Below are 57671 nucleotides of genomic sequence, written 5' to 3' on the forward strand. Positions count from 1 at the left end.
ACGTGTAGTGGGCGACTTGGACCGTACGATTAAAAAGGCAGCCGTTCTGGGGGGATCTGGAAGCCGCTATGTGAACAAGTCGATTTTTAGAGGGGCTGACGTATTAGTAACGGGTGATATTGACTATCACACGGCTCAGGATGCCCTTATGGCTGGGATTGCCATCATTGACCCTGGCCATAACGCAGAGAAGATTATGAAGCCTAAAACCGCAGAATGGATACGCAAACGTCTGGAAGAAGGCCGCTACTCTACGGAAGTACATGTATCCCAGGTGAATACTGAGCCTTTTCAATTTTTGTAAAAGCTTAACTTCTATGAGAAGATGAAAGTGTTTTATTACTTTTAGTTCATAGGGTCGAGTTGTATGCGAACTTTAACTGCTGATCCGATATTCCATGCCTGTCCCTGTTTTGTTGGATGCTTACCTTGCTTATGAGTGTTAAGTGGTGGATATTCATACCTATGGAGATCATGATTGGATTGTCGGTGAGATACAGCAAACTTACCGGGATGATGAACTCTTTCTGGATGAGGGCATACCTGATTTTAGTAAACTTGATATTCCGTTATACGTGGGGCTCTCTACTTATTTTGTGGCAGATGATGCGCTACAAAAGAAGGTACACCCGTTTTATTTGAACAAATAAAGGAAGCTTGCTAATTTACAATATTTTTAGGGTTGTGTCGAGCGTGTGTTCCCTGTATACTTATAACGTTGTTCGGAAAGTTTAACAGACAATCGCTGGCGGTGTGAACCGCGAGAGGAAAGTCCGGGCTCCATAGGGCAGGATGCTGGATAACGTCCAGTCAGCGCGAGTTGAAGGATAGTGCCACAGAAATGGACCGCCGATGGCCGCTTGCGGCACAGGCAAGGATGGAACCGAGGTGTAAGAGACCCCGAGGAACGCTGGTGACTTCGTTCCTGGTAAACCCCATCTGGAGCAAGACCTAATGGGACACAGCTTCTTCGCGAAGCGGCCTTAGCCCGAGGCGTGTCTAGGTTGGTCGCTGGAGCCGGATAGCAATATTCGGCCTAGATAGATGATTGTCGCTTGTAGTGGGAGGGTAGTTCCCGTCTGAACCACGAATAGCACAGAACCCGGCTTACGGAAAACTTTCCACACTGCAACACCTTAAAATGTATGAAGTTAATCTTTTAAATGACTGTTTGCATGAAAAATCTGCAATCCAAATGTATGTATTGAATGATTAAAAATGGTGAGTTATGTTCCTATAGGAATCATGACTCACCATTTTTAATACATAAGGATTATGTAGCATAAGTGTATTTTCATAGCAATTGGATAGACCTATTTTTTTAGTTCTTTGCCAAAACAGAATGAAGCCCCCAGCATAATTACTGGGAGCTTCATTCTGTTTTTTACTTGCCCATTCTCTCTAACTTAAAAACGTGCGGAAGCAGCCACGCAACAGCAATCGTTAAGATCAAATGCTTCGCAAACCGTTATCGCGTAGGTTTCCTGCCAATCTTCGCTAGCGCACGCTTTTTTCCAATCTTTCCTCTGTATACATCTTCAATGCCCGATCCAAACGGTTAACCGCTTCAGGAAGCAATGAAGGATCAGTATGCGTAAAGTTGATCCGCATATGGTTGTTACCGCTCAGATCAGCATAAAATACTTGTCCTGGCACGAATGCGACACCTTCCTGAATGGCCAGTTCCAGCAAGCGATCGGAACGGAAGTCTTCGGGTAAAGTAACCCACATAAACATGCCCCCAAGTGCATCATTCCACGTAATGCCTTCCCATTGACGTTCTTTCATCAGTGTAGTGAGGCGTAGCATACGAGAGTGATATTCGCTGGATACGGTACGAATATGTCCATCCAAATCAAAAAAGTCCAATAGCTCGTTTAAAGCACGTTGATCAATACTGCTGGAGTGCAGATCAGCAGATTGTTTGGCCTTCGAGACTTTATTGACAATTGCTTGATCAGCAACCAGCCATCCAGAACGAACACCAGGAGCAACGGTTTTGGAGAACGTAGAGGTGTACATGACATGACTGTCTCCACCTTGTTGCTGGTCAATGGATAAAAGGGAAGGAAAGTTAAGGTTTTCGTCAAATTTGAGGCGTCCGTAAGGATCATCCTCAAAAATCAAAGTTTCGTATTTACGGCATAGCTCAACAGCGCCTACTCTGCGTTCCATACTCCATACACTCCCCGCAGGGTTGGAGAAAGTTGGAATAACATACACGAATTTGGGCTGATATTGCTTGAGCTTGGCTTCAAGATCATCTAATTGCATACCGTTGGAGTCTGTATCTACACTTACAATGTTGGCACCATAGGACTTAAACACCTGGAGAGCTGCCAAATAAGTAGGGGACTCCACCAATACAGTATTCTGCGGATCAAGCAGCACACGCGAAACCAGATCAATAGTCTGCTGTGAGCCCGTCGTCATGATGATGTTATCTCTCGTGACAGAGATGCCTTGGGATGCCATTATGGTTGTAAGGCGTTCCCGTAGAGGAATATATCCATCGGTTAGACCGTATTGAAGCGCAGTAGTACCGCCCAGACGGAATACCCGTTCATAGGCTTGAGCAACGGCTTCGATGGGAAAAAAGGCATCGGCCGGAAGACCACCTGCCAGGGATAACACTTCTGTTCTCTGTGTCAGCTTCAAAATGTCTCTAACGATGGACGAGCTCTGAGTACGAGCCATACCGGAAAATTTGTATTCCAATCCAATCATCTCCTGTATTCTATACTGTACTATGAAATTTATTGTATTATAACAAGAATGAAGTATAACAGTAAACGTTTGAATATAATATAACAGTTGATCATACAAATCACTATCACGTAAATCTTGCAATTATACAGCCCAAGCTTGAAATGCTTCGTTTCTCGTTCGAAGGTTACGCTATACATAAAACCATCCCAAGTGCAACTTCTAGCAGCTATGAAAAAACATAATAAACAAGCTGATCTGCCAAACATCGGGCAGCTTTTGAGCATATCAAAAACGTGTCTGGATCGCTCTTCACAGCGATCATCCAGACACGTTTCTCTTTTACCCTGATATGCTATTAGTAGCTACTATCCTGTTTTTCAATTAGAGAGTGGTTATTTTTAGGATGCATGTTCAAACTGACTGTTGTATAGATCGGCATAGAAGCCACCTTTAGCCAGCAATTCCTCATGGTTACCTGTTTCGATAATGTCACCGTCCTTCATGACCAGAATCATATCCGCGTTCTTGATCGTCGAAAGGCGGTGGGCAATCACAAAGGAGGTTTTCCCTACAGTAAGCCGATCCATCGCTTGTTGAATCAGCAATTCCGTACGCGTATCGACCGAACTTGTGGCCTCATCTAGAATAAGCATGGGTGCATCTTCAATCATGGCTCTTGCAATGGTAATCAATTGCTTTTGACCAGCAGAGAGATTGGCTTTGTCGTCCAGCACCGTATCATAGCCCTGCGGCAGTGTTTTAAGAAAGCTGTGCAGCCCCACCGCTTTACATACGGCTTCCACCTGTTCATCGGTAACTTGCTCTTTGGAAAAGGCGATATTCTCACGGATCGTTCCTTCAAACAGCCAGGTATCCTGCAACACCATACAGAATAATTCATGAATATTCTCACGTGTTAATTGGCTGATTGGAGTTCCGTCAATATATATTTCCCCATCGTTCAGCTCATAGAACCGCATGAGCAAATTCACGAGCGTCGTTTTACCGGCGCCAGTCGGACCAACAATGGCAATTTTCTGACCGGCTTCAGCTTTCATGGAGAAGTCTTTGATAATCATACGGTCTTCGTTATAACCGAAACGGACATGCTTGAATTCGACATCCCCTTTGGCGTTGTCCAACTTCTTAGTCTTGTCGCTCTCATCCGCCAATTCTTCTTCACCCAGAAATTCGAATACACGTTCACTGGCGGCAGCCGCCGATTGCATATTGGTTGCGGCCTGTGCCAACTGTGACAAGGGCTGTGTAAACAGACGAATATACACCATGAAGGCCACAATAGTTCCGATCGTTATAGCATGTTGGTTCACTAGCAAAGCGCCCACAACACAGACAGCGACATAACCGAAATTCCCGATGAACATCATAACCGGCATCATCAGGCCAGACATGAACTGGGACTTCCATGCATTTGTATATAAGCGGCCGTTAATGCCATGGAATACTTCCTTGGCTGATTTTTCTCCGTTATATACCTTGACTACGTTATGACCCGCATAGGTTTCTTCGATATGACCGTTGATCTGGCCAAGCTCCGCTTGCTGTGCTACAAAATATTTCTGTGAATGCTTCATAATCACAGTCATCAGGGAAAAACCGATCAGCGTAGCTACAATCCCGGTAACGGTCATGATCCAGTTCGTATACAGCATCATAATCAAGGCACCCACGAAGGTTGCCAGCGCGCTGACAAGCGTGCCGATACTGTTGTTTAATGTTTGTCCGATGGTATCGACATCGTTGGTCACACGGCTGAGCACATTACCGTAGCTTGTAGCATCAAAATACTTCAAAGGCATATGATTGATTTTTCGGGACAGCTCTCTCCGCATCTTTTTTGTAAGGTGCTGTGACACGGTTACCGTAATAAAACCTTGGAAATAGTTAAAGATAAGACCAAGACCATACAAAAGCGCCAATACAAGAACAATCTTCTGGACAGCACTCACATCAATCCCTGTTACGATTCCTTCCTGGATCAGGTTGGCAATATCACTGAGTTTACCCGGACCAATCACGTTAAAGGCGGAACCGACCAGGGCCAGCACCATAGAGAGTATAATCATGGGTACATAGGCCTTGCTGTAGGATAAAAGCTGGCTGATGGTCTTTTTAAAATCATTCGCTTTTTCACCAGCACCCATGCCCCCCGCAGGACCCCCACCCATGGGACCTAGCTGTTTCATTTTCATATGCTGGCTGCCGACGTTGCGTTCATTCTTATCCATGTACGAGTTCCTCCTTCGAAAGCTGTGAATAAGCAATCTCCTGATAGGTGCTGCAGTTCGCCATCAGCTCTTCATGCGTACCGTTCCCTACCACCTCACCTTGGTCCAGTACGATAATCCGGTCAGCGTCCTTAATGGTGCCTATGCGCTGAGCAACAATGAGTGTCGTAGCATGGTCGGTTTCTTTTTTGAGAGCGGAGCGCAGAATCCGGTCTGTTCTGTAATCCAGTGCTGAGAAGGAATCATCGAAGATATAAATCTCCGGCTGACGGTAGATGGCACGCGCAATGGACAGACGCTGTTTTTGACCACCAGACACGTTCGCTCCACCTTGTGAAATCCGTCCCTGATACTGACTGTCCATTTTTTCGACAAACTCCGTGCTTTGGGCAATCGCTACGGCTGCTTTGACGAGCTTCTCTGAAGCTCCTGCTCTTCCGTTATCGCCATACGAAACGTTGGATGCCACCGTACCGCTGAAAAGCACGGCTTTTTGAGGGACATACCCGATTTTGTTATGGAGTGCCTGCTGCATATAGTTTCTGACATTCACACCATCCACGAGCACCTCTCCCTCGGTCACATCGTAGAAACGGGGAATCAGATTGATCACGCTCGTTTTGCCGCTGCCTGTTGCGCCAATAAAGGCAACCGTCTCACCTCGTTTCGCTGTAAAGCTGATATTGCGAAGTACAGGCTCCTCCGCGTCCGGATATTTGAAGCTGACATTACGAAATTCCACCTGACCCATCACGTCCTCTTCTCCAGCCGTCTCGTGCCCGTTAACAATGCTGGATTTGGTATTCAATACCTCCAGGATCCGTTTGGCAGAGATCGAAGCGCGAGGCATCAGGATGAATATCATACTTACCATCATAAAGGCCATGACCACCTGCATCGCATAAGAGGAGAATACGACCATATTGGAGAACAGCGCAATGCGGTCGGGCATGGCCGCCCCGTTAATCAGGTAAGCGCCGATCCCATAGATAGAGACACTCAAACCCGACATAATAAAGGTCATACCCGGACCAATCATGGTCATTAACCGGTTCGCAAACAGGTTTGTATTCGTCAATTCGGCGTTGGCCTGCTCAAACTTCTGCTCCTGATACTGATCCGCATTATAAGCGCGCACCACCCGAAGTCCGGTCAGATGCTCGCGTGTTACCCTGTTCAGATTATCGGTGAGACGCTGAATTTTCTGGAAACTTGGGAGAGCGAAAATAACAATAACACTCAGCATCAGAATCAGGACAGCCACGGCCACTCCAGTAGAGGCGGTCCACTGCCAGTTTTTATCCGCAATTTTCACAATGGCCCACACGGCCAGAATCGGCGCCTTGATGATCACCTGCAACCCTAGCGCAACCACCGTTTGAATCTGGGTAACATCGTTCGTGGAGCGGGTGATGAGGCTTGCTGTCGAAAAGCTGTTCATCTCTTCCATCGAAAAGGATAAGGTCTTATCAAATACCATCGCACGCAGACGCATGGCTAGCCCTGCCGCCACCTTTGCCGCAAAATAGCCGACAATAATAGATGCAATCATACTGCCGACGGCACACAACAGCATGTAACTACCGGGAATCAGCAGTTCCGACATCGGCGTTCCTGCTGCTTGCAGCTTGGTTGTAATTTCGGCCATATAATCAGGCAATTTCAAATCAAGCCATACCTGCACAACGATGAAGGCTAGGCTGCAAAACACGAGCATCCATTCATTTTTCTTGAGATATTTGAATATCTTCAGCATTCTGTTGTTCTCCTTTTATCTGAAAATCTTAGGTGTTTGGTGCAATTAATGCCCTCTGCATGCGGCCTCTACATAGGAATTTAGTCTTTAGAGACAATAAGCTTGATGAGTCGGATAAACTCTTTGGCATCTTGTTCGTCCAGCTTTCGAAGAATTTTCTCGGTCCATGCGACTCCTTTGTTATACCTGTCAATCATAAATTGCTTGCCTGAATCCGTAATGAATACAATCACCTTGCGTTTGTCGTTGACATCCGTACGTCGTACAACCAGTCCTTTCTTCTCCAAACTTTTCAGCGCCGTTGCTACTCGTCCCGTACTGACGGACAAGTAGTCGCTTAAGTGGCCTGAGGTAACCCCGTCCTGATGACTCAGAGCGATAAGAATCCCCATTTCACCACGGGAAAAGTGCATTCGTTCCTCTAATACCGGTTTGCGCGATTTGGCGATACACTCGAATAGTTCTGCTGCTGATGCTTTATAATCCATTGGCCACAACACCTTCTGGTATTTATCTTATACTGTAAGATAATAATGATATCCGGGTATAAAGTCAATTGAGAAAAATATGGAAAACAAGAAGCTCGTTCGACCGTTTGCGTCATCTACCAAGTGATTGAATGTTACAATGGAAGCCGATGGTCAGATTCTGTAGGGACGATTCCGATGCATATTAAACTCAGCGGCAATAGCAGCGTCAAACTAAATTTACAGATTGCCAAAACATTGGCGGACCGTATCCAGTCCGGACTGCTGCCTCAGGGTACAAAGCTTCCCTCTGTCCGCCATTTGTCCAGTCTACTCTCGGTTAGTCCCGTAACTGTAAGCAAGGCGTATGCGGAGCTGGAATCCATACATCTTGTGGTGTGTACACAGGGAAAGGGATGCTATGTAGCCGGGCCTTCTGCGTCATTGCATCGTGAGGAAGCGCTGGATTTCTCTTCATTTCATATTGCAGCAGTACAGCCAGAGCTTTGCCCCTGCAGAAGTCGCCTGGCAAGTACCTGAGGGTGGTCTTAATATGTGGATAAAACTTCCGCCTACTGTTGATATCGCAGAGCTGGGACGATTAGCTGATCGGGAAGGCATATCCTTTTTACCCGGCGGGGTATGCTATGCAGGTGGTATGGAAGGTAGTCATATTCGTATTTCCTTTTTATACACGGCCAAGGATACACTCGAATCAGGATTGCGCAAGTTATGCCGGTTGCTGGGAGAACTGCTTGAAGCTCGTTCATCATGGATCGAAGGCCTATTTTGTAAGGATATTTGCAATAGGGGGTAATCATCCAATCACAGGGAGCCCCTTCGTAATATGCTGTACTAATTCACCGAAAGGAGTTGCACATCATGAGTCATTGCCCTATCGAACCGATCGTGTGCCCGCCGATCCAATTTGTAAATCATCAATTTTTTCCGCAAGTTGTTCCCGTTGTTCATCCGATTGAGATTATCAATCAAGCGCACATTATACCTGTACCACACCATATATTTCCAGTGGTTGTAAAGGACCCAGGTGACCCTTGCTGTCATACCCGCAGTCATACTCGGAGTAATGGCAAGCGTCAGGTACGTAGCAGCTCTAAGCGCTAAGTGATTATAAAAAAGCAGCCATAGAGCGTACATGGCTGCTTTTTTATAATCTACTCAAAAATTCCTTATGTATCAATGGTTTTGCTTATACTTTCTTCTAAACTTCAACTTTCTGGTCACGGGGTTTTTCTTCAATTTCTACTGGATCAGTTTCTTCTTTTTTACTCAACAAACTGCGCAATCCTTGTGTTGGACTACTGTCAATAGAATGGACACCCCAAGTCGAGAATTTCAAGCGGGTTTTCGGTACAACCGTTCATACTCATTTGGTGATACATAACCCAGAGAAGAATGGATTCGTTTTCCATTATAAAAGCATGTAATATATTCGAAAATCTGCTTCTTTGCCTCACGACGGGTTTTGTAGTGATCTAAGTAAATCAGTTCTTCTTTAGAACGCTGTGAAAGGATTCAATACAGGCGTTGTCATAACAGTTCCCCTTGCGGCTCATGCTGCCTTTCATATGGTACTTAACCAGCTTAGCTTGATATTCGTGAGATGCGTATGGGCTCCCTCGATCCTAATGATGCAGAACTCCTTTGCCCGGTCGTTGGACACGATAGGCTTGCTCAAGGGCCTGAATGGCTAACTCTTTAGTCATCCGAGAATCCATGTGGAATCCTACGATTTTGGGGCTGTACAAGTCCATCACGCTCGCCAAATAAAGCCAGCCTTCATCGGTAGGAATATACGTAATATCCGTCATCCACACCTCGTTTGGAGCCTCAGCAACAAACGGCTGGTTTAAAAGGATCTCCTGAACAGGCAGTTGGTGTTTGGAGTTCGTAGTTGCTTTGTATTTTTTCACGGTTCTTGGACGTTAAACCAAGCTCCTTCATGATTCGCACGACCGTTTTTTCTGACACAACAACTCCTTGCTGAACCCAAGCTTTATGAATCTTCCGACTGCCCTACAAACGGCGTGAATCCAAGAAGATCCGGCGGATACGTTGTAAGAGCTTTTCCCGTTGTTTTTGGCGTTCTTTATGAATCGTTCGAGTTTGTACCCATCTGTAATAGCCGCTTCGTGAAACACCAAACACCGCACACGTCTTTGCAACACGACACTGGAAGCGGTGATCATATATAAAGAAAAGATCAGCGTCGGTCTTTGGCAAAGTAGTGCATCGCCTTTTTTAGAATATCGTTCTCCTCTTCCAGATCACGAATGCGTTTGTGGAGCTCTCTTGTGGCTTGATCCTCAGGCTTCAGGTTCCCACTGCCAGGGAAAGCCTGTTTCCCATCTTGGTTATGTTCAGCTACCCAACGATACAGCGTGCTCGCGGAGATGCCCCATTCTCTCGCCACTGGAGAGACAGGTTTACCTTCTTCTTGAATCATTTGAACGGTTTGAACTGTAAAAGCCTTGTCGTAGTTTTTACTCATAGGGACGCACCTCGAATGTATTTGATTTTATTCTCGAATTCTCGATTCTCGGTGTCCACTTTTTAGTCTAGCATCAGGAATTGCGTTTTCAATTTTTTGAGACGGTGAGCCTTTCTTCTTAATTGTTTCTTTGACACAATCCTAAAAAATGATTAAATGAAAGGGCGTGGGCAACCACGTCTTTTTTGTTTTCTATATTATAGTATAATGAATCTTATAAGATAGATTAAAGGAGTAACGTTATCTATGAATCTAAACCAACATCACACAATGACCTACACGCTAAATAGCGGTATCAAAGGAAGAGTCAATCTATCCAGCAAGCAAATACAAGACTGGATAGAGTCTTATCGAGTAGGAAGTAAATATGTGACGACAGTAGGAAAAGAATATTTTGGATTAAATCCTGAGCTTGTAGCAGATTTTAAGGTACATAATGAATTTTCTGAGCAGAGGGAACATGTAGTAGCTATTCAGCCTACAGCAACAAGCAAGGCCACTGAACAGTTAGCAGAAGCATACAGTCAGCATAAGACATTGATTCAGGTGGAGTGTAAATGTGGATCTTCTTATATAGAGGAATCGGCATATAAGCGTAGTAAGTGGGGATGTAAAGAATGTGGGGAGATTGTGTTTCTGGACAGCAAGAAGGGTATGGTGGATACAGTTAAGGGTAAGGCGTGGTATATGACGAATAGGTATTTTGTGGAGAGATGAGCAACTGACATGTGTCGGTTGCTTTTTTATGCTAACCCAAATAAAGAACTTAAATAAAGAAAAATTGACTAAAACACACTGTATATATGTCTGTTTTTTCTTGAAAATTAACATTTAATGTTTTAGATAGATTTTTATGTTGACAACTAGGGAAAAAGTGGTAGGATTATCTCGTGTAACATTTTCAAAAATTTTCTATTTGGAGGAACCGAAATGAAAAAGAAAATGGTATTACCAATTCTAGCCGCTGCTTCTTTATTTTTTTCTCCGTTTGCTGGGCATATTGCAAGCGCAGAAAGTGCAGACAAAAATTTGGAGGGGACTAACGGTAGGGAAATTGTAATACATAAACCGGATGATGTATCTAGTTCAAAAATTAATGAACTTGTAAACCGTTTTAAGAAGGGAATCGAAGAGGACAGAGCTAGCAACCAAAAGATAAGTATGAATAAAAATGTGTCGGAAAGTGTTTATGATAATGCCATTTATGATTACACTATTATAGGTGAAGATTATGTGTACAAGTATGAAGAGACTCCCGATAAAGCTCCAGTGCTTACAATTGAGAAGCCGGATTTTAAATATTTACCTGAAGGTCAAAACGACCGAATTACCACCTCTGCTTATAATATTGGGGATGGTATTGGAGGTAGACAGAATATAACCAAAAATGGAAGATACCTATCTACTTTGTTAAGACTTCCACTTGACTCACAAGTTGTTGAAGAGACAGCCGCCTATAATTATTCTGGATTTACTTCGGGGGCTTATGAAGCAGATATGGGACTAGTCTATGATTCTAGTGTTGGTGTGGGTGAGAAAGAAAAGGGATGGAAACCAACTATGATTGTCAAAAGAAACGGTGTGAGTAAAGCAGCCAAGCTCATTGCAGGTTATACGAATGTACAAGGTTCAAATGCATATTTACCAAATTCTAATGTAAATTTGTATGTGTGGTATAATGATGGTGGTAAGGTAAGGATGAAGATTAATGGTATAGCAACATGTGCAGATATGGCCTGTAATAGAAGTACAGATACTCCCTTAATTTCTATTATGGAAACTAATGATAGTCTCGACATTAATAGCGTCGATCAATGGAAGCTTCTATCAACTGTTGTTTCAACTGGAGACAGAGGACGAAATAAAGCTATCTATTCAAGTATTAAAGTAGATGGTGCATCAGTTCCAAGTAGTGCCTTTAGTGCTCCGCTTACTGACTATGCTAACATAGCGCGCGATGGTAATAACACTGTCACTATAACTGTGAGAGGAAAATAATAATTAAGGGTGATTTGTAATGAAAAGAAATCTTATTATATTGTTTTTGATGTTGTTAATAACATCAAGTTTTTCTGGAGCAATTCATGCTGATATTGCCCAACCTACAGTTTATATTGACAACGAAAAAATCGACTTTGAAGCTTTTATTTCCTATGGTGGGACAGCAATGGTTCCGTTTCGTGAAATTTTCGCCAGATATGGGATGGAAGTTAAATGGGATAACGCTCAAAAAACAGTAACCGCATCAAGTAAGGACGGTTCCACTGTAATAAAATTGACTCAGGATAGTAATGATGGTTATGTAAATAACAAAAAATATAACCTAACGCAATCTCCGGCTTTATCTGGGGGAGTTTTCTTCGTGAATCTCAGGTTCATTAGTGAAGCGATAGGTGCGAAAGTGAATTATGATAAACCATCACTTACTATACACATAACACTTCCAAAAGTTTCAAAAGAATAGAGACTTTGCCCCGGTAAATATTCCGGGGTTATTTTTTGTTTAGAACTACTATAAAGAGATCAATAGCTATAAGCAAATTGCTGGTCAATCGGTGTTTGAGATTGGAAAACGACTGAAGCCTGTAAAAGAAAATGATTTGGTGCATGGTGAGTGGGAAAAGTGGTTAAACTCTGTTGATATTATTCCTCAAACTGCAAGAAAAATGATTCAAGCCTATGAGCAGTTTTCAAGTAAAATGTTTGAAATGCGCTCATTACCTAAAACCATTGATCGAGAAGAGTTTATCACACAGGGACACATTGTCCCATCGACTGGTCAACAGAAAACAGTAAAAGAAATGACCGTGCGTGAGTTGCGTTTATGATTCAACCTTGAGACAATTTGTCTTAGGGTGACAATTATAATACTCTCACTCCGCTATTCCTGTTACGATTGCGATACGTGTTTGCCGTGTTTAAAAGCATAGATAAATAAAGAATTTTTCGAAATTTAGTTTTACCAAATTTAATTTATAAAATATCCTTTGATGTATCAAGCTTTTTTACACATTATTTCTCGATATCTACTATCGAGTTCGATATTTTCTAAGTTGGTCATTGGGTTGATGCTGTGTCCAACTATCCATATCAGTGCTAACCAACTTGGTTAATACCGTCTTGATTCTCAAGATGGTTATTTCTGCTGACCATTTTGTCTGGCAGAACATTGTATAGTCAATAATTTTCATCAATTCTAGTAATGCCACATAATTTATATTATGTGGCAAAGTGAATGAGATAACAGTATAATTGAGTTATATAATGCAACATAATTGTATGGGAGTGGTGAAGATGATCCAAGCTTTTGAGGAATACTTACGTCAGAAAGATAAAAGCTCGAACACAATTAAAAGTTACATACTTAATGTAAGTGGATTTATGAAATGGTTTGATGAGAGCAAAGGAATAGAGTTCAAGAAGCTGCATAGAGAGAATGTGAAGGATTACATAAGCTATCTCAAAACATTGAAGAAGCTTGCCCCTGTTTCCATCAATGCTAAGATCAGCGCACTTATCAAGTTTAACGATTACCTGATTGAATCAGGAGTGCAGACAGAGGTTGCGATTAATAAAAAGGATATGTTAAAGATTCAACGTCAATATGCTTCACTGGCTACTGTTGGACTTGCCGATGTTGAGAAGTTCAGACAATTGGTGCTGGAACATGAGTCAAAACGCAACTATGCTATCGTGTCATTACTGGCCTACTGTGGATTGCGGATCAGTGAAGCTCTAAATATTCGTATAACTGATTTCAATTTGACATTAAGAGAGTTAATTGTATCCGAAGGCAAAGGAAAGAAGACTAGAACTGTGTTTATGGGAGATAAGGCGAGGACAGCCATACAGAGTTGGATTAAAGATCGCACAGACAAAGGAATTACAAGTGACTATCTGTTTCCAAGTAATAGAGGAGGTAAATTAGACAGAACCGTGATCAATAAGCTCTTCAATAAATATTCAGCGATTGTAGGAAAGGAAATAACTCCTCACGATCTGAGACATTTCTTCTGCTCTTACGCATTAGAAAATGATATGTCAGTCCATGAAGTAGCGAATCAAGCGGGGCATAGCAACATTCATACTACACTCTTATATGCTAATCCTACAAAACAAAAGATGATTGAGAAGATGAACAGACTATAATTTCATATGTGTATACTACGTACACTGTTACAGCCTAGTGTCAAAAGAAAATAAAGTTGTAGACTGAGAAAATAAAGTATTAGACTGACAATGCTTCATTAAGCTGACGGGCAGGATAACGCAACAAATTTGCTGTTCCTACGTATAGGATATAATTGAAAAGTCAACTCGATGAGAATTGTAGCCAAGGGACACCAATTTGCAAGGGAGCGAAATGAAGTGACAATAAAAAGACCGTTTGGTACTGGGTCATTTGCAATAGTTGTTCTAACTTTAGGGTTTTTATTTAATTTTAAATTTCAAAACGACTTTATGTTGAGCCATTATCTTTTTAAGTTATTCAATTGGGATATATATACGAATGATACTGAGGGGTATCACATTCCATTTATGGCTGCTATTGTATTTTGGTTACCAGCATTGATAATTTCGAAAAAATATCCAAATAATTTTGGTACTTCTTTGTGTTATAGGGTGGGAGGAGTTATGTTGATTCTTAGTATTATTGTGTTTGCAGTTTACTTGTTTGGGACTCTTGTATAGAAACAAGCGATGATTAAGGTCGTCGTCTGGTTAAGCTAACGGGAAACGTTAGTTGAACGACAACAGCAGCAGTCTAAGACTTTATTTATCAAGTCTTGCGCCGCCGCTGCTTCTTCAAACTGATCAGTCTAATACTATATTTTCACCGAACCTAGATGATTAAATTTAGGTTTCTTTGTAATTAACATCCATATATCAGTATATAATTTAAGTGAGGGGGGTGTATTTACACCTAAAACACCTATTTAATTTCCAGAATTACCCTTAGTACATCCAGCTACACAATGAAGCTATTTTGTTTACGGTGATTAAGCTTATGAACAAATTTCTCCGATACCGGGGGTATTTAAAATCGAATTACCATTCAATTTCCATAAATAATGGCATAGCACTCCAACTCCGCGATTCAGCTTATTTTTTGACTCGATACCATACGCAAATTGTGGACGGTTGTTCGATTGTTACATACATCAATTTAGAGCTAAATCTACTGATAATACACAAAGGATTATGAGTATCAATGTTCAATCAGGTAACTTTGTATGGCTTGAGTAGTACCGCTATTTTCTACTATAGATTATCAGGTATAGAACAAATCGCTTGGTTACATGATAATACCCTTAATCAACAAATATTTGTAAACAATCCTAAAAGGTATCGTGAGTACAAATATGAAAGGTCTATGATTTTGTTCCAAAAGATGGTACAATACATTGTGATAATTCCATTTTATCATTTGATTATGATGTTCCTATTTTAAATGAGTTGATATCCTAATAAGTTTTCTTTAAAGGGGTGGTTAATTTTGTCCAATACAACCACGATACTCGCAGAACTGATTAAGTACATGAACGAACATGATTTAAACATCAGCAACCTAGCTAGGAAATCAGAGATGAATCCCGGTACGGTCAGTAGTCTCATTAATGGTAATCGGAAGTTTTCAGTCTTTCATTTGGATCAAATGACGGAATTGATGGGACACCCTGTCGGTTACTACTACGAACAGTATATCCCTGAATATCTAGCCGACTCTACTCCGAATTGGCGTAGAATGAGTCCCTATCTGGAAAGTTGTGCAAAGTTGAATAAATTGGATTGTATTCAGCAAGTCGTGAATATGCTATTGGATAAGTTAGGCTATGCTACTCCATTATTTGAACTGGCTGAACAATTTTTTGAAGAAGGATTGTATGAAGCGGCGGCTATACTTTATGAGAATGTGGCGCTCACTGAGAATAAGCAGTACTCCGAACGTTTGGCTGTGTGTCAGTACCGCCTGTTTCAGAGCAGGCAAGGGGATGACCAAGAAAAAAACTATGAAGCAGCCGTGCAGTTTGGAACCTACGTTGTTCGTTTGGACGAACTAGACCAACTAGATGGTTTAAAGGATTTAGCGAATACATATCGTTCGTTACGTAAATGGGACAAAGTGGAATTATTCGCTAAAGATTTGGGAGAAAAGGCTGAGATTCAATACAAATTGAGCAAACAGCAACATCGTGTGAAAAAAGAAAATTCAAGGCAGCCCAGCTTCCCTTTGTTTGCTTATTGGGCATTATCACATTTGCTTCGTGCGCAAGCCTGTGACGAGAGGAAAGACTATGAACAGGGATTCCAGCATATCAAAAAATATGCTGACTTAAGCTGGGTAACGGATACGGATGAAGAAACCTTGAAATGGAAAAATAAATATGAGAATTGGGCGGTTGTAAATACGTATGTAAATAAACTTCTTTCAGGCGAAGAGAGTGTGCTGACCAATTATGTAACATACATTGCTTCAAGAAAAGATGAGGTTCTTCCTGCACTTGATAATATCCTTGAGGCGGCTAATCGATATCATTTTGATGTAGATCATATATTAAACCAATTCGAAGTGGACATTTCATCTTATCTGGAGCAACAAAAAGTCGAAAGCTATTATACTCAACGTTTTATAACAGAACGCTTTATACATTTTTCAAAGGAATTAGCGGTTTACTACTTTAACAAAAGTAATTTTGCAGATGGATTTACTTTTTTGTTAAGTTGTTTAGAAAAATCTACATTAATCAATAATAAATCGTATATAATTAAATGTGTAAAGCTGTATGATTCCTATCAGGAGTATGCATCATCTGAGACGAAGGCGGCATACAGAAATTTGATTAATGAGGTGGATGAAGATGAAACGTAAAGTAATTCTAACCTTATTAGTATCCAGTTTTATGCTAGTAGCAGTAGTGATCGCGCCTTTACAATTTCAAGATAAAGGGTCCAGCTATCAACCGACTCACCACGGCGAAATGTAAGCTATTAAAGATTGTCTTAAGAATCAAGATCACAGTAGAATCTAGAAAACCAACTTTTCTCAAGAGGTTAGATGGGGATGTCCGTCTAGCCTTTTTTATGTGTGGAGCTAGGGAGGAGTTATGATTTTTCTCAAAAGTCTACACAAATAAAAGCCCTCCCTTTAAGGAAGGCTCTTGTCTTTTGGAAAGCTGTGGTACAGCATTCATAACAATTCAATTGTATACATTGCAATACATAGCCAAGAAAATGATAACTAAAACAATGACTAAAGCTGAGAAGCCAACAATTTTCCAAATTTTTTTTATTCAATTCAGAACCCCAACGGTTAGTTCATGTCTCCTGTGTACTGACCAGTAGTACCCCAAGCTTCGCCTTTAACTTCGTTACCGTTGGCTCTGAATTGAATTACGTATTTCCCTGAAGGCATCCCATTTCGGAATGAATTAACGCTAGTCCACGTTAATGTGTCTCCTTTGCCAACAGTTTTATAGACATATTCTCTCCCGTTACCCTGCAAGCTCCAAGTGAGATTTGATTTTCCTTCATTCCGAACTTTAATCTTCGTATGTCCATAACCTTTTTTAACAGTTGAGGTCATTGTCGGACTTGTCCCACCAAGAACCTCGTGCACCTCCTGACCAGTTTTTTAGATAACTATAACTCCAAGATCCTTCGATACTTCGATCCCCTTAACTGTTGCAGCAGAAGCTGCCAATGGAGCTACCGCAGTTAGAGCCAATACACTTGTAAGGATAATTGCTGTGTTTTTCAATTGTTTCATGGTACACAAACACTTCCTATACTCCTGAATAAAGGAGGATAAAATTTGCATACACCTTGCTTCAATCGAAGGTAAGTCAAATTGTTGTGCTTGGGTAGGTGATCAGAGCGCCCGACAAAATGGCGAAATGTCCATCTGAAAGACATTGTAGAAACAATTGGAGAAAACGGACGTAATGAATCAATTAGACTGAAACAATGTGAAAAAGGAGGGTAGATTTTTGTTCTGAACAGAAAGGAGAAATTTTGATACAATCAACAAAGAGAAGAATTACTGTTTCAGATGTACTAACTGCGACAAACGTTGAACCTGCTTTATACCTACAAGAACATGGCACATCATCCTATGGGGAAAAGTACAGGAAGCAGTCTAATCGAATTGTATATGATCGTCCAGTAAATAATGAAGTTGGATATGATAAAGCTATCAATGATTTGATGTTCTTTAAAGAAATCTATGATAAGCAGTTTTTTGAATAAGTGGTCAGTGAAGAAGACGGTTATATGAATTACATAAAAACGAAGCTCTAACAAGATACGTATACAATATTAGATAATACATATGACAAGGCTGATATTACCGATTACTTAGATACAATTATAGGCAAACGTTTATACAAAGAAGAACAAACAGAACTAATTACAAAAGTAAACTTGCGTGATGGAAGAGGTAGACAACAAAAAGATGTTGAGCAATTCAACTTATATTTTCAAAAGAATAGTCTACCATACAATATCAACAATGTTTCTAAAATGAACAAGGACAGAAGAAGACGATTAGATAATGGTGATGCCAATCCAAACTATAACAAAAGGTACTGGATATTGACTAAACATATGGTTTTTGACTAATATGTTGCGTCCAAACGGTGGAAAAATGCCTATATAGACACCCTCAAACTACAAAATTGATAAATAATTCTTTGTTTATATAGCTTTTTGTGCGTCCAGGGCATGGAAGATGTGAAAGCTGATTTTAATTCCTTGGCTTTGTTGTACATAAATTATAGGGATTATAGCGCTAAAATTAATTTGGGGACTTATCTTTACGTTTCCCATGGAGCAGCATAGACTTACCATAGAGGCGGTTTGTAGATTAGATGAAATGAAGTAGCCGACTTCTTCTACCTGTTTTATATTCTTAAATGAGGTGGTTATTATGGAAGGTAAAAAATTTGTTCGTATGCCTTTACTTTTTTGCTTGTTCGGTATTATAGGACTAATCACTTTAATTTATGGATTCCTCTGGTTAGATTTCAACGGATAGTTTATAAAATCAACATTTTACATGGAGGCAGATCAATTGAGTACAGATGGGATACATATTGAGCCGAAACCGTTTATAATGACAGCGATAATGGATGAAGACTATCCATATGCATTTGTTAGGGCGTTCCTAGACGTAACCCACATCCAGCAAATACTTATGGTAGGTCAGGCAACAGCCTACAACGAATTAAATTCTGGCAACTTTCCAGTGATAACATTAGGTAAACAGTTAAGAGTAGCAAAGCCATTGTTCGCAAAATACATAATCGAATCCTCCTATTGCGCTAATGAATAAATAATGCATAAAAAAGAACACATCAAGCAATTAATTTTTGCCGAATGTGTTCTTTTTTTATTGTTGTAGTGGTCACACACTGTTCACAAAACCTCAAAAAAACGATGGAATTCAATAAGGTAGTTTGTGACTAGATGAGAAGTAAGATAAGCAAAAACATTGATACATAAGGTTATTTGAGATTTCATGAGACTACATGAAAAGCTTTTGACCATGGAGCGTACATGGCTGCTTTTTTTGCCCAAACGGAATCCTGTTTACTTTTCCAGAATTTTCAAAAGAGATTTAATTTTTTCACTCAAATGCTGTGGGTAGAACTGCAAGGGAACATACGTACGTTGAGCTGCTTTCAACGTCTTATATACGTCGATTTGGCCATATCCGAAATATTTGTCATGTCCCGGTGTGCCCAAATCATTCACGCTGCTTCTCATTAAATCCATGACCTCTTTATTTGTCAGGTCGGGGTTGATGGAACGAACAAGGGCCGCGAGCGCTGATACATGCGGACTGGCCATCGAAGTGCCCGAGAGGGCAGCGTATTGGTTCCCCGGATAAGTGCTTGCTATGCTTGCGCCGGGGGCCATAACGTCAACATAATCTCCATAGTTGGAAAAGGAAGCCCGGTGCATGGACGCGTCTGTGGCAGATACGGCAAATACCTCCGGATAGGCAGCGGGATAGCCTGGCCGTTCCGTATTATCATTTCCCGTGGCTGCGACTAATACAACATCCTTATCATAAGCATATTTAATCGCATCGTGCAAAAATTCAGCTTGCGCATAATTGCCGAGGCTCAGATTAATGACCTTGGCTCCATGGTCGGCGGCCCATATAATGCCCTCTGCCACGGAATAAGTGGTACCGGACCCGGATTGATCGAGTACCTTGACAGGCATGACCTTGTTGTACCATGTCATGCCGGCAACTCCCTCGCCGTTGTTCACGAGCGCGGAAATGATGCCGGCAACATGCGTTCCATGACCAACGTCATCATAAGGTTTTTCTTTCGGGTTAACTATGTTGTGTCCCGGTAGGATTTGGCCCTTCAGATCAGGATGGTCCATATCCACTCCCGTATCCACGACGGCTACGACTACATTTTTGCTGCCTTTGGATAGTCCCCAGCCCCGGTTGGTTTCGGTGGCCGGCAGATTCCACTGATAGCGGGAAAAGAGCAGGTCATTCGGAATAGAGACATTCGACGCTTTTACGGGTGTTTTTTCATTCGTCAGATACATGTAGTGAGGTTCTGCATATACCGGGTTCCACTTCTGCGAGAAATATTGCTTTAGCTCTTTGAAGTTCATGTTATTCGAATGAAACACATACGTATAACCGAGCTTTCGGCCTGGCTCACAGTTCAAATCTGCTGCGATCTTTCGCAATTGCCGTTGATCAGGATTGTGGCGGAAGCGAACGACGATTTCATTTTCAAAATAATGGCTCGCATTTTCATTATCATGACCCGTCTTGACGGTAATATCGTGTAGTGTGTCGGGATGTACAGATTCAATTTTGTAGCTGCCTTCCTTCGGGTATGGGATCAGACGCAGGTTTTTACGCTGATGCTTTTCCACGTCACGAAGCACTTGCTGACTGACCAGCGCGGCAACGCCGTATGTTCCGTCACTCGATGGCTCTGCCATGATAAAATATTTTCCACCCTCCGCCTGAAAAGCTGCGGATTCGTAAGATTTGTTTTGCAGAACGGAACGACGAGCCGCAGTCAGGCTGTTTTTGACTTGAACATGATTAAGCAGAAGGGGTTGCGCTTTGTTGCCTGTGTAGGTAGTGCTCTTCCCGTCACGTGTATTGATCCACTGTAGCGTGTGAAGATGACTGTGCGACTGCTGAAGCTTGCGGGCAAAATGCTTTTTCTGATCATTGGTTTTACCATTCAGTTCTCGCATTACATATTCAATATCCTGCCTGGCGTCCATGCGGGTGATGGTATCCGTAGCGGACAAGTCCAAAGCCAACATTCCTTTTTTGAGCTGCTGTTCCTGCTGTGGCACCATTTTTGCCGTATATTCGGGCTGTGGTGTGTGGCGGTGATCTCGGGAAGGCAGCATCAGGGTGATGACAAGCAAACCGGCGGCTGCTCCGATCAGGGGTTTTAACCATTTTTGCCGAGACATGGGACCGTCCTCCTTGGGAGTTTATGAATTTATGGTTTAGCGTGAGAAGGTTGGCATGTTTTTATACCTTTCAATCCTTATTTATGGTAGGATAAATACTGAAAATTACAGCTCTTTCGGTTAGAAGGATCTATTTTCGGGTAACCAAATTGATGAACAAGCAACAAATAAGGGGGAGCTGTATTGATGTCAGCAGTCAACGTACAAAAATTATGTGAGTCGGCGCAGGAGAATTTGAAATCTACCGTGGAACGTGTGGAAGCATTCCTTAATGAGCATGCGCTGCCGGAGTTGGTTGTGGATCGCACTGAGGAGTCTGTTCTCTTTTACAAAGGATTTTTGTCGGATCTCCGCCATGTCCTTGTTTTTTCCGAAGTATCTTATGAAAAGCTGGGTGTGGCTTTGCGCCGCGCCAACTTTGACGTCGATTTTGCGGAAAAGGCATTGTATAACGCTTACCATGACTGCGTAAACAGCTTTTTTTATCCTATAAATGAATCTTACGCAGAGGATGGACGCTACGCTTATACGGGACAAGATGCTATACGCTTCCGTAAAACGCCAGTAACGCTTGCCCGCGAAGTGATCATGGACATTACGAAAAATTTTGAAGAATTGCGCGATGATCTTGCTTATTATGAAAGTGATTATTTGACTCAGCGTCGTATGCAGACTCGCCGTACACATGCATAAGCCTCTAGCAGGTGAATTTTTCAATTGAAAATAAAAACAAATGAGACAAGCAAGCTGTTTCCTGTTTGCTTCCTGCCAATTTGGAGGAGGCACCGGAAACGGCTTTTTCGTATGTCACCAACTGCCATATGCCGTGGCGCATAGGTGAACGCTACGGGGGAGACAATGAATCCGAGGTGATCATCATGAGCCAAGAGGCCAAGCCATTAGTCAAATGCAGTGTAGCCAATTGTCATTATTGGGGAGAAAACAACTTGTGCAAGGCAGATTTGATCATGATAGAAATTGACAGTCATGCCGGGAAGAAGTTCGATGAAGAATATGCGGGCGAAGGCTTCAGCTCAGTCGAACGTGACCAGGCTGCAACATCTGCTGCAACCTGTTGCCACACATTTAAACCAAAGTCTCTGTAGTTCATACCGCGAATCATTACGTAATTGGAGGTGTAGTGTATTATGGAGGATCATGAAACTGATAAGCATCGAGACGAAGAGCATTTTAGCCGTGAGCGTGTGGATTATCCCCGTCGTATTCAAGAACGTTCTGCCAAGCGTCGCAATCATCGGGAGGAATATGCAGCTGAGGTAGCTCCCGGCTCACCAGCCGTGACTCGGCATGAGGACAAGGATGAGCAGCATGTCAAAAGCAAAAGTGGACGTATCTCCGGCTATATCGGTCTAGCCGCAGGCATTGCTGCACTGTTTATGTGGTCAATTGTGCTGGGGCCTATTGCTGCAGTGTTAGGTTTTTTTGCTTATGTAAATGGGAACAAAACAACAGGTATTTGGTCGATCGGACTGGGTGCGCTGGCAACATTAAGCTACTTTGCTTTTATTCCGTTTGTTCGTTGATCCCGTGAAGACACGAAAAGCCGAGTGATCGCTTGCCTGGCCGAGTGGAAATTATTATAGCGATCTCTCTGCATCGAGCCAGTACCATGAAGCTCCGCTGTCGATTCGACAGATACGGAGCTTTTTTTTGTTAAAAAGATGGCAGTACATAGCAAAACGTTGTATCATAAGCAGTAATGATAGGCTGTTTGGGATATAACAACTAAAGAAAGTTGGGAATACCACATGCAAATAGATCCGCGCGTGTCCAAGTCCATAATCGATACGCAGTTGTTGAATAATATAAGTGCTACAGCTCAAACGGGTACAACGGATGCTTTTTCCGGATTGCTCGAGCAGGCAGGTCAGTTGGAGACAGATGATGCTGCAGCTCGTGTAAATTCAGGGGACGTTACAAGGGATGAAAATGGGTTGCTTTGGCTCCAATTGGGACCATCGAGGGGAGCGGCTTCGCCATTGGCGGTATATCCTGCTTCCAGCACAGTAACCGATGGACCGACCAAACCTACAGCTTATGATGATTTCATTAACGAGGCCAGCAATAAATACGGGGTTCCGGTGTCGCTGATTAAAGCGGTCATTGATACAGAATCTTCGTTTAATCCGCGGGTCACGTCTTCAGCCGGAGCCAAAGGGCTTATGCAGCTTATGGATGCTACCGCCCAAGGATTGGGAGTTAGCGATGCGTATGACCCTGCACAAAATATTGATGCCGGAGTTCGTTATTTGTCTTACCAGATCAAACGTTTTAACGGACAGGAAAATATGGCCTTGGCAGCTTATAATGCGGGCCCCGGACGGGTACAGCGACTGGGCGTGAATAGTGACGAGCAGTTGATGGCTGTGCTGGACAAGCTTCCAGTAGAAACGCAAAAGTATATTACCAAAATTCAGAACGCACGTGAAAAATATACGATTTAAGCCCTGTAGCTTATAGAGAAAAAACAAAATTTTTAATCAGACAGGTCCGCAGGCAGGATCAATATGGGGAAAGGGCGTCACTGTGTAATGCAGTGGCCTTTCCCTGTTTTGGTCTTTTTTTGTTGTAGAGGTTGCAGGGCAGAAAGGGGAGTTCCATGAAATATTTTGATTATGCAGCGACAACTCCGCCTTTTGAAGAGGTGATTACGACGATTGCAGAGGTGATGAGACTCCACTATGGCAACCCGTCCTCAATGCATCGGTACGGGGAAGATGCGGATAAGTTGCTTAAGCGTTCCCGGGAGGTTTGTGCTACAGCTTTGGGCGTGTGTCCGGCGGAGATTGTATTCACATCCGGGGCAACGGAAAGCAATAATCTCGCTATTAAGGGAGTAGCCTTGCAGTATCAGGCCAGAGGCAAGCATATCGTTACAGTATCGACAGAGCATCCGTCCGTGTATGAAGCTTGCAGACAGTTGGCAAAAATCGGTTTTGAGGTCACATTTCTGCCCGTGGATGCGGAAGGGCATGTCAGTGCCGAGCAGGTTTGTGCAGCTATCCGCAAAGACACGATTTTAGTCAGCACGATGCATGTCAATAATGAGACGGGAAGGGTACAGCCTTTGCATGATATCGGAGCTGCGCTGAAGGAACAGTTCCCACGTGTGCTGTTCCATGTTGATGGTGTGCAGGGCTATGGAAAGCTTCCGGTGGATATCCGGGGCTGGAAGGCTGATCTGTACAGCCTGTCCGCACATAAGCTGCGCGGTCCCAAAGGAGCCGGACTGCTTTTTGTTCGGGAAGGTGTGGAGCTTTTCCCACTGCTTAGCGGAGGCTCTCAGGAGCAGGGGTTTCGTGCAGGTACGGAAAATGTTCCGCTGCTTGTCGGTATGTCCAAGGCGGTCCGGCTGGCAGGAGAACGGCAAGCAGAGGCGGCGCAGCGTATGACTACGTGGAGAGATCGGGTAGCCGCAGAAGTGAAAACGATCCCTCAATTGCGACTGAATAGCGGAGAGGAAGCGCCACACATTGTCCATTTTTCGTATCCGGGTATGAAGGCTGAGGTGCTGCTGCATACGCTGGAGCAGTTGGGTGTGGCAGTGTCGACCCAATCGGCTTGTTCCTCCAAATTGGCCGAGCCTAGCCGGGTATTACTGGCGATGGGTCGCAGTGAGGCGGAAGCGTTCGGTGGCATTCGGATCAGTTTCGGCGATGAACATACAGAACAGGATATTGACGAGCTTATTCTCGCGCTCCGCCAGGCTGTGGCGCAATTGGAATCCCTTGAAAGGTGGAAACGTTAAAATGCACTATGATATGCTGTTGCTTCGCTTTGGCGAATTTACATTGAAAGGGAAAAACCGCGCCCGTTTTGAAAAGGCGGTACTGAATCACGTGAAACTGTTGCTCAAGCCGTTTCCCGGCGCTTCTTTGCGTAAGGAATTTGGACGGATTTATGTAGTTCTCGGAGGAGAGCCTTATGAGCAGATCATCCAAGTGTTGCAAAAGGTGTTTGGTATCACCACCATCAGTCCTGTTAAAATGGCTCCTGTTGAGCTTGACACGATTATTGAAACCGCTGTAGCCTTGATGCGTGAGTTGAACCCGACCGAGGGAACGACTTTCAAGGTAAATGCTCGCAGGGTGTGGAAAGGATTTGCCCATTCCTCTCATGAGATGAATCATTGGATTGGTTCGCCGGTACTGCGCGAGTTCCCAGTGTTAAAGGTCGATGTCCGTCAACCGGATATTGAGCTGCGGGTAGAAGTCAGAGAACAGGCGGCTTATATATTTAGCGATATTATTACAGCTGTAGGGGGCTATCCGTTAGGTACGAACGGCAAAGCCATGCTGCTGCTCTCGGGCGGAATCGACAGTCCGGTAGCGGGGTGGTCCTCCATGCGTAGAGGATTGGAGATCGAATGCGTCCATTTTTACAGCTATCCGTTTACGAGTGAGCGTGCGAAAGAAAAGGTTATTGACTTGGCAAGGGTATTGGCGGGTTACGCAGGACATATCAAGATCCATCTCGTACCTTTTACGGAGGTGCAGACGGCTTTTACACGCACCGGACAGGATAATCTAATTATCACGCTGATGAGAAGGTCCATGCTGCGTATTGCCACGATGCTGGCGGAGCGTGAAGGGGCGCTGGCGCTTGTAACGGGAGACAGTCTCGGCCAAGTAGCCAGCCAAACTTTATCGAGCATGAATGTGATTGGGCGTTCAACGGAATTACCGTTGCTGCGTCCTCTCGTGATGATGGATAAACAGGAAATTACGGAAATAGCCAAGCAAATCGGCACATACGATCTATCTATCCTGCCGTATGAGGATTGCTGCACGTTGTTTGTTCCCAAATCCCCAACGACCAATCCGAATTTGTGGGTTGTTCAAAAGATCGAAGCCTCTATTCGGGATTTAAATACTTTGATTGAGCAGGCCGTGGCTACAACGGTGACTGTTGTTCTTGAGGCAGATGGAGCTATAGAGGGACGTAAAGAGAAAGTTGTGCAAGAGGATTGGTTTTAAAATTTTTTAAGATGCTACGTTTAGCGGTATATAAAAAGGCAGATCCACCGACTATAGTCGGGTCTGCCTTTTTATAGATGTATGAGTTTTTTCTTGAAATTATTTTCAAAAACGGCTTTTTTCGGCTGGATATGGTTCTGCGGTTTTGAAGATAGCCTGTGAGCAAAATACCAGCCATCACTGTGGGAATAAACAGGATACGCACCGCGGGGTGTTCGGTAAAGTATGGCTCCAGCTTACGTCCCTCGGTAATCATATTGGAGCCGGTATAGCCAAGCACAGTCGAGCCCAATTAGATGATCCAGGGAACCCATATCAGCATTACACCCCCGACGAGTAACAGCCACGGCACTTGAAGCAGCCAAAGCACGACAATCGTGGCGGCTATACGAATGAGTAGATAAGCAGTAGCCCAAAAAACTGAAATTAGAACATGTCAATCGTCCTCATCTCCCTGATTAAATAACCTAAGTTCAGCATGCTCTGTTTATGATCAATACCCGCTTAACAAATTGAGCATTTATTTTTAATGAATTATGGATATTTGTAATAAAATTATTAGATTCCTTGATGTACAAGCATAGCCTCGTCCTATTTCGCATACAAGTAGAATGGGGGTGTTTGTATACATGGAGCATATCATTTTGCTGTTGAAAATATTAATGATCAATTTGGTATTAAGCGGTGATAATGCGGTTGTTATAGCCATGGCGAGCAAAAACTTGCCTGCAAGGCAGCGGAGCCAAGCAATATGGTGGGGGGCGCTCACCGCAGTTGTGCTGCGCTGTGTGCTGACTTTTGCAGCTGTCCTTTTGCTAGGAATACCCTTTATTCAGGCGGCGGGTGGTCTGCTCCTGTTATGGATTGCGTTTAAGTTGCTTTATGAGAATAACGATAATGTAGGAGTAAGAGCAGAAACAACCATATGGAAGGCTATACAGGTGATTCTGGTGGCGGATTTTGTGATGAGTCTGGATAACGTATTGGCTATTGCAGCACTTGCTAATGGGGATATTGCGATCATTGTCATCGGTATTGCGATTAGCATTCCAATTGTGGTGTGGGGGAGCAACGTTATTGCAGTCTGGCTTCACCGTTTCCCTGCACTCATTCTACTCGGATCTGCAATACTGGCCTTCACGGCAGGTGAAATGCTACTGCGTGATCCCAAACTGGGAGCATGGTTAACCGGGTCTGGGGAAGTTTTACATTCATGGTTACCGGGATTACTGGCCATTGTAGTTGTAATAGCAGGATTATATCAGCAGCTGCGAGCCCGCCGCATTTGAACGTAGTTTTTTTGGAAAACATCGGCTAAACTATACATAGGGCTTTTGCAAACGCCGGGGAATCTACTCGGTTTTTGTAAAAACACTATACTTAACAAAAATACACTTGAAAACATCCGCGTTAAAAGACCAAGAAACAAATCCAGCAAATAAAGGAGACCACGATGAATTCCGAAAAAGAGCGTATGATCGGATTGGGCATCATTGCCGTAGGACTGATTATTTTGTTAGGAAAACTGGGGCTCTTCTCCTTTTTGGGACGAAACTTCTGGCCCTTGCTGATTTTAATACCTGGTATTATACTGCATGCGATGTACATGATGCGTAAAGTTTCTCCCATTATGCTGCTGCCGGCCGGGATTTTTTCGGTGTACGGTTTTTTATTTTTTCTCTGTAATACATGGGGCTGGCATTTGATGGCCTATCTATGGCCTGTGTTACTGCTGGGTGTGGCGGTTGGATTATGGGAATACGCTATTCATGATATAACGCTGCCTCGCACTGTATATACAGGGAGCATGATTCTGGGACTCGTTGCGGTAATTCTACTAATTATTAGCATGTCGAGGACCGGAATGATTTATGCTGTTGCAGTTGTATTGATCGGTGCAGGGATATGGCTGATGGTTAACAATCGTACCAAACGTAAATAGTGAAACGACAAGCAGTGCAAAATTTATGACGGTAAATTACGGAACAGCCAATAATGTCTTGCTTTATGACATATTTCAACTATAATATAATGGATATGATAAGAGCGTCGGGATGTTTTCTGACGCTTATTTTAAGGTTTTCACGCGAATCGGAAAGAGAAGCTGCCTGCACAAAGCCTGAAATATACAGAGGGCTGGCAGGGAGCGGGCCTGAAGAACGATTGTTAGCCTTGGATAAGCATTACTTTCAGGATAGAGACACTATTTTGATATACGGAAAGGATATGGATACAAACCATGCATGCAAGAGAGAACATTCGCAATATTGCAATTATTGCCCACGTCGACCACGGCAAAACGACGCTTGTCGACAAGCTTCTTCAACAGTCCGGAACATTTAGAGACCACGAGGCTGTTCAGGAGCGCGCCATGGACTCCAACGATCTGGAGCGTGAACGCGGTATTACGATTTTGGCTAAAAATACAGCTATTACGTACAAAGATTACCTGATCAACATTGTGGATACACCGGGACACGCCGACTTTGGCGGCGAAGTGGAACGGATTATGAAAATGGTTGACGGTGTTTTGCTCGTCGTTGATGCTTACGAAGGTTGTATGCCGCAGACTAAATTCGTACTGCGTAAAGCGTTGGAGCAAAACCTGACGCCAATCGTTGTAGTTAACAAAATTGACCGTCCGGCAGCTCGTCCGGCCGAAGTTATTGACGAAGTACTTGATCTGTTCATCGAGCTGGGTGCGAATGATGAGCAGTTGGAATTCCCTGTTGTTTATGCTTCAGCCTTGAACGGAACATCCAGTCTGGATGCTGAAAAGCAAGACGATAACATGCAGGCATTGTACGAAACCGTTGTGGATCACATCCCAGCTCCAACGGAGAAGGTAGATGAGCCTCTTCAATTCCTCGTCACACTGATGGACTATAACGAATATCTTGGCCGCATTGCAGTTGGTCGTGTAAACCGTGGTATTATCAAGCAGGGACAAGCGGTTACGGTTATCCAGCGTGACGGCAGCAGCAAATCAGCGCGTATTGAGAAGCTGTTCGGCTTCCAAGGTCTGAAACGGATTGAAACCGACCAAGCGGGCGCTGGTGACATTGTGGCTATTGCAGGGATCAAGGATATTAACATCGGCGAAACGATTGCCGATCCAAACCATCCTGAAGCTTTACCTGTACTGAAGATTGATGAGCCAACGCTGCAAATGACCTTCCTGGTTAATAACAGCCCATTCGCAGGTCGCGAAGGTAAATGGATCACATCCCGTAAACTGCGCGAGCGTCTTCTGAAAGAACTCGAAACTGACGTCAGCTTGCGTGTCGATGAAACCGACAGCCCGGACGCATTTATCGTATCCGGACGTGGTGAGTTGCATCTGGGTATCCTGATTGAAAACATGCGTCGTGAAGGTTATGAACTGCAAGTGTCCAAACCGGAAGTAATCGTGAAGGAAATTGATGGCAAGAAAATGGAGCCAATCGAACGTCTCCTCATTGATATTCCTGAAGAAAGCATGGGCGCAGTTATGGAAAGTCTGGGCTCCCGTAAAGCTGAAATGGTCAACATGATCAACAACGGCACCGGACAGGTTCGTTTGGAATTCCTGATCCCTGCACGTGGTCTGATTGGTTACACGACGAACTTCCTGACTTTGACTCGTGGTTATGGCGTAATGAACCATGCGTTTGACAGCTATGGTCCATTTGTTGGGGGTCAAGTCGGTGGGCGTCATCAAGGCGTGCTTATTTCAACGGAAAATGGAACTACTACATTCTATGGCATGATGGGTGTAGAGGATCGCGGTATTCTGTTCCTGGAGCCGGGTACTGAGATTTATGAAGGTATGGTCGTCGGAGAACATACACGTGATAATGACATCGTTGTTAACATTTGTAAAGAGAAGCAATTGACGAACGTTCGCTCTGCAACAAAAGACGATACTGTTAAACTTAAAACGCCTCGTATCTTCTCTTTGGAACAGGCGCTCGAATATTTGAATGATGATGAGTATTGTGAAATTACACCTAATGCCATTCGTTTGCGCAAAAAGATTTTGAACAAAAGTGAGCGCGAGCGTGCAGAAAAACAGCGTAAAACAGCACAAGCAAATTCGTAATTAATTGGATTGGTTTGGGCCACAGCGGCGACGCCCGGCAACGGGATGCGCCGCTGTATCTGTTTTAGGATTGTAAACTTGGAGAAAGTTTTATTTCTCAAAACGCAGGAAAAGGTGTTGAAGCATGAGTAATCTTTTTAACGAATTGCCTCCCCGGATACAAAGCGGGAAAAAATCTGCCAAACCGAAAAAAACGAAAAAGAAAAAAAGCTTTTTCGGATCGTTTATGAAGTTTGTTCTGTTCCTGCTCATTATAGGTATCTTGGCGGCCGGCGGTTACGCCTACTATCTATACAATCAGGTAGAGGATGTTTTGGATACGGGGATCAATAAGGAAGTGCCAAAAACACAATTGGCCGAGGCCAGGCCTTTGACCATTTTGTTGCTTGGAACGGATTACCGCCCTGATCATCCAACTTATTTGTCGGACGTTATTATGGTAGCTACACTGAATCCGAATACCAAGTCATCTACAATCGTGTCGTTGCCGAGGGATACGCGGCTGGAAATGGATGGATATAAACCTCGTAAGCTGAATGAGTACTATCCGGTGTTCAAGGCCAGAGAGAAAGAGTCTGGTGAAGTCGCTGAAGAGCAAATGAAGAAGATGATCGGCAAATATTTGAACATTAACATCGATTATGTGACGGTTATTAACTTTCAGGGCTTCAGAGATGTTGTGGATAATTTGGGTGGTGTAGATGTTACGGTCGACAAAAATATGTGTTACCGTGACAGTGCAGATGGTACTAACATTAACTTGAAGGCAGGAGCACAACATTTGAACGGTGATCAGGCCCTTGATTTTGTTCGTTACCGTAAATCCAACTGTCGCCCGAGAACCGCTGAATCTGATGATTTTGATCGCAACCGTCGACAAAATCAGGTGCTTCATTCCTTGATTGACCAAATGCAGTCCTTTAGTGCTCTAAGCAAATTTAGTGCAATTATTAAATCCGTTGATAAGAATATGATGACGGATATTGAGTCTCAGCAAATGAAAAATCTCGTACAGACCTATTGGAATATATCCAAGCAAAATGTGAATTACAAACCGGTAGTGGGTACGTGGCGCAGTCCTTATGTCTATATTGATGAACAGCAGCTTGATCTGGCCAAACAAGCACTGCAAGAGGAATTATCCAAAAAGGCGAGCGACAATAATACGGTCTCTTCTTCCAATTCTTGAGTTTGTATCTTTCTTCCCTCTTATGTTATACTCGCAGCGAGTAAAAGCTCTTATTTTGCATAAGGGGGTTGAGGTATGTCTGAATGGGTAGCACGTCAAGTATATGGTTTTGACATTCATACCCGTTTGCTGTCTAATATCGTTTGCTTTTTCCGTAATAATATGAATGAAATAAGTAAGGTCCAGTGAGTAATCACTGGGCCTTTTGTGTCTGATCCCAAGGTGTACAGGCTCTAAGGCACGAATTACCTACCAACTTTTCGTTGTTTCACGCTGCTTCTGGGGTCTTTTTTCAGGGAATCAGCAACTATTGGCTACCCGGTGAATAGGTATAGGTATGAAACACGAGATTGTCCACGCCGCTTTGGAGGGGATCTAAATGAAGAAAATTTTTGTGCTGGATACGAATGTGCTACTGCATGATCCGAAAGCCATCTTTACCTTCAAAGAACATGAAGTGGTTATTCCAGCTGTTGTTCTGGAAGAAATCGACTCCAAAAAACGCAACGCGGATGAGATTGGACGGAATGCCCGCAACGTATCGCGATTGCTGGATGGGTTGAGGGAAGTAGGGCATCTGCACAGTGGTGTTCCGCTTCCGCAAGGTGGGAGGCTCAAAGTTGAATTAAATCATCGGAGCTTTTTGAAAGTTCAGGAGATGTTCGGGGAGGTTTCGAACGATAACCGGATTCTGGCGGTCGCCTTGAATTATCATCTGGAGGAGAAGGAGCTGCCTGAACCGCGCTCGGTCGTGCTGGTCAGTAAAGATGTGCTGGTGAGAATCAAGGCAGATGTGTTGGGACTGCTGACCGAAGACTATTTATCCGACAGAACCGGTGATCTGAGTGAGTTATATCCCGGATACTCGACAATTCAGGTGCATCCGTCCGTTATAGATGAGTTTTATTCCAATCGTTTTTTACTGATTAAGCCACTGGAGCTGTCTTATACGCTATATCCACATGAATTCGTTATTCTCAAGGATGAGATGGGGACTGGAAAATCGGCTTTGCTGAAAGTGAACCACGATGCATGCCGATTGGAGCCTTTGTATTTAAGCAATGAATCGGTGTGGGGGATCAGTGCGCGTAATGCCCAACAGCGGATGGCACTGGAGCTTTTGCTTAATGACGATATCCCGCTGGTGACGATTACCGGAAAAGCAGGTACAGGCAAAACGTTGCTGGCGCTCGCGGCGGGTCTGCTCAAGGTAGAGGATGAACATCGCTTCAAGAAGCTGCTTATCGCCCGTCCTGTCGTTCCTATGGGCAAGGATATCGGTTATTTACCGGGAGAAAAGGAAGAAAAGCTTCGTCCGTGGATGCAACCGATTTACGACAATCTGGAATATTTGTTTGATGCCAAAAAATCAGGCGATATCGATAAAATTTTGATGGGTTTGGGCAGCATTCAGGTGGAGGCGCTCACTTACATTCGGGGGCGTTCAATACCTGGACAATTTATTATTGTTGATGAGGCGCAGAATTTGTCCCGACATGAGATCAAAACAATCGTGTCTCGTGTAGGTGAGGGGAGTAAAATCATTTTGATGGGAGACCCGGAGCAAATTGATCACCCTTATCTGGATGCAGCCAGTAACGGCTTGACGTATGTGGTAGAACGCTTCAAGCAGGAAGGGATTAGCGGGCATATTATGCTGGAAAAAGGAGAGCGCTCCAAGCTGGCACAGTTGGCAGCCGATCTGCTGTAGAAGCTCATATCACTATCCCATGATCAGGATGTTTATATACTGTGCAGTATTTGTTGTAAATAAGAAGACCTCGGGAACATCCCGGGGTCTCTTATTTTTGTCCATGTATTATTTATGATAGTTATACAAGGGTGAAATAGGCTTACTTCAGGCTCAATTCGAGTGTAACCTCAAGTACCCTCGCTATGGTGCGTACCTCTGTGGCCTTGACATAAGAAATGAGCTGCTGCGGATAGAAGCCCAGATCAAAATCCTTTTCCAGCTTGTTACGGGTCGTATCTGGCAGCTCCAGTCCGTTAAGGAAGAGCCGATCCACATGGAACAAAATCGCATTTTGTGGTTCGTTCTCTACTGTGTAGTGCCCCTCTACCCTCAATTTCATGGTTTCCTGTTGACCTTCTACAACAATACGATCCTGCTCGAAGGAAAAATTGAAGTGATTAAATAATTCATTTTCGGATTTCAGAAAACGGTTAAAATCATCCTCGCGTATGCTTATTGTAATGACTTTGCCGTTTGTAATCATGGCTCCTTGCTGTTGTTGAATAAATTGAGGCAAATCCTGCATCGCTTGAGCCAGAGCTTTAAAATGCTTGTTCACCTCGTAGACGCCTACATTCTCCCAATAAGCTGTCATTTCGCTGATCAGCTTGCGTAGCGTATCCGGGTCCTTGCTGGTGTTAACACCAGCATTTACACGCTCCTGAAGCAGAACAATGCGCTTACGTTGTTCCAGCAGGTTTGTTTTGACCGTTTCCAAATCTGATGAAGCCTGGGTGACCTGTTCTTCTGTTTTTCGCATATTTCGATAATTGGACTCGTATTCTTGAAGTACATCCTGATCGTGGCTAATCAGCAGCAAGTAGTAATCGTATAGGGAGAGAAGCTGTTTTAGACTTTTGGCCCCCAGTACTACACTAAGCAGCTTGTCCCTTTCCCCCATATAATGGGAGCGCAGCACAGAACCCGCGCGTTTCCTTTGCATAGCCATCTGCTCCTGCTGAGTGGCAAGATTGCTCCGAAGTTCCTGCTGACGTTGTAAAAGCATCTGCTGTTCCTGGCCGATCCGCTCAATTTCATGATCAATCTCGACGATTGACAGACTATCCTGCAAAATCCGGTTTGCCTCTTCTGAAGGAGCTGCCAGAACAGGACGTGCAGACATGGAGGTCCATATCATAATGATGGTCAGCAGAGCACAACTTATCATTTTTAAAGTGGATCTGTTCATTGATTTTCCCCTTTTATGTATTCCCGAAGAAAGTCTAACAGTAATATATATGTTCCTTTCTTATTCTTTAACCATTCATTTATTGTACAGCAGCCAGAGGATGCTTGAAACCCGAAACTATATTTGTCCACGTATGAGTTCTTATAGAAATGGAAATACAATTTAGTATCAAATAGATTCTATGAACTCTACGAGAGGCATAGAAATGAATAAACAGCTTTTATGCCCTATTCAATTACCGGTTAGACCGGTTTATGAAGACGGTTATTTTAGGATGTTGTTAGGAGGGCTAGAGGCATGAATGCAATAAGACAAGATGCTTGGAGTGCGGAAGATGATTTGATATTAGCGGAGGTGACATTGCGTCATATCCGGGAAGGTGGAACACAGCTCGCCGCGTTTGAAGAGGTTGGGCAAAAAATAGCAAGAACCTCCGCAGCATGCGGCTTCCGCTGGAACAGTTGCGTGCGCAAACGTTATGATGAAGCAATCAGCATTGCTAAAGCGCAGCGTCAAAAACGTAGTTATATTCGCAAGCAGAGTCCAGTTGGTGTATCTCAGGTGGCAGCTTTTACCACGCTTGATACGGCTGAAGGAGTATACAGAGCGGATGGAACGAGTGAAGATACATTGTCCATCGACGCAGTGATCCGCTTTTTGCGTCAATGGAAAGGATCTGTACAGGAAACCAATCGACAGATTAAGATGCTGGAAAAAGATTTACGTGAAAAGGAAGAGGAATTAAATCAACTTCGCTCCATTAATGACCGGCTGTCCAAAGAGGTTAACGAGGTGCAAACCGACTATCGTGTCGTAAATGATGATTACAAAGCGCTGATTCAGATTATGGACCGGGCCCGCCGCTTGGCTTTAATCACTGAGGATGAGGAAGAGCTTAAATCCAGATTCAAAATGGACGCCAATGGGAACCTGGAGCGCATTGAGTAACAAAATTACAGCAGCATATGTTAAATAGAACGTCAACTCGCGCTTTGCCGTAGTTGGCGTTTTTTGTATTTCTCTAGAGTGCATATGATATAGTAGAAAAAAAAGATGGAAGCGAGACGATACATAAGTGATTGATATTATTGGAGCAGGTTCGCTCGGATTGTTGTTTGCCGGGAGGCTGGTGGCCTCAGGTACGGGAGTAAGGTTATGGACGCGAACGCTTGAACAGGCACGCATCATTGCTTGTGAGGGGATTACTGTATTTGAAAAAGAGGGGCATGTTGCTGTTCATGTGACTGGAGACGCATTGAAGGTAGCGCCGTTGGCAGATTGGCAACGCTTGAATTCACAGGTTCCGGCACGGTGGATTTTGATAATGACCAAACAAGGGGCGATTGGGGAAGTATTGGAGCAGATTAAACCTGCGGATAATATGGAAAGCGATATCGGAATGATTTGCTTACAGAACGGAATCGGACATATAGAACGAATTAGACAAGCCTGTCCTGAAGCAATGGTATATCCTGCGGTAACGACCGAAGGAGCCAAGAGAATGGGGGTAGCATCCGTTGTGCATGCCGGGTTGGGAGCTACGGAAATTGGATGTCCGGATGAGCTGGAGGAGGTACAGGTCTGGAGTTTCGAACAATGTGTGCTAAATCGGCTGCTTGCAGCAGGATTTGACGTTTGCTTGTCGAAAGAAATCGAGAACGGTATATACCGCAAGTTGCTGATCAACGCTGTGATCAATCCGCTGACAGCAATATGGCGAATTCCCAATGGGGAGTTGCTATCCGATCCGGGCCGTCTACATATGATGCGCAAGCTATACGAAGAAGGCATTCAAGTGTACGAAGCCAATGGTATTCGGTGGGACAGCACATGGTGGGATCAGATTATGAAGGTTTGCCTGGCAACGGCAGAGAATCAGTCGTCTATGCTAGCCGATGTGCTTACACAGTCCATGACAGAAGTTGCTTCCATTAACGGACAGCTGGTGCAGATGGCAAAGCAGGCTAGGGTTACTGCACCAACTCATGAGATATTGTGGCAATTAATTGAAGGTATGCGGCTAAAAGAGGGGTGATCTGTTGAGTATTATACAAGGTACCATTAGCACATTCAGTATTCTTCCCTTTTTTCCGTTTCTGATCGTATTTGTGGTTTGTCGCTACATTCTTAAAATGGAAAAGAAGAAATCGTTGCTTATATCGATGGATATTACCACGGCTTTTTTGATCCTTTCCGTCGCGGCACTCTTTAACGTCATTTTTACATCCCGATTCGGTTTTTATTTGATTCTACTTCTTTTACTACTGGCGTTGGGTCTAATTGGAGGTGCCCAAAATCGAATAAAAGGCAAGGTCGATGGTAAAAGATTATGTAGAGCGGTCTGGAGATTAACTTTTATAGCGACGATATTGGCGTACGTTTTGTTTACTTTTATTGGTATATTTAAGAATATATTCAACATCATGTGATATAAGATGACATGAAAAGGTGCGAATTATAAATTAATCATGTTTTTTTGAAAAAAAAGCTTAAATTTAAGGAATGCAATATAGATTTTTTTGACCGCTGGTTGTATAATCTATAAACACAGACCACTTTAGAACTAGGGGGAAAACACTAGATGAAAAGGAAAAGCTTTTTAGTTCTTTTGGCACTTATTCTTGCAGTTGGCGCACTGCTCGCAGGTTGTGGCTCCAGCAGTAAGAACGAAAACAATGACAAGGGCGCGCAAGAAAATACCTCAACTACACCGGCTCCGGCCGACAAGCAAATTTTGCGCATTAATTTGGCCTCCGAGCCGCCAACATTTGACCCGGCACAAGCTCAGGATAGTCAAACGAACACGGTTCTGAAAACTTTGTATGAAGGTCTTGTACGTATGGGTTCTGATGGCAAAGAAGTCCCTGGCGTAGCTGAATCCTGGAAAATTTCCAATGACGGCAAAACCTATACGTTCAAGCTTCGTGATACTGCAAAATGGAGTAATGGGGACCCGGTCAAAGCAAGTGACTTCGTATTTGCATGGCAACGGGTATTGGATCCTTCCACAGCTCCAGCACCTCCATATGCTTACCAATTGTACTATATCAAAAATGCTAAGGGCTACAACCTGAGCACTTCCAAATCTTTTAAAGGCACTAAAATTACAGACTTCAAAGATGTAGGTGTCAAAGCAGTTGATGACCACACATTGCAAGTAGAGCTGGAACACCCAACTCCTTACTTCCTGGGACTGACTTCTTTCTACACCTTCTATCCTGTAAACCCTTCTGTTAAGGGCAATGATAAGTGGGCGGTCCAGAAAGACAGTATGATCACCAATGGACCTTACACTTTAACAACGTGGGACAGCGGTCAAAAGATCGAAGTTACCAAGAGTGAAAACTATTGGGGTAAAGACCAAATCAAGCTGAACAAAATCACGATGTCCCTGGTAAACAGCGGTGCAACAGAGCTGGCTTCTTACAGAAGGGGACAACTTGATTATGCTGGTATGCCAAACGGTGAAATCCCTACAGACCAAATTCCGGCTGTGAAAAAAGAAATGCCGAATGAGTTTAAGGCTAAAGGGATTGCAAGTACGTATTACTATTTGTTTAACACAACTGAAAAACCATTTAATAATGTTAAAATCCGCAAAGCATTTGCGATGGCTATTCAACGCCAACCGATTGTTGACAGAGTAACATTGGGCGGTCAAATTCCTGCGTACGGCTTTGTACCTCCAGGTATCAAAGGAGTTTCTCAGGAGTTCCGTTCCGAACATAAAGACGATTTCTTCAAAGAAGATTTTACTGAAGCGAAGAAATTGCTTCAAGAAGGTATGAAGGAAGAAGGCGTAACTACACTTCCTCCGGTAACTTTGCTGTACAACTCCAGTGAAGGTCATCAAAAGATTGCTTTGGCAGTCGCTGATATGTGGAAGAAAAACCTTGGTGTGGACATTAAAACCCAAAACCAAGAGTGGGGCGTATTTATTCAAACACGTAACAAGCTGAATTTCCAAATCGCTCGTGGTGGTTGGTCTGCTGACTACAATGATCCAATGACATTCTTGGATATGTGGACAACAGGAAACACTAATAATAATTCTGGCTACGCTAATCCTGCATACGATGCTTTGATTCAAGCTGCTAAGATAGAAACTGATCCAGCAAAACGCATGGAAGATTTTGCGAAAGCGGAGAAAATTCTGGTTCAAGACGATATGGTTATGCTTCCGATCTACTACTATACAAATCCTTCTTTAACGAAACCGAATGTAAAAGGCATCGTGCTTGACTTTAGTGGAGCGATTGATTTCACAAGAGCGTATATTACACAGTAACTAAAGCTCCATTCTGAAGTTTGATAGTTACTTCGGGATATATATGTAGATAACAACCATATATATCCCGTTTTTTTTGCGATAGTCTTTTCCATTATCATGTAGACGTGCAAATAAGTAGTTGGACATTCCAAATCTATCTCGATAAAATCGAGGGTGTCGAAAAAAAATTATGGGGGGTGTAAAAGGGCAATGAAGCGCTATTTGATCAGTAAATTTGTCTATATGCTGCTTTCTTTGTTCATTCTGATCTCTGCGACGTTTTTTCTCATGAAAGCAATTCCGGGTAACCCCTTCATGAGTGAAAAAGCGACTTCTCCTGAGATTCAAGCCCGGTTAATGGAGCAATATGGGCTGGATAAGCCTGTATATGTCCAATATTTTAAATACTTAGGTGATATTGCTTCAGGTGATTTTGGTATTTCCATGAAAAAGCTGAACCAAAGTGTTACTGACATTATTGGGCAAACCTTTTCGGTATCGCTTAAATTGGGCTTTGTTGCCATAATCGTGTCTATTATTGTCGGACTCTTGCTAGGGATGCTTGCAGCCTTGTACCATCGTAGGCTTATTGATAACGTAGCAATGATTATAGCCATTATGGGAATAGCGGTTCCCAGCTTTGTTCTTGCATCGTTGATTCAGTTCTACTTTGCTCAGGAGCTAGGCTGGTTTAATGTTATGGGCTTTGATGGTCCAATGGATTACTTCCTGCCTGTTGTCGCTTTATCCGCTTCGCCAATTGCGTTTATCGCTCGATTAACGCGTTCCAGCATGCTGGAAGTGCTTCATGCAGATTATATCAAGACTGCCAAGGCTAAAGGTTTGAAGCCTGTTACCGTAATGTTCAAACACGTTGTACGTAACGCCATTTTGCCGGTTGTTACCTATGTGGGGCCTATGACAGCAAATATTATTACCGGTTCCGTCGTTATTGAACGTATTTTTGGGATTGGTGGTATCGGTAAAGTGTTCGTAGACAGTATTACGACCCGTGACTATACCATGATTATGGGAGTTACTATTTTTTACGGCATTTTGCTGATGGTGGCACGTTTTATTACTGATATTGCATACGGTTTTATTGATCCACGGATTAAGCTGACCAGCAGGAAGGAGGGATAACTTTATGTCTGTGAAAGACAATGCTGTGAATTTGGAGAAGCTTCAGGTAAAACCGGAAGACTTTCAGAAAATTGGGGCGGATGAGAAGCAGTCTGAAGTTATTCAGCGTGAAAGCTTGTCCGCTTGGCGTGATGCTTGGGAGCGACTTCGTAAAAATAAACTGGCAATGACAAGCCTGAGTGTTCTGTTTCTTATTGTACTTGCTTCGATAGTGGGTCCGATGCTTTCGCCATATGATGACCGCACGAATGATTTGTTAAGCACCAATCTTCCGCCTTCCGCGGAACACTGGTTCGGAACAGATGAATTGGGCCGTGATATGTTTGTACGTACATGGATGGGTGCCCGAATTTCCTTGAGTATCGGTTTGGCCGCAGCAATGATCGACTTGCTGATTGGTGTAATTTATGGTGGAATTATGGGTTACTTTGGTGGCCGTGTAGATGAAATCATGAATAAATTCTCTGAAATTCTGTATTCCATTCCTTATCTGCTTGTTACGATCCTGTTGCTGGTTGTACTGGAACCAAGTATCGCAACGATTATTATTGCGCTCTGTGTGACCGGGTGGATTAACATGTCGTGGATTGTGCGTGGTGAAATGCTACAGCTGAAAAATCGGGAATTCGTGCTTGCTTCCCGCTCGATGGGCGCTGGTTCAGGCCGCCTGCTGTTTCGTCACCTGTTGCCTAACGCTGTGGGCCCAATTATCGTCACACTGACTTTGACGGTTCCAAGTGCGATTTTTTCCGAGGCTTTTCTAAGCTTCTTGGGATTAGGGGTACAGGCTCCTCAAGCGTCGCTGGGTTCAATGATTGAATCAGCTCTGACAGGATGGATGTACTATCCGTGGCGTATGCTTTTCCCGGCAAGTTTGATCAGTTTGATTATGCTTGCGTTCAACCTTTTTGGTGATGGATTGCGTGATGCGCTTGATCCGAAGCTGAAGAAATAGGAGGTGAGACCATGGTGAGTAGCAACAATTTAATTGAGGTTGAAGGTCTAAAAAAGTATTTTAATGTTGGCAAAAACCGTGTGCTCAAAGCGGTGGACAACCTGAATTTTTATATTCGCGAAGGCGAAACCCTAGGTATGGTTGGTGAATCAGGTTGTGGTAAATCTACAGCAGGCCGTACCATTCTTCGCTTATACGAGCCTACAGCAGGTAGCGTACGCTTCAACGGTACGGATATCTACAAATTATCACCAAGTACAATGAAAGCCATGCGCCGTGATATGCAGATGATCTTCCAAGATCCGTATGCATCCTTGAACCCACGCTTTACGGTTTCTGATATTATCGGTGAGGCACTGGATATTCACAATATGGCAGGTAGCCGTACAGAGCGCAAAAAACGGATTGAAGAGTTGCTGGATCTGGTAGGTTTGAATCCGGATCATGCAACCCGTTATCCGCATGAATTTTCCGGTGGTCAGCGTCAACGTATCGGTATTGCCCGCGCACTGGCGGTTAATCCTAAATTCATCATTTGTGATGAGCCGATTTCGGCTCTCGACGTGTCTATTCAGGCTCAGGTTGTCAACCTGTTAAAAGAGCTTCAAGAGCGTCTTGGTCTGACATACCTGTTCATTGCGCATGATCTGTCGATGGTCAAGCATATCAGTGACCGGGTAGCCGTAATGTATATGGGTAAAATGGTTGAGCTTGCAGAAAGCGCGGAGTTGTATGCAAACCCGATCCATCCTTATACGAAAATGCTTTTGTCGGCGGTTCCGATTCCCGATCCGGAAGTGGAAGCCAACAAAAAACGGATTATTATGCCTGGCGATCAAGCCGGCCCCATTCATACAAATGATGCATCCGGCAATAAGTCAGGAGCCTATAACCTGGAAAATGCCAAGCTGATCGAAGTGTCCAAAGGACATTTTGTAGCGGAGCCTTACGCCTGATGTTGTTTTATGCACCAACCGCCGAGCACAAACTTGGCGGTTTTTTTGTGGGAAGCTTTGACGTGGACAAAGGCTTTCGGTACAATCAAGCAGTAAGGTTTTGGTGGAGACAGGAGGCAGACCCATGAGAATAATTCCGGAAGAGCTTCGCGGAGGGTCGGCTTTGGCAGAAGATTACATACAGGGTACAGGACGCGCACGCGATTTGTATGAATATGATGTTCTGCATGCCGATGCTTATGCCCAACGAGCGAAGCGACTGGATGAGACGGAGCATCTGCGATTAAACCGTAAGGATGTCGTAGCATGTCTTCGTATATACAATGAGCAATACAACGCACACGAGGCGGTTCATGCTTCATTGGATCGGCTGGAGAAGCCAGACGCTCTGGTGGTAGTTGGCGGGCAGCAAAGTGGACTGTTCACAGGTCCGATGCTGGTCGTTTACAAAGCTGCTACGATTATTAAGGCGGCCAAGGAAGCGGAGGAACAGCTGGGGCGTCCAGTTATTCCCGTTTTCTGGATTGCGGGTGAGGATCATGACTGGGATGAGGTCAATCATACATATGTAATGGCGAATGACCCGCAAGCAGTCAAAATCAAGCTGGATAAGCAGCCTGAACGTCGTTCTTCGGTTAGTTCCATTAAGGTTGATGCCGCAGAGTGGAAGCAAGCTATGGCTGATATAGAGCAAAGCTTGCCTGACTCAGAGCATAAGGCTGATATTTTGCGTATGATTGAGCATGGTTTCAATGATTCATACGGACTAAGTGAAAGCTTCGCCAAACTGCTGGGACTTCTTTTCGGAGCCTACGGATTAGTGCTGCTGGATTCCGCTGATCCTTCATTGCGCAAGCTGGAGGCATCCGTTTTCCGTCAATTAGTTCAGCACAATGATGAGCTGGAGCAAGCTTACCGGGCGACTGCTGCACGGATTATAGACTACGGCTATCATTTGCAAGCAGATGTGCATGAAGGCGGCGCGAATCTTTTTTATATCCATGAAGAAGAACGCTTGCTGCTGTTCAAGCAAAACGGGCTGTTCACAGATCGCCGCGGTCAGGTGGCATTTACAGTCGAAGAACTGCTCGAAGAGACAGACAGGCACCCGGAACGTTTTAGTAACAATGTCCTAACCCGTCCTCTTATGCAGGACTCATTATTTCCGGTGCTGGCCTCTGTGCTGGGTCTAGGAGAAATTGCCTACTGGGCGATTACACGGGACGCCTTCGGCGTGCTTGGGATGCAAATGCCATTACTGCTGCCACGGATGTCGTTTACGTTGGTAGAGCCAGGTGTGGAAAAGCATATGCTTAAGTACGAATTGAGCTTTGGAGAAGTTAGAGACGGGCTTGAGGAACGGAAAAAGCAATGGATTGTCACCCACGATCAGCTTGGAATGCAGGAACAGTTTGCCGGGGCCAAGGAAGCTTTTGTCCGTATGTACGAACCGCTGATACAGCAGTCCGGCTTGATTGAAAAAGGTTTGCTTCGGCTTGGAGAGACCAACCGTAAGAAGGTTCTGGAACAGATTTCCTATTTGGAAGCAAAAGTTCAGGAAGCACTGTTCCGGCAAAATGAAACAGCGCTTCGTCAATGGGATCGTATCGAGGGGTCACTTTTTCCGTTGGGACAGCCGCAGGAACGGGTGTATACGGTTTATCATTTTCTAAACCGTTACGGCCTCGGCCTGATCGATATGATTATGGATGTGCCGACCGATCTGTCGGGTACGCATCGTGCCATGTATGTATGATTTAGCATGTTAACAGCTACAACCAATATGAAGGAGGAACAAATATGACTTCCCATTCTTTGCAAAACAGCATCGTTCACGATCTTAAACTGGCTCCTGAGGGCCATCTGAAAATTGATTGGGTGGAAGCCCATATGCCGGTATTGAACCGTATACGTCAACAGTTCGAGCAGGAGCAGCCTTTTAAGGGGCTGAAGGTAACCATCTGTCTGCATCTGGAGGCCAAAACGGCCTATCTGGCTAAAGTGGTACAGGCGGGTGGGGCTGAGGTCACGATTACGGGTAGTAATCCGTTGTCCACCCAGGATGATGTTTGCGCAGCATTGGTTGAAGATGGAGTTACGGTTTTGGCTAAATACAATCCGGACCCGGCTGAGTTTAAAAGCTTGCAAATTAAGGCGTTGGAAACGAAGCCGGACCTTATTATTGATGATGGGGGCGACCTGGTTACTCTCTTGCAATCCGAACGCCCTGATCTGATTTCTACTATCCGTGGTGGGGCGGAGGAAACGACTACCGGGATTATCCGCTTGAAGGCGCTCGAAAAAGAGGGTCAACTCCACTTCCCGATGGTGGCCGTTAATGATGCTTACTGCAAATATCTGTTCGACAATCGTTATGGTACTGGGCAGTCAGCATTCGACGGCATTATTCGCACAACCAACCTGGTTGTGGCAGGTAGCACGGTCGTCGTGGTGGGTTATGGCTGGTGTGGCAAAGGGGTTGCAATGCGTGCGAAGGGGCTGGGAGCCAACGTGGTCGTAACCGAAGTTGATCCAATCAAGGCAGTAGAAGCGCATATGGATGGTTTTCATGTGTTGCCGATGGTGGAAGCGGCCAAGCTGGGTGACTTCTTCATTACGGTGACTGGCAACAAAGCCGTAATTACGGGAGAGCACTTTGATGTCATGAAGGACGGGGCTGTGCTGTGTAATGCGGGGCATTTTGATGTGGAGGTTAGCAAGCCTGAGCTTGCCAAACGTTCCGAATCCATCCGGACGGTGCGTCGCAACATTGAGGAGTACCGCTTCAAGGATGGACGTAAAATGTATTTGCTGGCAGAAGGACGCCTCGTGAATTTGGCTGCGGCGGATGGTCATCCTGCGGAAATTATGGATACCACGTTTGCACTTCAGGCGCTTGGCTTGAAATATGTGAACGATCGTTATAATGAGCTGGGCAAATCTGTAATTAATGTACCTTATGAAATTGATGAGCAGGTAGCCCGCTTCAAGCTGGATAGCCTGGGAATCAAGATTGATTCTTTAACAGAAGACCAAAAGGTCTATCTGGATAGCTGGAATGCATAACTTGAGCATTGCCGGTCACGATTGCCGGGTTCAAAGGTTTTAACGTGTAACACAGGTGTTTGTATAGGTTGGCATGATGAATCAGACTAAGCCCTTTATTTTCATGTTGTTTCGAAACCTGATGTATATTGTCGGGAGTTCGTCTTCATGGAATAAGGGGCTTTTTGACGTGTTATGATACGTGGCAACAATAACCGACATCACCGTATGAATTTGTCGTTTATCACTTTTTGGAAATGTAAAGAAGGTCTTTGATTTTTTAAAGCGAATCTATTATGCTTAGGTGGTGGAAAGTGGGCCAAAGTGGGAGAATGGGGTAAGGGGTGACGAAACCAATGTTTATGGGGGAGTTCCAACATAGCATTGATGAGAAGGGTCGACTTACTGTTCCGGCCAAGTTTCGTGAACTTCTCGGTGCCTCGTTCGTGGTTACCCGCGGTCTGGACCAATGCCTCTTCGTGTATCCCATGGATGAGTGGGCTGTCATGGAGAAAAAACTTAAAGCACTGCCTTTGATGAAGGCCGATGCGCGGGCGTTTACCCGGTTTTTTTTCTCGGGCGCGACTGAATGCGAATTGGACAAACAGGGCAGGGTAAATTTACCGGGGAATTTGTGCGAATACGCCAAGCTTACCAAAGAGTGCGTCGTATTGGGAGTGTCCACCCGGGTAGAGATTTGGAGCAAGCACACATGGAAGCAATATTTCAGCCAATCAGAAGAAGCATTTAACGACATTGCTGAGAAATTGGTTGATTTCAACTTTGAATTGTAATTTAGGAGGTCAGCCGTTTGTTTCACCACATTACCGTACTCAAGGAAGAAGCAACACAGGCACTAAACATCAGGCAGGACGGAATCTATGTGGACTGCACGTTGGGAGGGGCAGGACATAGTTCCGTCATTGCGTCACAGCTTGGCCCTGAGGGAAGGCTGATTGCCTTTGATCAGGATGACTGGGCATTGAACAATGCGCGCGAGAAGCTGTCGGCCTACGAAGGAAAGATTTCATTGGTGAAATCCAACTTTCGCCACTTGCAGGACAGGCTGGCCGAACTGGGATTGCCCGAAAAAGACGGCGTCCCGCAGGTCCAGGGTATTTTGTTCGATCTGGGTGTGTCCTCGCCCCAGTTCGATGAGGGAGAGCGGGGATTCAGCTACAATCACGATGCGCCGCTTGATATGCGGATGGATCAGAGTAGCTCGCTGACGGCTTGCGAGATTGTCAATGAATGGCCGGAGGCAGAGATTGCGCGTATTTTGTTTCACTACGGAGAAGAGAAGTTTTCACGCCGGATCGCGAAGATTATGGTTGAACGTCGAAAAAACAAGCCTATTCACACAACAGGGGAACTTGTCGATATTATCAAAGAAGGAATTCCGGCTGCGGCACGCAGAACCGGGGGACATCCGGCCAAACGCAGCTTTCAGGCCTTGCGAATTGCTGTGAATGATGAGTTGGGTGCACTGGAAGATACTTTGCATCAGGCAGTAAAATGTCTGGCTCCAGGGGGCAGAATTTCGGTCATTACGTTCCATTCTCTGGAGGATCGGATATGCAAGCATATTTTCAAGGAGTATTTGGCGAAAAGCATCTATCCATCTGATTTGCCTATTTTGGAGGACAAAATGATAGGCGATCTGAAGCTGGTGAATCGTAAGCCGATTGTGGCGTCAGAGCAGGAATTAGAGCTTAATCCACGATCCCGGTCAGCCAAGCTGAGAGTTGCCGAAAAATTGTAAATTTAATGGAGAAGGAGAGGCGACATGGCTTATACACGCGGTAATTTGGCTGTAAAAGAAAAAGCCCGTCAGGAACAGGTTCAGCAACAACGGTATCGTGAAACCACCAAAGTCGTTACACGCCGCAGAGAGCTGCCGATTCGGGAAAAGCTGCTGTATCTTTTGACACTTGTAATGTGCATTGTCATTGCTGGTATAATGATTGGCAGGTACGCGCACATTTATCAAATCAATTATTCGATTAATACAGCGAGCAAGGACATTTCGAAATTACAGACCAATATCGCCCAACTGAAAATTCAGAAGGAACGGCTGGAAAATCAGATTGTACCTACGGCAAAGGAACAGGGATATATCGAGCCGACGAGAGAACCCATTCGTGTGGAAAAGTAGGCTGCCAAATAGTTAGTTAGGGGCATAGCCTTAAGCTATGCTCTGACGTATATTTTTTTGCAGAGAGGTTTGAGCTATGGCCAAAAGAATAAAGCTTCGCACACTGCTGATAGGGGGATGTATTACCCTCTTTTTTCTTGTTCTACTACTTAAGGTATTTTGGATTCAGGTCGTGAGCGGGGAATACTGGCATAATCAGGTAGTTACGCAGGTGGAAAGAGACCAGGTGATCCAGCCCAAGCGCGGAACGATTACGGATCGCAATGGAAATGTACTGGCTACAGATGCTCCTGCTTATACGGTAGTGGTCAACCCGAGCATCATTCAGAAATATAATCTGGAAAACGAGGTCGTAGCCAAACTGCATCAGTTGCTCAAAACACCTGAGGACGAACTGAGAAAGCATCTTTCGGCCAAGGACAAAGACGGTAACTATTTAAAAAACCGCGAGATCCGTAACGGAGGCTGGAAAGTAGATCCTGAGGTCAAAGCACAGGTGGGCACGTTCAAAGAATATTTAAAGGATAAGTATGAAGTGATTGGAGCTGTGGATACGGTTCAGGAATCTAAACGCTATTATCCGGAAAATAAGCTTGCTTCTCATGTTCTTGGCTATCTACGAAAAGACGGCACAGCAGGCATGGGGTTGGAAGCCTATTATAATAAAGAACTCTCGGGCACGGCCGGAAAGCTTCTTTATCAGCGGGATCGAAAGGGAGTTCCTCTTCAGGGAACGGAGAGCATCTATGAACCGGCACAAAATGGTAAGAATTTAAAGCTGACGATTGATGACACGGTTCAGTATTATATAGAGGACGCTATGCAGGAAGCTATTGCAACATACAATCCGAAAACGATGACGGTTGTAGCGGCAGATCCCAAAACGATGGATGTTCTCGGTATGGCGAGTTACCCGAATTTTAATCCCAATACATATGGGAATGCACCTTTGGAGTATTTTCGTAATAATGCTACTCAGTCTATCTACGAGCCGGGTTCTACGTTTAAGATTGTAACCTTGGCTGCCGCGGTTCAGGAAAAGGTATTTAATCCGAATGAAACCTACCAGTCTGGTATGGTTAGAGTCGGAGGCTGGGATATTCGTGACGTGAGTCGAAATTGGGGAACGTTAACCTATCTTCAAGGGGTCAAGCGTTCAAGTAACGTCGGCTTCGTCCATTTGGGGCTAGATAAGCTGGGTGGCGAAAAACTGAAGAAATATATTGATAACTTTGGATTTGGTGTGAAAACAGGTATTGATCTTCCGAGTGAGTCTAGCGGAGCTATTACATTCCATACCCAATACAAATCGGAAGTCGCAACGGCTGCATTTGGACATGGACGTGTTCAGGTAACGCCAATCCAGCAGGTAGCGGCTATCTCGGCAATTGCTAACGGTGGTAAGTTGATGCAACCTCATCTGGTGAAGGAAATTACGAACCCGGATACGGGGGAAGTACAGACGATTCAACCGAAGGAAGTCCGCCAGGTGATTTCGCAGGAATCGGCAGTGCAGACTAGCAGTTATCTGGAGCAGGTCGTGTCTGACCAAGAAATTGGAACCGGGCGTCTTGCTTATATTGATGGGTACCGTGTTGCTGGTAAAACAGGTACAGCGACGAAAGTTGTGGGCAAAGTGTATGACCATTCGAAGGATGTCGTGTCATTTATTGGCTTTGCACCTGTGAATGATCCGAAAATAGCTGTTCTGGTTGTTATGGACGAACCTAACAAATCGGTAGGTGGCGGGACGGCAGCAGCCCCTGTGTTCAAAAAAATCGTATCCCAGTCGCTGCAATATATGGGAGTTCCCAAAACAGGAGCCAAAGTGAATAAATCAGACAGTGCTGCTATGAAAACGGTGAATCTGCTGACGGTGCCGCAATTAACCGGTCAGGTGAAGAAGGATGCACAAAACGCATTGCTCAAACAAGGGATTGCCTATGAAACGGTCGGCAAAGGCTCCAAAATTGTTCGCCAGTATCCGGAGGCAGGTGTCAAAATGAAGCCGGGACAACGCATTTATTTGCTGACGGAAGATAGTGCCAATATGACCATTCCCGACTTTACAGGCGTCTCGTTGCGTGACACGCTGCAAGTGTTGACACTCATGAAGGTGGGCGTTCAGGTAAGCGGCGAAGGATATGTTGTCTCGCAAAAGGCACAAATGGTGAGTGGCAAGCGGATCGTCAGTGTGACGCTCCAGCCGGCCAAAGAAACCGTGACCGGAGTAAAGCCGGAGGAAACACCTGACTCGACTACCGGCGTAGCAACTAACCAAACTGGCAGTACAGCGAAAACGAATACCGATACACAAACCGATACCACTGCGAGTGCAAGCTCAAGCGGGGAGACTTCCAAGGGTGGGGTCTCCGCTGTAGCCGATGAAAAAAGTGCGGCTGCGATTAAAGATGAGGATAACTGATAGCTTGTTCTAACGTCCGTTTTTTTGAATATTCATGAGGTAAGACATGTCATGATTATTTGGAGGAACGGAGGGGAGCGCGTTTGAAGAAATCTAACGTGACCATGCGGCGCAGGCTGGTATGGGGGCTGCTGGGATTGTTTATACTATTTGCAGCCTTATCGGTCCGGCTCGCCTATGTTCAATTGGGTAAGGGAGGCGAACTCTCGGCCAAGGCCGAGGAATCGTGGCGCCGAAATATACCTTTTGCCGCCAAACGCGGCGAAATTTTGGATCGGCAGGGTACGGCGCTGACCTATAATGTCACTTCGCCGACAGTCATGGCGATACCGGTGCAGATTAAGGAGCCGGAAGAAACGGCGCGCAGGCTGGCGCCCTTGCTAGATATGAGCGAGGATAAAGTGCTCAAGCTGATTACCAAACGAACAGCAAGCCAAAAACTTCAGCCCGGCGGACGAAAAATTACGATGGAGAAAGCGCAGCAAATTCGTGATTTGAAGCTGCCGGGTATCGTTGTTGCTGAAGACAACAAACGTTATTATCCTTATGGCGATTTGGCGGCTCATATTCTCGGGTTTACGGGAATTGATAATCAAGGGTTGACGGGAGTAGAGAAAAAGAACAACAGCAAGCTTCGCGGTATTGACGGAAGCATTGCGTATCTATCCGATGCAGGTGGTCGCTTGATGCCCGGTTCTTCTGAGAAGTACGTTGAACCAAAGGATGGTCTGAACTTGCAACTGACCATTGATAAGTCTGTACAGTCTATCATGGAACGGGAGCTTGATCAGGCTATGGTCAAATTCCAGGCCAATTCCGCGTTGGCCATCGCAATGAACCCCAAGAATGGTGAAATATTGGGCATGGCCGGGCGACCAGGCTATGAGCCTGCGCTATACAAACAATATGCGCCTGAAATTTACAATCGAAATCTGCCGATTTGGATGACATATGAACCAGGCTCTACTTTTAAAATTATTACTTTGGCCGCTGCATTGGAAGAAAAGAAGGTCAATCTCAAAGACGATCGCTTTTTCGATCCGGGATACATTGAAGTTGGTGGGGCTCGCCTGCGCTGCTGGAAAAAAGGGGGCCACGGCAGCGAGACCTTCCTTCAAGTCGTGGAAAACTCTTGTAATCCAGGCTTTGTAACACTGGGTCAGCGTCTAGGTAAGGAATCGCTGTTCAAGTATATTCGCAATTTTGGGTTCGGCAGCAAAACGGGCATTGACATGATTGGCGAAGGAAATGGTATTTTATTTAAATTACCCCAGGTAGGACCGGTAGAGCTGGCGACAACTGCCTTTGGTCAAGGGGTATCTGTCACTCCGATTCAGCAGGTGACGGCTGTGTCGGCTGCGATCAATGGCGGCAATCTGTATAAACCTCACATTACAAAAGGCTGGATTCAACCAGAGACAGGCAAGGTACTGGAAAAAGCAGAGCCTGAACTGGTGCGCAGAGTCGTTTCAGAGGATACCTCCCGACAGGTGAGGGAAGCGTTGGAGAGCGTCGTTGCCAAAGGCACGGGCCGTCCCGCTTTTATTGAGGGTTACAGGGTAGGTGGTAAAACAGGCACGGCGCAAAAGGTGATCAACGGACGTTACTCTTCCTCGGAGCATATTGTATCCTTTATCGGTTTTGCCCCGGCGGATGATCCGCAAATTGTCGTCTATACCGCTGTGGATAATCCAAAGGGCATTCAATTCGGCGGAGTAGTCGCTGCGCCAATCGTGCAAAATATTTTGCGGGATTCGCTGCTTGCTCTGAAAATACCACCTCGTACTAATCAGATTGCCAAGGAATACAAGTACGGGGAAAACCGAATGGATACGGTGCCGGACTTGGTAGGTGCCACTGTAGCAGATTTATACGAAGATATGAATATGAACTTTATGCTCGTAAAATCCGGGTCAGGCAAGTTGGTTGTCAGTCAGGCACCGAAACCAGGCTCCCGGCTGGAGCGGGGATCAACAATCCGTATATATATGGGGGATTGATAGGTTCTTTTTATACCCATACTATGATTAACGAGAGAGCAATGGAGGAATGAAAGATGGAGCTTCAACAATTGGCTTCACTGCTGGCCGCCTCCCGCATTGTGGGGGACGGTACTGTGGACTGCCGAGGAATCGGGGCGGACTCACGCCGGGTACAGCAGGGAGATTTATTTCTGTGTCTGCCCGGTTTTACGGTTGACGGACACGATTATGCGCAGCAGGCAGTTGCATCCGGGGCGGCAGCATTGGTTGTGGAACGGGAATTAAATGTATCTGTGCCACAACTTATAGTCAAGGATGCCAGGTACGCAATGGCGGTTTTGGCGGATTATATGTTTGGTTCACCGAGCCGCCGCATGCGCATGATCGGCGTAACCGGAACGAATGGCAAAACAACAATAACTTATCTAATTGAAAAAATCTTGAACGATGCCGGAGTGAACACTGGACTGATCGGCACTATTCAAATGTGTTACGGTGGTCAGTCCTATCCTATGTCCGGTACCACACCCGAGGCGGTAGAGCTGCAACGCTATCTTGGCAATATGGTGGAACAAGGTGTCCAATGTTGTGCGATGGAGGTATCCTCACATGCGCTGGAGCAAGGGCGGGTGAAAGGAACTGATTTTCGTACCGCTATATTTACGAACCTGACGCAGGATCATCTGGACTACCATAACACGATGGAGGAGTACCGTGCGGCCAAAGGGCTGTTATTTTCCCGGCTGGGGAATACCTTCTCGCGGGATGCGTCGGACAGTAAATATGCTGTTCTGAATGCGGATGACCCGGCCTCATCCTATTTTCAGGCCATAACTGCGGCTCAAGTGATTACATATGGTGTGGAAAAGAAATCGGATGTGCAGGCATCCCATATCGTTGTGGGTGCCAAGGGAACATCCTTCCATGTCTCTACTTTTAAAGGAGATACCGATATTGAGCTGCGAATGGTGGGCAAGTTCAATGTGTATAACGCATTGGCAGCCATCACAGCCGCTTTACTGGAAGGAGTGCCTCTGGCTGATATCAAGCAGAGCCTTGAGTCCATAGCAGGTGTAGATGGGCGGGTAGAGCCTGTAGACGCAGGTCAGCCATTTGCGGTTATCGTGGACTATGCCCATACACCGGATGGACTGGAAAATGTGCTTCGCACCGTTAAGGAGTTTGCAGTTGGAAAAGTATGGTGTGTTTTTGGGTGCGGCGGGGACCGGGATCGTACGAAACGTCCTTTGATGGGGAAAATTGCTGCTCAATACAGCGATCATGCTTTTATTACCTCGGATAATCCGCGGACAGAGGACCCGCAAGCCATTTTGAAAGACATTGAGCAAGGGCTGATTAACGAAGGTATACCTGCAGAACGCTACGAGCTGATTATAGATCGTAGAGCTGCTATTCATAAAGCTGTTGAAATGGCAAGCCCTGACGATGTAGTATTGATTGCGGGAAAAGGTCATGAGACCTACCAGTTAATCGGAAAAACGGTGCATGAATTCGATGACCGCATCGTAGCCAAAGAAGCGATAAGGGGTTTATTCAAGTGATGAAAAGAACAATCGGTCAAATCGCCTCCATGAGCGGGGGAACGCTTCACATAGAGGCGGACGCTGAACGAATGATTGAGGGCGTTTTTACAGATTCACGCAAGCCGCAGGCCCAGGGACTGTTCGTTCCACTCACGGGTGAACGGTTTGACGGGCATGATTATGTGCAGCAGATTGTGAGCGGAGAAGGCGCAGCTGCTTTTTTATGGCAAAAGGATCACGGTGCACCTCCGGCAGGAAATGCGATTGAAGTAGATGATACTTTGACGGCCCTCCAGCGTCTTGCGGCCGCATATTTGCGGGAGACGGGTGTATCTGTCGTAGGGATTACTGGAAGCAACGGCAAAACGACGACAAAAGACATCGTCAACGCTCTGTTAGGTACGACCTTTAAAGTACACAAAACCGAAGGGAATTATAACAACCATATCGGTCTGCCTTTAACCGTGCTGTCCATGCCGCAGGATGCGGACATCCTCATTTTGGAGATGGGTATGAGTGGACGCGGGGAAATCCGCCTGTTGACTGATATTGCCCAGCCTGATGTAGCGGTCATTACGAACATTGGCGAAGCGCATTTGCTCCAGCTCGGTTCCCGTGCGGAAATTGCACGTGCAAAGCTGGAAATCGTCAGCGGTCTCAAACCCGGCGGCTTGCTGATTTACAATGGAGATGAACCGCTATTGCCGCAAGTGCTTGCGGAGCCCGAAACGGTTAAGCCTGACGGCTTAAAGCTGTTCACGTTCGGTATGTCTGCGGATAACGATGATTATCCAACTGGAATAAATACGAATGGAGTAGGCAGTTTGTTCACGACGGCCCAATCCGGCAAGGATGTTTTCCGGCTTCCATTGCTTGGGCAGCACAATGTTGTGAACGGTTTGGCAGCACTGGCGGTAGCGCGTCATTTTGGGGTGGATGCAGACCATGTGCGCGAAGGGCTGTCGGCTTTGAAATTGACAGGCATGCGCATTGAGGTCGTGAGCTGCCCCAATGGGCTTACCGTGCTGAACGATGCTTATAACGCCAGTCCGGCTTCAATGAAAGCCGCAATTCAGACGTTATCCGGTTACGAAACGAAGGGACGTAAAATCGCCGTGCTTGGCGATATGCTGGAACTGGGTCCCGAGGAAAAGCAATTCCACGAGGAAATTGGGCTTTTTGCAGCGAAACATGACGTAGACGTGCTGTTCACCTACGGTGTGTTGGGCGCGTCCATTGCGCATGGAGCGCAAGCGTCCATGCCGTCTGATGACGTACATGCTTATGAGGATAAGCAAAAACTGATTCAGGATCTGCAAGCTTACCTTCGTGCCGATGATATCGTACTGGTTAAGGCATCCCGAGGGATGCGACTGGAAGAAATTGTGGATACGCTGAAAAACGGTCTGCTACAGAAATGATGTTGACGAGAGGAAGACTCCCATGGATATCCAATTATTACTGCTGACGATCGTCGTATCGTTTATACTGGCGGTCATTGCCGCTCCAATACTCATTCCGTTGCTGCGGCGAATGAAATTCGGCCAGCAGGTCCGGGATGACGGGCCACAAAGCCATCTTAAAAAGACGGGTACGCCTACTATGGGCGGAATCGTTATTCTGGTGGCTTTTACGCTGACCTTTCTAAAGTTTTCGGCGATAAAAAATACGGACTTTTACGTTCTGCTGGTCGCTACGCTTGGTTTTGGGCTGATCGGCTTCTTGGACGACTATATCAAAATTGTATTCAAGCGTTCGCTCGGACTGACTGCCCGTCAAAAACTATTCGGGCAATTGCTGTTCAGCGGGATCATGTGCTGGCTTCTGATTAGCAATGATCACAGCACTGCCATCGGCATACCGGGAACTTCCTGGTCGTTTGATTGGAGTGGCTGGTTCTATTATCCGTTCATCGTCATTATGATGCTGGCGATTAGCAACGCCGTCAACTTCACAGATGGGCTGGACGGGCTGCTGTCCGGTACCAGTGCGATTGCCTTCGGTGCTTATGCCATCGTAGCGATTCAAGCAACCTCGCTTCCGGCTGCAGTTTGCTCAGCGGCCATGATAGGTGCTGTACTTGGCTTTCTTGTATACAACGCGCATCCGGCCAAGGTATTTATGGGCGATACAGGCTCGCTGGGAATCGGAGGCGCTATAGGTGCTATCGCTATCGTCACCAAAAGCGAAATTTTGTTCATTATTATTGGTGGTGTATTTGTAATTGAAATGCTGTCCGTAGTTTTGCAGGTAGCTTCCTTTAAAACACGAGGCAAACGCATTTTCAAAATGAGCCCGATTCATCATCACTTCGAGCTGTCCGGCTGGTCCGAATGGCGCGTAGTTATTACATTCTGGGCTGTAGGACTGCTGCTGGCAGGACTCGGACTTTATCTCAACAAGGGGTTGTAGACAAATGAACCATCCAGACACATACCGAGATCAAGAGGTCGTTATTATAGGCCTGGCCAAAAGTGGCGTGCAAGTCGCCAAGGTACTGCACCAGGCCGGGGCGAAGCTGATAGTCAATGATAAAAAAGACAGGGAACAGTGTCCCGAAGCTTCTGAATTAGAGGCTTTGGGAATTTCCGTTTTATGCGGCAGTCACCCGGAAGGGCTAATTCATGCGGGAGTGAAGCTGGTTGTCAAAAATCCGGGTATTCCTTATACGGCCCCGCCAGTGCAGAAAGCTGTAGAACTGGGCATTGAGGTCGTGACCGAGGTCGAGGTCGCCTATCATCTATGCAAAGCGCCGATGATCGGGATTACTGGCTCGAATGGGAAAACGACCACGACTACTTGGGTAGGTAAGCTGTTAGAGGCATCCGGCATGAAGCCGATCGTGGCTGGTAATATTGGCACGCCATTATGTGAGGCCGCTGCGGATGCCAGATCGGACGAGTGGATGGTGGTAGAGCTGAGCAGTTTTCAGTTAAAAGGAACAAAGGATTTCAAACCTGATGTAGCCTGCTTGCTGAACGTGGCTGAAACCCATCTGGATTATCATGGTGATATGGAGGATTATGTTGCGTCCAAGGCGCGTCTGTTTGCCAATCAAACGGCAACTGATATTGCGGTATTGAACTGGGATGATCCTGTTTGTCGGGAGCTTGTGCCCTATATCAAAGCGAGGCTGCTCCCGTTCTCGATGACGGAACGCTTGCAGGAAGGGTTGTTCGCTGACCCGCCATACATACCGGATGTGACGGATGACATCGAACGCAGCATCGTATATCGCGATGCGAGTGGTGTGGTGCATCCGATTGTAGGCGTAGCCGAGATTGGTCTTCCGGGCCGCTTTAATGTGGAAAATGCCCTTGCCGCTTGCGCGATTGCTATTGCCACAGGAGCGGAGCCGTCTGGATTGGCTGAACCGCTAAGCGCTTTTCGTGGAGTGGAGCATCGGCTCGAATATGTTGGAGAACATGCCGGAGCGGCTTATTACAACAATTCCAAAGCCACCAATTCCAAAGCGACGATGATGGCGCTGTCTTCCTTTAAGCAACCCATTGTATTGATTGCTGGAGGATTGGACCGTGGTTCGGATTATGCGGAGCTCGTACCGTCCTTGCAGGAGAGTGTAAAGGCTGTTGTGCTGCTGGGCGAGACACGGCATAAGCTGGCAGACCGGGCTCGTCAGGCTGGAATAGAGCAAGTCGAGGTCGTCGATAATGGGGAGGACGCCGCCGCTACGCTCGTGGAGGCTGTGAACAAGGCTGCTAAACTTGCTGAGCAGGGAGATGTTGTATTGCTCTCACCAGCGTGCGCAAGCTGGGATATGTTCCGGTCCTATGAAGAGCGTGGACGTATTTTTAAAGAGGCGGCGCATAAATTGTAAGTAGGGGGGTTGGATAAGCCCCTACTTTTATGCAAGGGGTGGCCTCCTGATGAAGCAATCTCGTCCGGCGCCGGATATATGGCTTTTCGTCTGTATTTTGAGCTTGTTAGCCATCGGTATGGTTATGGTATACAGCGCGGGCGCCGTCCTCGCTTTTCACGAGTACGGGGACTCCTACTATTTTGTGAAGCGGCAATTGCTGTTCGCCGGGCTAGGTCTTGTAGCGATGTACTTTACTGCCCGAACGGACTATCGGATCTGGCAGAAGTATGCCAAGGTCGTGCTGCTGATCTGTCTCGCGCTGCTGGTTGCCGTATTAATTCCCGGTATTGGTGTAGTCAGAGGCGGTGCACGAAGCTGGCTCGGTATCAGCTCTTTTGGCATTCAGCCATCCGAGTTTATGAAGCTGGGCATGATTCTTTTTCTCGCCCGCTGGCTCAGCCGCCAGGATTATGATATTAATTCCTTTACGCGCGGCCTGTTGCCCCCGCTTGGACTCATGGGACTGGCCTTTGGCCTGATTATGCTCCAGCCCGATTTGGGCACAGGCACGGTGATGATGGGGGCGTCCATGCTGATCGTATTTACGGCAGGCGCACGTATGAAGCATCTGGGCCTGTTGGCATTGACGGGAGCGGCCGGATTTGCGGCACTGATTGCGGCTGCGCCTTATCGGCTCCAGCGGATCACCGCGTTTTTGGACCCATGGTCCGATCCGCTTGGTGCAGGCTATCAGATTATTCAATCGCTTTACGCCATTGGACCTGGTGGGCTGGCAGGCTTGGGGCTCGGCATGAGCCGCCAGAAATACAGCTATGTTCCCGAGCCGCAGACAGACTTTATTTTTTCGATTTTGGCGGAGGAGCTTGGCTTTATTGGTGGAATGACGGTGCTGGCGCTCTTTCTGATTCTCGTGTGGAGAGGAATGCGCGTCGCTATTACCATCCCAAATACTTACGGCAGTTTGCTCGCTGTGGGCATTGT

General features: G+C 45.2%; 51 protein-coding genes, 1 other RNA gene and 2 pseudogenes (2 of these 54 running past the window's edge). 45 read left to right on the forward strand and 9 right to left on the reverse strand.

Annotated features, from left to right (window positions below):
- The 3 genes from ACWGOO_RS05825 to rnpB form a co-directional block, all read left to right on the forward strand.
- Positions 1-304, forward strand: partial view of a Nif3-like dinuclear metal center hexameric protein gene (locus tag ACWGOO_RS05825; RefSeq protein WP_452481844.1) — the end only. It extends 812 nt beyond the left edge of the window; 304 of the gene's 1116 nt are visible here — the last part of the coding sequence; the start codon falls outside the window, past its left edge; the stop codon is at positions 302-304.
- A gap of 145 nt (positions 305-449) precedes the next feature.
- Complete coding sequence (locus ACWGOO_RS05830) at positions 450-650, forward strand: hypothetical protein (RefSeq protein ID WP_452481845.1); 201 nt, start codon at positions 450-452, stop codon at positions 648-650.
- Between the two features lie 76 nt (positions 651-726).
- An RNA gene (gene rnpB / locus ACWGOO_RS05835) (RNase P RNA component class A) lies at positions 727-1125 on the forward strand.
- A gap of 372 nt (positions 1126-1497) precedes the next feature.
- Here the strand turns inward: rnpB and ACWGOO_RS05840 are convergent.
- From ACWGOO_RS05840 to ACWGOO_RS05855, 4 genes are all read right to left on the reverse strand, one after another.
- Positions 1498-2718 carry an aminotransferase-like domain-containing protein gene (locus tag ACWGOO_RS05840; protein ID WP_452481846.1) on the reverse strand — a complete coding sequence of 407 codons (1221 nt, stop codon included), beginning with the start codon at positions 2716-2718 and terminating at the stop codon, positions 1498-1500.
- Positions 2719-3107: 389 nt separating this feature from the next.
- The gene (locus ACWGOO_RS05845; RefSeq protein WP_452481847.1) at positions 3108-4958 is read right to left on the reverse strand and encodes an ABC transporter ATP-binding protein; all 1851 of its coding nucleotides are present in this window, start codon (positions 4956-4958) and stop codon (positions 3108-3110) included.
- Positions 4951-6714 carry an ABC transporter ATP-binding protein gene (locus ACWGOO_RS05850; protein ID WP_452481848.1) on the reverse strand — a complete coding sequence of 588 codons (1764 nt, stop codon included), beginning with the start codon at positions 6712-6714 and terminating at the stop codon, positions 4951-4953. Before ACWGOO_RS05850 ends, ACWGOO_RS05845 begins: the two co-directional genes overlap by 8 nt.
- Positions 6715-6794: 80 nt before the next feature.
- Entirely contained in the window at positions 6795-7202 is a 408-nt protein-coding gene (locus ACWGOO_RS05855) for a MarR family winged helix-turn-helix transcriptional regulator (protein WP_452481849.1), read from the reverse strand.
- A 123-nt stretch (positions 7203-7325) separates the two neighbouring features.
- Here ACWGOO_RS05855 and ACWGOO_RS05860 point away from each other — a divergent pair, with 123 nt between their 5' ends.
- The 3 genes from ACWGOO_RS05860 (at position 7326) to ACWGOO_RS05870 (ending at position 8306) form a co-directional block, all read left to right on the forward strand.
- Positions 7326-7721 (forward strand): GntR family transcriptional regulator, encoded by a 396-nt coding sequence (locus tag ACWGOO_RS05860; protein ID WP_452481850.1) that lies wholly within the window; start codon positions 7326-7328, stop codon positions 7719-7721.
- A gap of 13 nt (positions 7722-7734) precedes the next feature.
- On the forward strand, positions 7735-7998 hold the full coding sequence (locus ACWGOO_RS05865) for a hypothetical protein (RefSeq protein ID WP_452481851.1): 264 nt from the start codon (positions 7735-7737) through the stop codon (positions 7996-7998).
- Positions 7999-8063: 65 nt separating this feature from the next.
- On the forward strand, positions 8064-8306 hold the full coding sequence (locus tag ACWGOO_RS05870) for a hypothetical protein (protein WP_452481852.1): 243 nt from the start codon (positions 8064-8066) through the stop codon (positions 8304-8306).
- A gap of 231 nt (positions 8307-8537) precedes the next feature.
- Here the strand turns inward: ACWGOO_RS05870 and ACWGOO_RS05875 are convergent.
- Positions 8538-9693 (reverse strand): annotated as a pseudogene (locus tag ACWGOO_RS05875) (IS3 family transposase).
- Between the two features lie 246 nt (positions 9694-9939).
- Here ACWGOO_RS05875 and ACWGOO_RS05880 point away from each other — a divergent pair.
- From ACWGOO_RS05880 to ACWGOO_RS05910, 7 genes are all read left to right on the forward strand, one after another.
- Positions 9940-10410: a hypothetical protein gene (locus ACWGOO_RS05880; protein ID WP_452481853.1), complete on the forward strand. Its 471-nt coding sequence runs from the start codon at positions 9940-9942 to the stop codon at positions 10408-10410.
- A gap of 213 nt (positions 10411-10623) precedes the next feature.
- The gene (locus ACWGOO_RS05885) at positions 10624-11691 is read left to right on the forward strand and encodes a YrpD family protein (RefSeq protein WP_452481854.1); all 1068 of its coding nucleotides are present in this window, start codon (positions 10624-10626) and stop codon (positions 11689-11691) included.
- Positions 11692-11710: 19 nt separating this feature from the next.
- Positions 11711-12157, forward strand: a complete 447-nt coding sequence (locus tag ACWGOO_RS05890) for a copper amine oxidase N-terminal domain-containing protein (protein WP_452481855.1) — start codon at positions 11711-11713, stop codon at positions 12155-12157.
- A 91-nt stretch (positions 12158-12248) separates the two neighbouring features.
- Complete coding sequence (locus tag ACWGOO_RS05895; protein WP_452481856.1) at positions 12249-12521, forward strand: DUF3102 domain-containing protein; 273 nt, start codon at positions 12249-12251, stop codon at positions 12519-12521.
- Positions 12522-12987: 466 nt separating this feature from the next.
- A complete protein-coding gene (locus ACWGOO_RS05900; protein WP_452481857.1) occupies positions 12988-13842 on the forward strand; it encodes a tyrosine-type recombinase/integrase in 855 nt (284 codons plus the stop codon).
- Positions 13843-14013: 171 nt separating this feature from the next.
- The gene (locus ACWGOO_RS05905) at positions 14014-14385 is read left to right on the forward strand and encodes a hypothetical protein (RefSeq protein WP_452481858.1); all 372 of its coding nucleotides are present in this window, start codon (positions 14014-14016) and stop codon (positions 14383-14385) included.
- 805 nt (positions 14386-15190) lie between these two features.
- The gene (locus tag ACWGOO_RS05910; protein WP_452481859.1) at positions 15191-16564 is read left to right on the forward strand and encodes a transcriptional regulator; all 1374 of its coding nucleotides are present in this window, start codon (positions 15191-15193) and stop codon (positions 16562-16564) included.
- A gap of 762 nt (positions 16565-17326) precedes the next feature.
- Here the strand turns inward: ACWGOO_RS05910 and ACWGOO_RS05915 are convergent.
- Positions 17327-17461, reverse strand: coding sequence for a hypothetical protein (locus ACWGOO_RS05915; protein ID WP_452481860.1), 135 nt, complete (start codon positions 17459-17461; stop codon positions 17327-17329).
- Between the two features lie 245 nt (positions 17462-17706).
- Here ACWGOO_RS05915 and ACWGOO_RS05920 point away from each other — a divergent pair, with 245 nt between their 5' ends.
- Positions 17707-17940, forward strand: a complete 234-nt coding sequence (locus ACWGOO_RS05920) for a hypothetical protein (RefSeq protein WP_452481861.1) — start codon at positions 17707-17709, stop codon at positions 17938-17940.
- Positions 17941-18763: 823 nt separating this feature from the next.
- The gene (locus tag ACWGOO_RS05925; RefSeq protein WP_452481862.1) at positions 18764-19024 is read left to right on the forward strand and encodes a hypothetical protein; all 261 of its coding nucleotides are present in this window, start codon (positions 18764-18766) and stop codon (positions 19022-19024) included.
- A gap of 257 nt (positions 19025-19281) precedes the next feature.
- Here the strand turns inward: ACWGOO_RS05925 and ACWGOO_RS05930 are convergent, their stop codons facing one another.
- Positions 19282-21165, reverse strand: coding sequence for a S8 family peptidase (locus ACWGOO_RS05930; RefSeq protein ID WP_452481863.1), 1884 nt, complete (start codon positions 21163-21165; stop codon positions 19282-19284).
- 186 nt (positions 21166-21351) lie between these two features.
- Here ACWGOO_RS05930 and ACWGOO_RS05935 point away from each other — a divergent pair, with 186 nt between their 5' ends.
- The 6 genes from ACWGOO_RS05935 to thiI all read left to right on the forward strand — a co-directional run bounded on the left by ACWGOO_RS05935 (position 21352) and on the right by thiI (position 26162).
- The gene (locus tag ACWGOO_RS05935; RefSeq protein ID WP_452481864.1) at positions 21352-21858 is read left to right on the forward strand and encodes a YpuI family protein; all 507 of its coding nucleotides are present in this window, start codon (positions 21352-21354) and stop codon (positions 21856-21858) included.
- A gap of 185 nt (positions 21859-22043) precedes the next feature.
- Positions 22044-22271: a DUF1540 domain-containing protein gene (locus ACWGOO_RS05940; protein ID WP_452482045.1), complete on the forward strand. Its 228-nt coding sequence runs from the start codon at positions 22044-22046 to the stop codon at positions 22269-22271.
- Between the two features lie 42 nt (positions 22272-22313).
- A complete protein-coding gene (locus ACWGOO_RS05945) occupies positions 22314-22709 on the forward strand; it encodes a hypothetical protein (RefSeq protein ID WP_452481865.1) in 396 nt (131 codons plus the stop codon).
- Positions 22710-22934: 225 nt separating this feature from the next.
- Positions 22935-23630 carry a lytic transglycosylase domain-containing protein gene (locus ACWGOO_RS05950; RefSeq protein WP_452481866.1) on the forward strand — a complete coding sequence of 232 codons (696 nt, stop codon included), beginning with the start codon at positions 22935-22937 and terminating at the stop codon, positions 23628-23630.
- 155 nt (positions 23631-23785) lie between these two features.
- Complete coding sequence (locus tag ACWGOO_RS05955) at positions 23786-24934, forward strand: cysteine desulfurase family protein (RefSeq protein ID WP_452481867.1); 1149 nt, start codon at positions 23786-23788, stop codon at positions 24932-24934.
- Position 24935: 1 nt separating this feature from the next.
- The gene (thiI, locus tag ACWGOO_RS05960) at positions 24936-26162 is read left to right on the forward strand and encodes a tRNA uracil 4-sulfurtransferase ThiI (protein WP_452481868.1); all 1227 of its coding nucleotides are present in this window, start codon (positions 24936-24938) and stop codon (positions 26160-26162) included.
- Between the two features lie 115 nt (positions 26163-26277).
- On the opposite strand, the pseudogene ACWGOO_RS05965 reads toward thiI, so the two are convergent.
- Positions 26278-26562: pseudogene (locus ACWGOO_RS05965) on the reverse strand (TerC family protein); the annotation flags it as partial.
- A gap of 229 nt (positions 26563-26791) precedes the next feature.
- Between ACWGOO_RS05965 and ACWGOO_RS05970 the strand changes: the two are divergent.
- The 5 genes from ACWGOO_RS05970 to ACWGOO_RS05990 all read left to right on the forward strand — a co-directional run bounded on the left by ACWGOO_RS05970 (position 26792) and on the right by ACWGOO_RS05990 (position 33143).
- Positions 26792-27451 carry a TerC family protein gene (locus ACWGOO_RS05970; protein WP_452481869.1) on the forward strand — a complete coding sequence of 220 codons (660 nt, stop codon included), beginning with the start codon at positions 26792-26794 and terminating at the stop codon, positions 27449-27451.
- A gap of 164 nt (positions 27452-27615) precedes the next feature.
- The gene (locus ACWGOO_RS05975; protein WP_452481870.1) at positions 27616-28104 is read left to right on the forward strand and encodes a hypothetical protein; all 489 of its coding nucleotides are present in this window, start codon (positions 27616-27618) and stop codon (positions 28102-28104) included.
- A 297-nt stretch (positions 28105-28401) separates the two neighbouring features.
- The gene (gene typA, locus ACWGOO_RS05980) at positions 28402-30243 is read left to right on the forward strand and encodes a translational GTPase TypA (protein ID WP_452481871.1); all 1842 of its coding nucleotides are present in this window, start codon (positions 28402-28404) and stop codon (positions 30241-30243) included.
- Positions 30244-30367: 124 nt separating this feature from the next.
- Positions 30368-31432, forward strand: a complete 1065-nt coding sequence (locus tag ACWGOO_RS05985) for an LCP family protein (protein ID WP_452481872.1) — start codon at positions 30368-30370, stop codon at positions 31430-31432.
- A 379-nt stretch (positions 31433-31811) separates the two neighbouring features.
- Entirely contained in the window at positions 31812-33143 is a 1332-nt protein-coding gene (locus tag ACWGOO_RS05990) for a PhoH family protein (protein WP_452481873.1), read from the forward strand.
- A 142-nt stretch (positions 33144-33285) separates the two neighbouring features.
- On the opposite strand, the gene ACWGOO_RS05995 is transcribed toward ACWGOO_RS05990, so the two are convergent.
- Complete coding sequence (locus tag ACWGOO_RS05995; protein ID WP_452481874.1) at positions 33286-34374, reverse strand: coiled-coil domain-containing protein; 1089 nt, start codon at positions 34372-34374, stop codon at positions 33286-33288.
- 297 nt (positions 34375-34671) lie between these two features.
- On the opposite strand from ACWGOO_RS05995, the gene ACWGOO_RS06000 reads away from it, so the two are divergent.
- The 19 genes from ACWGOO_RS06000 to spoVE form a co-directional block, all read left to right on the forward strand.
- On the forward strand, positions 34672-35322 hold the full coding sequence (locus ACWGOO_RS06000; protein WP_452481875.1) for an RsfA family transcriptional regulator: 651 nt from the start codon (positions 34672-34674) through the stop codon (positions 35320-35322).
- A gap of 127 nt (positions 35323-35449) precedes the next feature.
- Positions 35450-36409 carry a ketopantoate reductase family protein gene (locus tag ACWGOO_RS06005; RefSeq protein ID WP_452481876.1) on the forward strand — a complete coding sequence of 320 codons (960 nt, stop codon included), beginning with the start codon at positions 35450-35452 and terminating at the stop codon, positions 36407-36409.
- 4 nt (positions 36410-36413) lie between these two features.
- Entirely contained in the window at positions 36414-36803 is a 390-nt protein-coding gene (locus tag ACWGOO_RS06010; protein ID WP_452481877.1) for a DUF3397 domain-containing protein, read from the forward strand.
- 152 nt (positions 36804-36955) lie between these two features.
- Positions 36956-38662, forward strand: a complete 1707-nt coding sequence (locus tag ACWGOO_RS06015) for a peptide ABC transporter substrate-binding protein (protein WP_452481878.1) — start codon at positions 36956-36958, stop codon at positions 38660-38662.
- 192 nt (positions 38663-38854) lie between these two features.
- On the forward strand, positions 38855-39787 hold the full coding sequence (locus ACWGOO_RS06020; RefSeq protein ID WP_452481879.1) for an ABC transporter permease: 933 nt from the start codon (positions 38855-38857) through the stop codon (positions 39785-39787).
- A 4-nt stretch (positions 39788-39791) separates the two neighbouring features.
- Positions 39792-40742, forward strand: coding sequence for an ABC transporter permease (locus tag ACWGOO_RS06025; protein WP_452481880.1), 951 nt, complete (start codon positions 39792-39794; stop codon positions 40740-40742).
- A gap of 11 nt (positions 40743-40753) precedes the next feature.
- Positions 40754-41698 (forward strand): ABC transporter ATP-binding protein, encoded by a 945-nt coding sequence (locus ACWGOO_RS06030; protein ID WP_452481881.1) that lies wholly within the window; start codon positions 40754-40756, stop codon positions 41696-41698.
- Between the two features lie 124 nt (positions 41699-41822).
- On the forward strand, positions 41823-43454 hold the full coding sequence (gene bshC, locus ACWGOO_RS06035) for a bacillithiol biosynthesis cysteine-adding enzyme BshC (protein WP_452481882.1): 1632 nt from the start codon (positions 41823-41825) through the stop codon (positions 43452-43454).
- Positions 43455-43498: 44 nt separating this feature from the next.
- On the forward strand, positions 43499-44764 hold the full coding sequence (locus tag ACWGOO_RS06040) for an adenosylhomocysteinase (RefSeq protein WP_452481883.1): 1266 nt from the start codon (positions 43499-43501) through the stop codon (positions 44762-44764).
- A gap of 335 nt (positions 44765-45099) precedes the next feature.
- Positions 45100-45537: a division/cell wall cluster transcriptional repressor MraZ gene (gene mraZ, locus ACWGOO_RS06045; protein WP_354452357.1), complete on the forward strand. Its 438-nt coding sequence runs from the start codon at positions 45100-45102 to the stop codon at positions 45535-45537.
- A gap of 17 nt (positions 45538-45554) precedes the next feature.
- Positions 45555-46505: a 16S rRNA (cytosine(1402)-N(4))-methyltransferase RsmH gene (gene rsmH / locus ACWGOO_RS06050; RefSeq protein ID WP_452481884.1), complete on the forward strand. Its 951-nt coding sequence runs from the start codon at positions 45555-45557 to the stop codon at positions 46503-46505.
- Between the two features lie 24 nt (positions 46506-46529).
- Positions 46530-46898 carry a hypothetical protein gene (locus ACWGOO_RS06055; RefSeq protein ID WP_452481885.1) on the forward strand — a complete coding sequence of 123 codons (369 nt, stop codon included), beginning with the start codon at positions 46530-46532 and terminating at the stop codon, positions 46896-46898.
- A 76-nt stretch (positions 46899-46974) separates the two neighbouring features.
- Positions 46975-49323: a penicillin-binding transpeptidase domain-containing protein gene (locus ACWGOO_RS06060; protein WP_452481886.1), complete on the forward strand. Its 2349-nt coding sequence runs from the start codon at positions 46975-46977 to the stop codon at positions 49321-49323.
- Positions 49324-49406: 83 nt separating this feature from the next.
- The gene (locus ACWGOO_RS06065) at positions 49407-51323 is read left to right on the forward strand and encodes a stage V sporulation protein D (RefSeq protein ID WP_452481887.1); all 1917 of its coding nucleotides are present in this window, start codon (positions 49407-49409) and stop codon (positions 51321-51323) included.
- A gap of 56 nt (positions 51324-51379) precedes the next feature.
- Complete coding sequence (locus ACWGOO_RS06070) at positions 51380-52867, forward strand: UDP-N-acetylmuramoyl-L-alanyl-D-glutamate--2,6-diaminopimelate ligase (RefSeq protein WP_452481888.1); 1488 nt, start codon at positions 51380-51382, stop codon at positions 52865-52867.
- Positions 52867-54270 (forward strand): UDP-N-acetylmuramoyl-tripeptide--D-alanyl-D-alanine ligase, encoded by a 1404-nt coding sequence (locus ACWGOO_RS06075; RefSeq protein WP_452482046.1) that lies wholly within the window; start codon positions 52867-52869, stop codon positions 54268-54270. The genes ACWGOO_RS06070 and ACWGOO_RS06075 overlap by 1 nt, the downstream gene beginning before the upstream one ends.
- A 22-nt stretch (positions 54271-54292) precedes the next feature.
- Positions 54293-55261 carry a phospho-N-acetylmuramoyl-pentapeptide-transferase gene (gene mraY / locus ACWGOO_RS06080; RefSeq protein WP_014282442.1) on the forward strand — a complete coding sequence of 323 codons (969 nt, stop codon included), beginning with the start codon at positions 54293-54295 and terminating at the stop codon, positions 55259-55261.
- Positions 55262-55265: 4 nt separating this feature from the next.
- The gene (murD, locus tag ACWGOO_RS06085) at positions 55266-56687 is read left to right on the forward strand and encodes a UDP-N-acetylmuramoyl-L-alanine--D-glutamate ligase (protein ID WP_452481889.1); all 1422 of its coding nucleotides are present in this window, start codon (positions 55266-55268) and stop codon (positions 56685-56687) included.
- Between the two features lie 49 nt (positions 56688-56736).
- On the forward strand, positions 56737-57671 hold the 5' portion of the coding sequence (gene spoVE, locus ACWGOO_RS06090) for a stage V sporulation protein E (RefSeq protein ID WP_452481890.1). The gene runs 163 nt beyond the window's last position; only the first 935 of its 1098 coding nucleotides appear in the window; its start codon is at positions 56737-56739; its stop codon lies off the right edge, out of view.

The organism is Paenibacillus sp. NPDC055715, assembly GCF_053617595.1.

Excerpts from the sequence above, each read along its gene's own strand:
- ACWGOO_RS06070 (WP_452481888.1), top strand. The coding sequence starts at position 51,380 with ATGGAGCTTCAACAATTGGCTTCACTGCTGGCCGCCTCCCGCATTGTG.
- ACWGOO_RS05905 (WP_452481858.1), top strand. The coding sequence starts at position 14,014 with ATGAGAATTGTAGCCAAGGGACACCAATTTGCAAGGGAGCGAAATGAA.
- ACWGOO_RS05915 (WP_452481860.1), bottom strand. The coding sequence starts at position 17,461 with ATGAAACAATTGAAAAACACAGCAATTATCCTTACAAGTGTATTGGCT.
- ACWGOO_RS05935 (WP_452481864.1), top strand. The coding sequence starts at position 21,352 with ATGTCAGCAGTCAACGTACAAAAATTATGTGAGTCGGCGCAGGAGAAT.
- ACWGOO_RS05975 (WP_452481870.1), top strand. The coding sequence starts at position 27,616 with ATGAATTCCGAAAAAGAGCGTATGATCGGATTGGGCATCATTGCCGTA.
- ACWGOO_RS05950 (WP_452481866.1), top strand. The coding sequence starts at position 22,935 with ATGCAAATAGATCCGCGCGTGTCCAAGTCCATAATCGATACGCAGTTG.
- ACWGOO_RS05990 (WP_452481873.1), top strand. The coding sequence starts at position 31,812 with ATGAAGAAAATTTTTGTGCTGGATACGAATGTGCTACTGCATGATCCG.
- ACWGOO_RS06075 (WP_452482046.1), top strand. The coding sequence starts at position 52,867 with ATGAAAAGAACAATCGGTCAAATCGCCTCCATGAGCGGGGGAACGCTT.
- ACWGOO_RS05850 (WP_452481848.1), bottom strand. The coding sequence starts at position 6,714 with ATGCTGAAGATATTCAAATATCTCAAGAAAAATGAATGGATGCTCGTG.
- murD (WP_452481889.1), top strand. The coding sequence starts at position 55,266 with ATGAACCATCCAGACACATACCGAGATCAAGAGGTCGTTATTATAGGC.
- ACWGOO_RS05880 (WP_452481853.1), top strand. The coding sequence starts at position 9,940 with ATGAATCTAAACCAACATCACACAATGACCTACACGCTAAATAGCGGT.
- ACWGOO_RS05870 (WP_452481852.1), top strand. The coding sequence starts at position 8,064 with ATGAGTCATTGCCCTATCGAACCGATCGTGTGCCCGCCGATCCAATTT.
- ACWGOO_RS06000 (WP_452481875.1), top strand. The coding sequence starts at position 34,672 with ATGAATGCAATAAGACAAGATGCTTGGAGTGCGGAAGATGATTTGATA.
- ACWGOO_RS05930 (WP_452481863.1), bottom strand. The coding sequence starts at position 21,165 with ATGTCTCGGCAAAAATGGTTAAAACCCCTGATCGGAGCAGCCGCCGGT.
- ACWGOO_RS05970 (WP_452481869.1), top strand. The coding sequence starts at position 26,792 with ATGGAGCATATCATTTTGCTGTTGAAAATATTAATGATCAATTTGGTA.
- ACWGOO_RS05955 (WP_452481867.1), top strand. The coding sequence starts at position 23,786 with ATGAAATATTTTGATTATGCAGCGACAACTCCGCCTTTTGAAGAGGTG.
- ACWGOO_RS05985 (WP_452481872.1), top strand. The coding sequence starts at position 30,368 with ATGAGTAATCTTTTTAACGAATTGCCTCCCCGGATACAAAGCGGGAAA.
- ACWGOO_RS06015 (WP_452481878.1), top strand. The coding sequence starts at position 36,956 with ATGAAAAGGAAAAGCTTTTTAGTTCTTTTGGCACTTATTCTTGCAGTT.
- ACWGOO_RS05885 (WP_452481854.1), top strand. The coding sequence starts at position 10,624 with ATGAAAAAGAAAATGGTATTACCAATTCTAGCCGCTGCTTCTTTATTT.
- ACWGOO_RS05945 (WP_452481865.1), top strand. The coding sequence starts at position 22,314 with ATGGAGGATCATGAAACTGATAAGCATCGAGACGAAGAGCATTTTAGC.
- ACWGOO_RS06030 (WP_452481881.1), top strand. The coding sequence starts at position 40,754 with ATGGTGAGTAGCAACAATTTAATTGAGGTTGAAGGTCTAAAAAAGTAT.
- mraZ (WP_354452357.1), top strand. The coding sequence starts at position 45,100 with ATGTTTATGGGGGAGTTCCAACATAGCATTGATGAGAAGGGTCGACTT.
- ACWGOO_RS06020 (WP_452481879.1), top strand. The coding sequence starts at position 38,855 with ATGAAGCGCTATTTGATCAGTAAATTTGTCTATATGCTGCTTTCTTTG.
- bshC (WP_452481882.1), top strand. The coding sequence starts at position 41,823 with ATGAGAATAATTCCGGAAGAGCTTCGCGGAGGGTCGGCTTTGGCAGAA.
- ACWGOO_RS06055 (WP_452481885.1), top strand. The coding sequence starts at position 46,530 with ATGGCTTATACACGCGGTAATTTGGCTGTAAAAGAAAAAGCCCGTCAG.
- ACWGOO_RS06025 (WP_452481880.1), top strand. The coding sequence starts at position 39,792 with ATGTCTGTGAAAGACAATGCTGTGAATTTGGAGAAGCTTCAGGTAAAA.
- ACWGOO_RS05995 (WP_452481874.1), bottom strand. The coding sequence starts at position 34,374 with ATGAACAGATCCACTTTAAAAATGATAAGTTGTGCTCTGCTGACCATC.
- thiI (WP_452481868.1), top strand. The coding sequence starts at position 24,936 with ATGCACTATGATATGCTGTTGCTTCGCTTTGGCGAATTTACATTGAAA.
- ACWGOO_RS05855 (WP_452481849.1), bottom strand. The coding sequence starts at position 7,202 with ATGGATTATAAAGCATCAGCAGCAGAACTATTCGAGTGTATCGCCAAA.
- ACWGOO_RS05900 (WP_452481857.1), top strand. The coding sequence starts at position 12,988 with ATGATCCAAGCTTTTGAGGAATACTTACGTCAGAAAGATAAAAGCTCG.
- ACWGOO_RS05865 (WP_452481851.1), top strand. The coding sequence starts at position 7,735 with ATGTGGATAAAACTTCCGCCTACTGTTGATATCGCAGAGCTGGGACGA.
- typA (WP_452481871.1), top strand. The coding sequence starts at position 28,402 with ATGCATGCAAGAGAGAACATTCGCAATATTGCAATTATTGCCCACGTC.
- ACWGOO_RS05845 (WP_452481847.1), bottom strand. The coding sequence starts at position 4,958 with ATGGATAAGAATGAACGCAACGTCGGCAGCCAGCATATGAAAATGAAA.
- ACWGOO_RS06060 (WP_452481886.1), top strand. The coding sequence starts at position 46,975 with ATGGCCAAAAGAATAAAGCTTCGCACACTGCTGATAGGGGGATGTATT.
- ACWGOO_RS06040 (WP_452481883.1), top strand. The coding sequence starts at position 43,499 with ATGACTTCCCATTCTTTGCAAAACAGCATCGTTCACGATCTTAAACTG.
- mraY (WP_014282442.1), top strand. The coding sequence starts at position 54,293 with ATGGATATCCAATTATTACTGCTGACGATCGTCGTATCGTTTATACTG.
- ACWGOO_RS05940 (WP_452482045.1), top strand. The coding sequence starts at position 22,044 with ATGAGCCAAGAGGCCAAGCCATTAGTCAAATGCAGTGTAGCCAATTGT.
- ACWGOO_RS05890 (WP_452481855.1), top strand. The coding sequence starts at position 11,711 with ATGAAAAGAAATCTTATTATATTGTTTTTGATGTTGTTAATAACATCA.